Origin of the sequence: Streptomyces sp. NPDC053427, assembly GCF_044544985.1 — a bacterium.
Lineage (GTDB): Bacteria > Actinomycetota > Actinomycetes > Streptomycetales > Streptomycetaceae > Streptomyces.
This window is the reverse complement of sequence record NZ_JBITYA010000005.1, coordinates 1-57,671: the sequence shown is the minus strand read 5'-3', so window position 1 is coordinate 57,671 and position 57,671 is coordinate 1. Positions and strand designations below refer to the sequence as shown.

The following is a 57,671-nucleotide window of genomic DNA, read 5'->3' as shown; positions in this document are numbered from 1 at the left end:
TTCCTGCAGCTCGACGGTGACGATGTCGGCGAACCGGGGGACCGCCACCTGCGCCAGTTCCTCGGCGGTGCGCGCGACATTCAGCGTGGAGCCGATCCGTGCCCCGGCGTCGTAGAGGAGTCTCAACCGCTCCCGCGCCACCTCGGCGCGCCCTGACAGCCACCTCAGTTCGGTGGTGTCGCGCAGAGTCACCACGCTTCCCTGGTGGGCTCCATAGGGGGTGGTCGACCGCTTGTTGACGGCCAGCAGTCTGTCCTGGGCCAGGTGCACCTCGTCGGTGGCGATCCGGTCCGATGCCAGGAGTTCGGCGGTGCGGTGGTCCAGCCCCAGGTCGCCGACGTGGTGTCCCTCCGCGTCCGGCGGCAGGTCCAGCAGCCGCCGCGCCTCGTCGTTGGCCAGCAGCAGCCGCCCGTCGCGGCCGATGATGAGGACGCCCTCCCGCACCGCGTGCAGGACCGCATCGTGATGCTCGTACATCCGGGTCATCTCGGCCGGCCCCAGACCGTGGGTCTGCCGGCGCAGCCGACGGCTCACCAGCCCCGCACCGCCTCCGGCGAGTGCCAGCGCCCCGACCGCGCTGCCCAGGAAGAGGGGCAGCTGCTCGTTGACCGATTTCTGCACCTTCTCCACCGTGACCGGTGCGGCGACGATGGCGATGACCCTGCCCGAGGAGTCCTTGACGGGGGCTGCGGAGACCACGGAGAGGCCCAGGGCGCCCTCGAAGGTCCTGGTGAAGGGCTTGCCCCGGGCGGCATCGGCATACGGGCCGATCACGTGCTTGCCGATCTGTCGCGGGTCGCTGTGGGTGAGGGTGATCCCGTCGAGCTTGTACACGATGAGGGCGTCGACGCCGGAGGCCTTCCGGGCCGCCTCGGCGAGCGGCTGGAGCTTCGCGGTCGGATCGGCGCTGTTCAGAGCCGCCTGGAGCCCCCAGGAGTGGGCGAAGGACTCGGCGGCGGCGAGCGTCCGGTGCCGGGCGTCGGTCATGGTGTCCCGCCGGGTCTGGATGACGAAGGCCACCACTGCCGCCGCGACGAGCAGCACCACGAGTGCGAGCTGGAGGAGGAAGACTTCCCGGGCCACGCTGCGTGTGGTCGAGGGCCGTATGTGCTGCGGTTCTCCGGCCCCCGTAGGGCGTTCGTCGTGGCGGTCGCCGGTGCCGCTCCCGGCAGGGGCTGCGCCCGGAAAAGCGGAACGGCCGGGCGCGCGACTCAGCCAACGCCGGAAACGACCCGAATGTCCGCTCATGCTCCATATTTATCCCGCTTCGCCTGGGCGGTGGCAAGGCGCGCTACGGCAGCTGCCCCACGGGCCGGTGAGCCGATCGGCGACGGCACGGCGCCCGCCTTCCGCGTGACCGGGCGCTTGTGCGGCCTCGATGTGACGCTCCGTCTCCGTGGGCGCCCCGACGTGATATCTACGCTCCGTAATCGGATGTCGGGGGCAATTCCCCGCTCGCCGCGGGCGGCGGAGTGAATCGCGTACCCATTGTGACGCTTCGTGCTGGCAGTACGCGTTGAGATGATCATACGGTTGGGCTTCTTGGGGGGATATGTGCATCTATCCCATGGAAGGCATCCGTATGGACGAGGAGATCGTACAAGTAAAGGTTCATCCCGCGATCGGCATCGCCCGGGTCGGCAACAGTGACAAGGCACCCTTCGTGGGCCCGGAGTCGCCGGATCAGCCGGCGCTGCCGGCCGGCTCGTACAAAGACAAGCCGGGAAAGATCATCCGGCAGGCCGCCCGGTTCCGCGTCTATGGCTACAACAAGGCCGGAGAGGTCGTCCGGGAGCTCAAGCTGAACGAAGAAGGCGTGTCCGAGATCAAGTGGTCGGTGCATCTGGCCAACAAGAAGGCCGCCTGGTACCAGTTCCACATCCCGCTCGACATCCCCGAAGCCGCCAATCTGACGGGCAAGCAGCGGAGCCGGCGGAATGCCAAGGTCACGGACCGCACGAAGCTGGTCATCGACCCCGGCCGCAAGTCCATCCGCGCCTCCGCGCACGACACCGCCGCCTTCGACGGCGAGATCATGGCCAAGAAGGTCTCCCTGGGGTCGATCTCCACCCAGAAAGACGGCCGCCTGCTGGTCACCGGCGGCGTCGGCAAGTCGGCCTCCTGGCAGAACCCCGAGAAGCCGATCTTCGGCGTCGCCAACAATGACACCTGGTACGACGACGTCTCCGACGGCCCGGTCACCGCCGAAGTCACCCTCAACGGCGTCACCAAGACCGCGACCCCGGGCTGGGTCGTGGTCGCCCCGCCGCACTACGCGCCCGGTGTGAAGACTGTCCGCACCCTCTACGACCTGCTCTACGACGTCTTCGTTGCCGAGCAGACGCTGGACATCCTTCAGGTGGTCTCGTACCCGGACGACATCGAACCCATCCTGCGGCGGTTCTGCGAACTGCAGTGGGTCAACCATGGCTTCGCCACGCAGTTCGGATGGCAGGGCCCGCACGACTTCCTCGACCCGGCCATGCGCAAGCGGCTCGCCGACCCGGGCGAGGCCAGTCAGGAGCTGCGCCGGCAGATCTACGTCCATATGCGCGACTACGACCGGGACGGAACCTCCCCCGTTCCCTGGCCCTGGCTCTACGGCGACGCCATGTCCGGCGGCAAGGCCACCTCCGTCCGGCAGCACCTCATGCTCTCCGCCGAACAGGACCGGATGCTGGCCCTGTGGTCCGAGGGCCACTTCGTCTCCGGCCCGCCGCGCACCGGCTACCCCGACGTCGACAAGGCACCCCTCGCCGAACAGCCCGGCCTGCTGGACCGTGCCGCGCTGGACAACTGCGCCGCGGACGCGTTCCACCCCGGCTGCGAGGTGACCTGGCCGATGCGCCACAAGACCATGTACTCCGAGCCGTTCCGCATCCTGCACCGCACGCCGGACAACCCGGAACCCAATTACGGGGATGAGCTCAAGCTTCCGGATGTCTTCAGCAAGAACGGTCCGCTGTATGCGCAGGGGCCGGGCGACCTCACCCGCTGGATGGCGGCCCCCTGGCAGTGCGACACGGCGAGCTGCCGCTCCGGCTACCAGGTGCGGTCCGGCCTCGGGCCCCGCTACAGCCCTTACCTGCCCACGTTCTGGCCCGCCCAGATGCCCAACCACGTGCTCAAGGAATCGGACTTCTTGATCGTCAACACCAAGCCGACCGGCGGCGACGACAGTGCCAGGGAGAAGGCCTTCGAGAACCGGGCGGTGTGGCTGCGAGGGCTGAGGGACCCCGACTTCGACAAGCAGCGTCGGCACATGATCGACCACTGGCACGAGTTCGGCATCGTCGAAACGCGCGAATACACCGTGGACGACAAGAAGTTCCCCAAGTACCTCCAGGTCGAGTCCAAGCCCGGATACCCGGCCGCCCCCGACCACGCCAATCTCGTCAACATCCAGGTGCCCGAAGCGGGCGTGGCCGTGCTGGCGGGTGCGGCCGACACCTGGACCGGGGACGTCGCCGCCGCAGACGTCGCGTCCATGCTCGTGCAGCAGGCGATCGAGGAGGTCAAGGAGGCGACCGGCCGGGACGGGACGGAGATCGCCGCCGGGTACCTGGAGAAGCTCGACCCCTTCCACGGCAACCAGTGAGCTTCCTCTCGGAACCCCCTGCCTACGACGTCGTGGTCGCGGGCGGCGGCCCGGCCGGCTGCGCCGCCGCGCTCTGTCTCGTACGAGCCGGGCGCACGGTGCTGCTGGCCGACGCCGGGACCGGACCGCCCAAGGCCGGGGAGGCGCTGGTGTCCGTGGGGCGGCTGCTGCTCGCCGACCTCGGCGTCGAGGGGCCGGTCCTTGGCACCGGCCATCTGCCCTGCCACGGCAACCTCTCCGCGTGGGGCTCGGCCGAACTGCACGCCGTGGACTCCCTCCACGACCCGTACGGCCACGGCTGGCACCTCGACCGGCCGCTCTTCGACCGGCGGCTGCGCGCGGCCGCCGGTGCGGCGGGCGCCGAGGTCGCCGAGCGCACCGCGGTACGGAGGTGCGCCCGGCAGCCCGACGGCGCCTGGCGGCTCGCCCTCCGCGACCGCTCCGGCGGCGACCGGGAACGTACGGTCCGCTGCCGCTGGGTGGTGGACGCCACCGGGCGGGGCGCCGCGATCGCCGTCCGCTGCGGCGCCCGGCGACGGACGGCGGACCGGCTGACCGCCCTGCACCTCACCCTCGGCCCGCCGCCGGACGCGCAGGACACCACCGACGGCCGCTCGCTGGTCGAATCCGACCAGGACGGCTGGTGGTACACCGCCCTCCTGCCCTCCCGACGCCGCCTGGTCGCCTATTTCACCGACCTCGACCTGCCCGTCGCCGGCGGGCGCAGCGCCGAACGGTTCCGCGACCGGCTGCTGGCCACCCGGCACGTCTCCGTGCGGGCCCGCCCGCACGGACTCACCGACCTCCCGCCGCCCCGCCGCGCCCCCGCGCACAGCGCGCATCTGGACCGGGTGCACGGCGACGGCTGGATCGCCGCCGGAGACGCGGCGGCCGCCTTCGACCCGCTCAGCTCGCAGGGCATCCTCACCGCCCTCTACACCGGGCTCAGCGCGGGCGAGGCGGTCGACGCCCGGCTGCACGGCGACCGGGCGGCCCTGGCCGCCTACGGGACGAAGGTCGCCACGGCCCGGGCGGCGTACCAGCACGACCACCGCGTCGTGCACGCCCGGGAAACCCGCTGGCCCGACCGCCCCTTCTGGGCCCGGCGGCAGCTCCACCCCCACCCGCACACCCCCCTCACGGAAGGCAACACCTCACCATGACCACGACCCCCGAAGCCGACCACACCGACGGACACGAGCACATCCACCGCTTCCTGCTGCTCGGCAAGAAGAAGCTCTTCTTCTACCACCTGGCGCTGTACAACCCGCAGTCCGGCCACGACTACCAGGCGGTGTTCACCTTCACCATCAAGGACAACGGTGAACTGCGCGACATGTACCTCAAGGACCTGGCCCAGCACGAGAACGAGCGGGTCTACTACTCCCTTCGCTGCCCGCACCACTTCGAGCTGCCCGAGCTCCGGAAGGGCAAGACCTTCAAGGTCCATCTGGAGCGGGTCGTCGTGGACAAGGCGGGGAAGCGCACGTTCCAGCAGATGACGACGGGCGAGACCACGGTGGAATGCAAGAAGGAGGACGTCCTCTCCTTCCGCAAGCTCGGAGACCTCCCCTACCCCGAGTACCTCACCTACCTGATCTTCGGCGAGGGCGACGAGATCCACCTCGCGCACCAGCTCGCCGCCCGCCCGAACTGGGACGAGGCCGTCACCATCACCCCCTCGAAGGCCATCCCCCCGGAGACCTTGAAGAAGGTGCCGACCCTCGTCATCGATGCGATCCAGGACGCCCACGGCAAGCTGGAGGAAAGCCCGCTGAAGAAGGGCCAGCAGTACCAGGGCAAGATCAAGGGCAACGGCGATACGGCCGACTTCACCGTCGGCCGCCAGGGCTGGTGGAACCACACCAGCCTCAACAATTGACCGATCCGGTCACGCGCCGGCCCGGGTCCGCGACGACATCGCAGACCCGGGCCGACCGCTGCGGGGAGCTGGGGGCCGTTCGGCGAGGGCTATGCCGTGGCGGCCCCCTTGAGGACGGTGCGCACGGCCCGCGCGACGAAGTCCTCTTCCACGGGAAGCCCTCGCAACACGATGCGCAGCCAGGCGGCTCCCGCCAGCAGGTCCACCAGGAGCATCGGGTCCGCGTCGGCCGGCAGTTCGCCCCGGGCGACGGCGCGGTCGAAGACGATCCGTTCGCGGGCCAGCCGCTCGGCGAAGAAATCCCTTACGTGGAGAGCCAGTTCGGGACTCTGTGTGGTGGCGCCGAGGGCCGGGACGGCGATGTCTGCGGCGGGCGGCACGGTCAGCAGCGTCACCACGGCGCGCAGCAGGGCTTCCAGGTCGCCCTGGAGGCTCCCGGTGTCCTCGAGTACGAGGTCGAGCCGGCGCGCACCGGTGAGTGCGGCCCCCACCAGGGCGCCCTTGGACGGCCACCAGCGGTAGATCGTGGTCTTGTTGACCCCCGATTTCTCCGCGACTCCCTCGATGGTCAGCCCTTCGTAGCCCCTCGCTGCGAGCAGGGTCAGCGTGGCATCGAAAATCTCCTGCGCCTTCCGCGGGCCGTCCCGAGGTGTGCGGTGCTGTGCGTCGCTCATGTAGGAAAGCTACCTCAAAAACAACGCAACGGTGCGTTGCATTTAATGTTAGCGTCCGGCACATGAAACCCAACGAACACGGGCTCCCCGTCGTCTTTGTGCACGGCATCCGCGTGAGCGGGACGATGTGGCGGCCGGTCATGGAACTGGTGGGCGCGGACCACCCGGTGGCGGCGCCCGATCTACCGGGCCACGGGACCCGCCGCGGCGAGCCCTTCACCCTGCCCGGGGCCGCGCGCGCCGTTGCCGACGCCATCGACGAACTCGGCGGCCGGGCGCTGGTGGTGGGGCTGTCCCTGGGCGGCTACGTCGGAATCGTCGCCGCCGAGCGGTACCCCGGACGCGTCGCCGGTCTGATGGCGATGGGCTGCACGACCCGTCCGCGTGGCCTTTTCGGCGCCGTATACCGCGCGGCGGCACGCTCGGCGGCGACGCATCCCGCGGTCGGCGACCGCCTCAGCACCTGGGGATTCCGCCGTACGCTACCGGGTCCGGTGGCCGAGGCGATGGTGGCGGGCGGCCTCTCCTGTGAGGTGATGCCGCGCGTGGTGGAGGCCGTCGCCCGGATGGATCCGACGGCTTCCCTCTCCGCCTACCCGGGGCCGGTGTGGCTGGTCAACGGTGCGCGAGACCCCTTCCGCCGAGATGAACGCGCGTTCCTGGGAGCCTGCCGCGACGGTCGGCTCGTGGTGCGTCCCCGACAGGGACACGTCACGGCCCTTTCCGATACGGCGGCGCTCGCCCGTACGGTCCTCGACGCCGCCGCCGTCACGGCGGACCGCGCGAGCTACCACGCCGTCGGGGAGTCCCGATGAGCGAAAGGGTCCGGGAGGTCGAGGAATCCCTCGCGGTGCCCTCCGCGCCCGCAGCCGTTCATGCGGCCCTCGCCGATGTCCGGCGCATGAAGGAGCGGAGCCCGGAAGTCATCTGGACGTGGCGTCGCGGGAACAGCTTCGTCGGAGTCAACCGCAGAGCGTGCTGGGTCTGGTTCACCACCTGCCGGATCGTCATCGACGATCCTGGACGGGAGTTCGCGTTCGACGTCACCACATTCGGGCTGCCGGTGGCACGTTGGGGCTACCGCCTGACACCGGCGGGGGAGGGGACTCTGGTCACGGAATACTGGCGCGACCACCGCCGCCGGGGATGGCGCGGCCGGACTGCGGAGATGCTTGGGCTGGTCTTCACCGGAACACCGGCCGGCCGACGCGCCGCACGCAACCGGGACGGTATGCGGACCACCCTGCTCCGGCTGCGCGCCGAATGCCGCGAAGCCGACGCCGGACCGCCCGGCGCCGTGGATACCGACACCTCCTGACTCCCGGGCGAGCGGCAGCCCGTTCTGCCGGGGCGGCGGCAGGCTGCGCTACCCGAGCGCCGTTTCGGCGCGGGCGGCGAAGTCCAGCACGGTGCGGGCGCTGAGGGACCAGGCGCGGGCGGTGGGACGGTGCAGGGTCTGGACGAGCAGGACCGAACCCTGGGGGAGCGGTTCGATGGCCAGCCGTTGTGCCACCTGCCAGGTGTGGTTCCGGTCGGTACCGGCCGTGGCGGGAGTCAGCGCACGGGCCCTCTCGACCAGCCGGGCGTCTCCGTTCAGACGGTGTGCGGTGGGGAGGTCTCCTTCGAAGCGCATGGGGGCGGAGCCACCGGCCGCCTTCAGTTCTACGGGTGAGGGAACCGGCGGCGCCAGGGGCACCGCGTAGAGGAGGTGGCCCAGTCCGAGGCTTCGACGGATGCCCGAGCGCCCGCCCAGGACCGCAGCACGTAGTTCGAAGGGCCGGGGCGCTCGGGCATCGATGTAGAGGAAGCAGTGCGTCGACGCGGGCATTCCGCTGAACCGCTCGCGGGGCGGGAGCAGACTTCCGGCCGGTACGCCGGTGCTTTCGGCCGGCAATGTGACGGCCAACGGTGGTTCTGCAAGACCGAGTTCGTCTTTCACTGCCATGGCGATATCGGCGGCAACCTTCTCCGGATTCGCGTTTCGGCCGGTCCAGATCGCGGCGGGCATTGCGGTTCTCCTCGCTTCGTCAGGAAAGTCCGGCGGCTTCCTGGCGGACCTGCGCCGCCTGGTGTTCTTCTCCCGTGGCCGCCAGCAGTTCGCTCAGTTTCCCCAGTGCTGCCCTTCGTTCCGCTTGGAATCGCCCCGGCCGGATCCGGGTGAGCTCACGCCAGAGATCGGCGGCCTCCCGGGCCTGGGCCAGCGCTTCCACCTGCTGGCCCTGAGCGGCCAGCTGGTCACGGCTGCTGTCCAGCTGCTGGGCCCGACGCAGCAAGGTCTGCGTACGGTCTTCGACCGGAGCCGGCGCGGCGGCCTCCTCCCGGGCGACCCTCCGCCTGCGTGAGGCCACGCTGAGATATCCCACCAGGGCGATCAGCGCGCCGGTGATGACGGCAGAAACCAGTTTGTGCAAGAGATCGTCCACAGGGACACCCGTTCGTTGAAGGAGAATGCGCACCCACGAATACGCGTGAAGGACGCAGAGGCAGGACCGGTTGTTCGGCACCTTGTCTGCCAACTGTCGTGGGAGACGCTGAAATGACGATGAAATAGCGAACATGCCCAGGACCGGATGTTTCGGGGTGAACGGAACTCGTCGTCATGGCTTCGGACGGCAGTTCTCGGTCGGCGCGTGCCCGGCTCACATGACGGGGCCACGCCCTTGCACGCATGTCCCGGAGCCGATGAACCTTCCATCGGCTCCGGGACATGCACGATTGACGGGACGATCAGGCGTCGTACCAGGTGACGCCGTCACCGCCGTCGTGGCCGATGGTCTGCGCCATGATGTTGCCGTCCTGCCAGTACTTGGGGTGCTGCTGCAGGAAACCGGGGACGGACTGGACCGAAGTCGCGTCGCACGCCAGGTCGGTGCGGATGCAGAAGCGCTGCACCGGGATGCCGTCGAACTTCGCCGGGCCGGCGCCCGTAGAAGTGAATCCCAAGGCGCTCCAACCCTTCGGAACCCGGGCCCAGATGCCGGTGTCGGGCTGCAGCGGGTCGGCGTACAGCATGCCGTTCACCTGCGAGCGGGGTATGTCGGTCTCGCCCTTGGCAATGGTCTGGAGGACCAGGTCGGCCACTTGGGCGCCTTGGGAGTAGCCGACGATCGTGAAGCGGGCGCCCGGGTCACGACGGTAGGTGTCCTTGGCGGTGGCCAGCAGGTTGCGGTACCCCTCGTTCACGCTCGCGTCGTAGCTCGGTGCGCTGATGTCCGGAGCGTTGTGGCCGTTGAGCCAGGGTCCGGCGCTCGCCGGATAGCAGACCGGCACCGGGATACCACCGTTGAGGTGCTTGTTGGCGAATGCATAGGTGGAGGTGCAGTCGGGCGCAGCCGCCGCCGAGCCGGTGCCGCCGACCTCCAGGTAGTAGTGATGCACCGCATCGGCATGGGCGACGGTGGGTGCGGCGGCGGTGACGGCCACCATGGCCGCCGCCGCGCCGGCCGCGCCGATCGCCTTCTTCCATCTGCTGGACAAGGTCATTGCTCTGCTTCTCCTCGGCTGAGGTAAGGCACAACTGCTGTGCTCGAACCTGACGTTATCCAGGTCGTTGGAATGGCGATGAAACGCATGCATGCGCCGGGCGTCCGCGGCCCCTCTCGGGACCGGCTCGTCGTCATGAGCGCATGCCATCCGCCCGAAGGCGCTCCACGAGCGTGCGGAAGACGAAGGGGTTCGGGAGGGTGGCGCCCGTTGGCCCCAGCCGGTGCCAACTGCCGTCGATGTTGAGCCTGATGGTCCCGTTCTCGCTCTCGATCTGCTGCACCTGCGGCCACCGCGCGGACACCGCTGCGGATCCGACCTGCTCCAGGGTCAGCCAGACGTCCCCGAAGGCGAGTCGCTCGCCCCTCTCGAGCGCGGCCCACGCCAGGGGCACCTGGGCATGGGTGACGGCCCGTCGGATCTCGGACCCCCATTCCTCCGCATCGCTGTCCTCCGGCCTGCCCTGCAGCACGATCCGCTTCCCTTCGACGTCGGTGAGCGCGTAGGCGCGAGTGGTTGCGGCGCGGGCCGAGCCGTGCGGGTGCCGGGCGGTCTCCTGGAACACGGAGGTGGTGTCGTAGCGGACGACATGGATCCGCCCCTTGACGGCAATGGTCATGCCGTGGTCGTACAGGTCCAGTCGCGCGTCCACGCGCGGCCTCCTCGCGGAAGACCGGTCGTACCGGGCGGAAGCCAGCAGGCCCCGGAGCACCCGGATCGGGCCGGCTTGCGCGTGACTCCGGTGCGCGGCTGCCGCGTAGGTGGCACGTCGCTTGCCGATGCCCGCGCGGCCGGCCGCTGCGGAGATCCTCGCCAGCAGCAACTCGTCACCGCGCGTACGCGGCATCGGCCGGGTCATGGCGTGGCGGGCGCGAGGGCGAGGTCGGCGTCGGATCCGCGCAGGATCATCTGGTGCGTCCGCGTCAGCAGCCGGCCCGGCAGCACCCCCAGGTCGTCGTCCAGACGGCGGCGGGTGCGGTCGAACACGGTCAACGCGTCGGCCTGCCGGCCGCTACGGCACAGCGCACGCATCAGCATCGCGGCGACCGGTTCGTTCAGAGGCTGCGCCACGGCCAGGGCGCGCAGCTCGGCGATCGCCTCGGAATGCCGGCCCAGCCGCAGCTGCCAGTCCAGCTTCCGCTGTACGAGGGCGATCCGGCGCTCGGTGAGCCGCAGCCGCTCCAGCTCGGCGAACGGCCCGGGCAGGCCCGCCAGCAGCTCCCCGCGGAACAGGTCCAGCGCCTGGGTACAGACCCGGACCGCCTCAGCCAGTTCGCCGGCTCGCTCGGCCGTCCCCGCGGCGGTGACCAACTCCTCCATGCGCGCCACGTCCACCTCGACCGCGCCGGGAACCAGCCGGTAGCCGCACCGATCGCGCATGATCACCGAATCCGTGCCGTTCTCCAGGCGCAGGACCTTCCGCAGTCGATAGATGTACACCGGCACCACTTTCGTGAGCGGCGGCTCCATCCCCCACACTCCGTCGAGCAGTTCCTGCTGGCTGACCGTCCGGTCCGGGCACAGCGCCAGCGCCGCCAGCACCGCTTGCTGGCGGAGATGCCCCAGGTCCACGGGCTGTCCATCGCGCCATGCCTGCAGCGGCCCGAGTACGGAGATCCGCACCTGCGGTTCGCGTGCCCGGCGGATGACGGTCCGCGGTACCGGGTTCGCCGCCTCGCGGGGGCCCTGGCCGGGAACGACCAGGCCGCAGTCGAAGGCGTGGACGATGGCGGCGGCTCGGTCGCGCAGTTCAAGTTTGGCGAGGACCCGGGCGAGATGTCCGTTCACCGCGTCCTCGGGGAGCGCGAGGGCGGAGGCGATCTCGGCGTCTGTCAGACCACAGCCGACCGCGTAAAGCACCCTGTGCTCTTGGCGCGTGAGCGGGGTGAGGGTCGGTTGACCGAGGGTCGCGGTCGTCGGCATCGCGGGCTCTCCTGACGTGGGGTGGCCGGTCGGGTGGATGCCGTCGACGCTGGCCCCGGCGCCGTGCAACGGACAGGCCAGGGGACCGGCCGTATCCGGCCGGTGGCCGCGCTAGAGTCCCTCACCTGGGGAAATCGACGTGCCGGGGGAAGGCCGTGACCTGTGACGAGTGAGTTCAGCGCGCTGTTGAAACAGCGGCGGCGCGAGGCGCAAATGACTCAGGAGGCCTTGGCGGAGCGCGCCGGAGTGGGCGTCCGCACCATCCGCGGGCTGGAGACCGGCGAGCGCGCCGACCCCAGAGTGACCACGGTGCGGCTGCTGGCCGACGCGCTCGGGCTGAGCCCCGAGGAGCGCGAGGGGCTGCTGGCGGCCGCCGTCCGCCGGACCGGGGACGACGGGCCGCCGGAAAGCTCAACCGTCCCGACCACCCCCGCCGAGCCGGTCGCGGGCGGCCCGCCGGGGTCCTTGCACGAAACCCTGGCCGATGTCTCCGAGCAGCTCGCGCAGACGGTGGCCGCCCGCTGGCGGCGCGAGGAGGAGCAGCGGCAGGTCCATGACCCCTACCCGCTGCCGGTGCGCTGGCAGCCGGTCGCCGAGGAGCTGACCGATCACTGGGCCAACATCCGCCGTCTGCCCGCCGGGGGAACCCACGGCCCGCTGGACCTGAGCGGGCAACTGGACGAGATCGTGGGCGTGTACCGGCGGATCCCGTCCGGGCGGCTGGTGGTGCTGGGCCGCTCGGGCTCCGGGAAGACGATCCTCGCCGTGCGGTTCGTCCTGGACCACCTGAAGTCGAGGGGCCGCGCCGATGCCGTACCGGTGATCTTCAGCATCGGCTCGTGGGATCCGACCGCCATGACGTTCCGGGACTGGCTGGCCGCGCAACTGACACGCGATCACCCCGGTCTCGCCGCCTCGGGACCCGGCGGGCCGAGCCTGGCCGCCGCACTGGTCGAGACCGGCCGGGTGCTCCCCGTACTGGACGGCTTCGACGAAATCGCCGACGGCCTGCGACGTCCCGCGCTGGAAGCGCTCAATGCCACCACCCTGCCCCTGCTGCTGACGAGCCGTCCGTCGGAGTACGCCGCCGCGGTGGCGGAGACCGACGTGCTCACCTCCGCCGCCGCGGTGGAACTGACCGATCTCACCCTGAGCGATCTCGCCGACTACCTGCCGCGCACCACGCGCAAGTCCCGCGGAGGAGACCTCTCGGCGACCGCCTGGGATCCCGTGCTGAGCGAGCTGCACGAGCGGCCGGACAGCCGGGCCGGTGCCAACCTCGCCGCGGTGCTGACCACTCCGCTGATGGTCACGCTCGCCCGCGCGCTTTACAGCAACACCCCCGACAACGACCCGGCCTCGCTCCTGGACACCGGGCGGTTCGCCCGCCCCCAGGAGCTGGAGGACCACCTTCTCGACAACTTCACCGCCACCGTCTACCGCCCGCTGCCCGGGCACCGCCCCGGCAGCGGGCCGCGCCGCGCCGTCGACCCGGAACGCGCCCAGTACTGGCTCGGCTACCTGGCCCATCACCTGACCCGGCTCGACACTCCCGACCTGGAGTGGTGGCGGCTCGGCCACAGGATGCGCCGCACCACGCGCACACTGGTGACCGCGCTGATGGTCTGCCTGGCCATCGGGCTCGTCGACGGCATCGTCGGCACCCTCTTCGACTCCTTCGCATTCCAGCTCGCGGACGGGCTGGTGGCGGGGCCGCTCTCCGGGCTGCTGTTCGGGATCGCGTACTGGTTCCTGGTCGCGGGCAAAAACGCGGCCGTGGAGCCGTCCGCCGTGCGGATGAAGATATTCAGCAGGGAGGGCAAGACCAGGCGAAGTTCCCTCCGCCGACTGGTGATCGGGTTGCTCTGCGGGTTCCTGTTCGGCCTCGGCTACGGCTTCGTCCGCGCAGCGCTCAACGGCGTCCGGTTCCACCTCGGCATTCCGACCGTCCTGGCCATCGGCCTCGCCGACGGCATCATCTACGGCCTGATGTTCGCGCTCGGAGCCGGGCCCGCCCTCGGCCTCCTCACCCTCTTCGAAACCCCTCTCGACATCCGGTCCGCCGTCAATCCGGTCAGCCTCCTGCGCACGAACTTCCGGACGGTCGCCACCCAACTCCTTGTCTGGGCCCCCACCTTCGGCCTCATGGTCGGCCTCGGTTCCATGGTGGTGATCCGGCCCATGTCGGCAATCCTGGGCCCGGTCGTGTGGAGTCTCACGGCCGCACTCAAACTCGGTGTCATCAGCGGGCTCGGCGGCGCCCTCGGTTACGTGTTCAGTCTGACCGCCTGGGGCCAGTGGACGGTCTTCTCCCGCATCTGGCTGCCGCTGACCGGCCGACTGCCCTGGTCCCTCGTCACCTTCCTCGAAGACGCCTACCGGCGGGGCGTGCTCCGCCAAGCCGGCGCGGTCTACCAGTTCCGCCACGCCCGCCTGCAACAGCACCTCGCCCGCGCCTATCAGGCGAAGCGGAGTCGATCCGGGTCGCGCGGAACGGGCGCTTCCTAGGTCAAGCGGAGTTCGGGTGGGACGACGTACTACGTCCGGCGGCGCAGCCTCCACCGGGTCACAAGAAACGTGACAACCACGGCGCCCAGCAACGCCCAGCGGAACGGCACCGAATCCACGAATTCCGTCCACGAGAAACTCCCGTCCGCGGCATTCCGCGCCTCGGCCGGCGACGGGCCGCCGCTCAGCAGCAAGGTCCGCTCGCTTCCGTCGGCGCCCCGGACGGGCCTGTCCCAGGACCGGTCGACGTTCGTGGACGCGTTCGGCCACTCCGCCGTGAACCGGCCGTCGTCCACCTTGCGGAAGGGGACGTGCGTCAGGTCGACCCCACCGAACGCATAGGTCTGCAGGTAGACGACGTTGCCCTCCGTTGTGCGACGAGTGACCTTGAACTCGCCCTTCTTGTAGGAGTCGACGTAGTCGTCAAACGTGTCGCGCGGCTTCCAGTCGCTGGTGGTGGCCCACTGGCCGACGTCGCCCCGGTCGATGAGCTTCGCGTAGGTCGCGTTCTTGCGCCGGCTGACGTCGCGGTACCACTCGGCGGCGACCCGGCTCAGATACACGCGCCGCAACTCGGCGTACTCAGGAGCGGTATTCACCGCCTCTTCCACCTTCGGCAGGATCATGTCGCGGAAGAGGGACTCGTTGTGCTCCTCGACGGATCTCTCCTGCTGTGCGCACGCCTTCGTGCCTGCGGCGCCACGCCCTTGCAGGTACTGGGTCTCCATCTTCACCTTCAGCGGCGCGTCCATGATGTACAGCTCGTCCGGCGTCGCATGGACCTTGGCCTCGCCCGGCACGATCCAGGTGCGCATGGACATGCACGTGCCCTGGATCCGGTCCCAGTACGCGGCGCCGAGTTCGGTGTCCGGGTGGATCAGTTGCGCAATCGTCTTCTTCATGCGCAGGTCGGCCTGGAGCAGAATGCGTCCGGCGTCGGTGCGGCCGAATGCCCGGTCGACGATGCGCTCGGGCTCGTTGGGATTGAGATTCACCCAGAACGCGGAGGGACGCAGCGACAGCCAGACGAAGAACGCGTCCGACGCCTCTCGTACGGCCTTCACTCCGTCCGACCGCAGGTTCTCGCCACCGGGCGCGACCGGAGCGGCCCCCATGGAGTAGCGCAAGCCGGTCTTCGCCGAGCCGGAGTCGGCCAGATAGCGCAGATTCAGCGAGGAGAAGTCGATACCGCCGGGGTCGGATTGGGGCATCGCCAACATCTTCGCGAGCACGGACGGCTGCCTGCCCTGGGAACCGCTCTCGGTGTCGTCCTCGCCGCAGGGGCGGGCGGCGCTGCGGAGGGAACCGCCGTACGGCGAAGGAGCCGCCATCAGGGCGAGTGATCGACCGGCTCTCGGCGCCCCCAGACCAGAGGTCTGGCACTCGCTGACGGTGCCGGGCGTGAAGGCCGAGTCCACTGTGGACCGTATTTTCGGGTCCTGGACGGACCTTTTCTCCTTCTTGCGCCGGAGTTCGGTCTCAAGTCCTCTGTTGATGGCCTCGCGGATCGTTTTGGAGTCCCCGTTGGCCCAGGTCTGGTGCACTTCGGAGAGGAAGATCCTTATATGCGGCGCAAGCTTCCGGAGTTGCGGAAAGCAGGAATCCGGCTTCCCTGTGCACGGTGAGCGCTCGGTCCACAACGCCAACAGCCGGTCCCAGGCGATGCCCTTGCGCCTCAGTGTCCAAAGGAGCTCCATCTCGGAGTGGCGTGTGCTCTGGTTGTTGAGCTTGGGAACCACCAGCAAGGCCGTGACACCAGGATCCAGGCCCAAGGACGCGAACAGATCCGGGTCGTCCGCAGCCTGCCTGATCTTGTACCCGCCGTACTTCTCGCTGAGCGCCTCGAGTTCCTTCTCGGGATCTTCGGCGCGCAGGGCCTCAGCGACCTCCGACGACATGTCCACGAAGCCGACCGCGGCGTTGCGGTTCAAGGCCCTGTCGTCTCCCGGAGTCGCCATCCCGGCCTCGACCCGACGCTCGTAGCCGATCTGGCTGATCGGATGGTCGTAGAGCGGTATCTGCCCCCACTCATCCGGCACCGGAGGCTTCGGCTCGGCGGCGGGCAGGGCATACGCGGGCGGCTGCGTCTCCGCGGGCAGCGGGGCGATCGCAGCCGCCATCACGACGATGACTGTCGCGAGCCGACGCGCCCACAAGCCTCCGAAGCGGCGGTTGCCCGTCCTTCTCCAGCCGGCCCGCCGTTGGTCGTCCGTGAAGGGGGAAACGAGTGAGGTGCTGAGCGGAGGCATAACAACTCCGGTTGCCTGTCTCGGTGCTGACGCGTCAACTCTCACCGCAGGCACTGAAATGCCGATGAAACCCCGATGATGCGGTCGCGGCGGCGCCGCCGGAGCCTGGCGTCAGGCGCCCCAGGGCGGGCCGCTTGCGTCGCGGTGGTCTTACCAGCGGTCGCTGCGTCTCGGGCATTCCCCTGTGGCCGAATCCGGGAAACCACACCTGCACGCCGCGCCACCCGTGCACGGCAAGCGCGGCCTGCCCCGGCAGCGCCCGGCCGTGGTGCTGGGCGACCGCTTTGTCGGCTTGAGCTGTTCCCGCAGTGCCCGGCCAATTTCTCATAAGGGAATTTCTGGGAAATTTGGGCATTCCGTGCGCCCGCTCATGGATGCATCGGCGTCTAGGGACTCGCCCGTCGCCAGTGGGGAGCGGTTGTGGGGGTGGGGCGGGGCGTCGCCGCGCCAGGCGGCGCGAGGGCCGGAAACGGCGACGGCGATCCTTGCCGGCTTGCGCCGACATTTCGGACAGCTTGTCGGGGTGGGGCGGCCAACGGTTACCTTCGTTGTGCAGAGGAAAATCCGGGGGAGACCTGCGCAGTGATGCGGAACACTTGGGCAGACCGATGAGTCCTGCCAGGCGTGCCGGTCTTTACCGGTGTCATTCACCCACGTCCGTGCCGGCGGCCCTTGGCTGCGAGGCGACTGTGACCAGGAACCCCAGCGAGGTGCTGTCATGTCAGCTGCGATACCAGAACGACCGGCCATGAAGGCGGGCCGCACACCGACGGTGGTGCGGCTGTTGGTACTGGCCACGTTTGTGGTGATCCTCAACGAGACCATCATGATCAACGCCATCCCGCGGTTGATGGACGCGTTGCGCATCACCGAACAGGCGGCGCAGTGGGTGTCCACCGCGTTCATGCTCACCATGGCCGTCGTGATTCCGATAACGGGTTGGTTTTTGCAACGGGTCACCACCCGCCAGGCCTACGCGATAGCCATGGGCGTCTTCCTCGCGGGTACCGCCCTGTCGGCCGCCGCTCCGTCCTTCGAGGTGTTGCTGCTGGGTCGGATCGTGCAGGCCTCAGGCACAGCCGTGATGATGCCCCTGCTGATGACCACGCTGATGATCGTGGTGCCCGAGCATGACCGCGGCCGGGTGATGGGCAACGTCACCCTGGCGATCTCGGTGGCGCCCGCGCTCGGACCTGCCGTGTCCGGGCTGATCCTGCAGGTCGGCTCCTGGCGCATGCTGTTCGTGGTCGTCCTGCCGATCGCGGCTCTGGTGACCCTGTTCGGGCTGCGCAGCATGGAGAACATCGGCGAGCCGCAGGTGAGCTCCATCGACTGGCTCAGCGTCGGCATGGCGGCGTTCGGATTCGGCGGCCTGGTGTACGGCCTGAGCCTCTTCGGCGACAGCGGCAGCGACGGCAATGTCGGACTCGGCATCGACATCGGCATCGTCCTCGCCGGGGTCGCGGCAATCACGCTGTTCGTGATCCGCCAGCGCAAGCTGCAACGCACCGGTGCGCCTCTGATGGACCTGCGCACCCTCGGGCATCGCACCTACAGCCTGTCCTTGATCCTGATGTCCGTCGGCTTCATGGCGATGCTCGGGGCGATGATCCTGCTGCCGCTGTACCTGCAGAACCTGCGCGGGCTCAGCCCGCTGGAGACCGGCCTGCTGGTCATGCCGGGCGGTCTGGGCATGGGCCTGCTGGGACCGATCGTCGGAAAGGCGTTCGACCGTTACGGCAGTCGTCCGCTGGTGCTGCCCGGCTCGATCGGCATGGTGCTCGCCCTCGGCGGGTTCACCCAGGTCTCCATGACGATGCCGTACTGGCAGGTGCTGGGACTGCACGCGCTGCTGATGGTGAGCCTGGCGGCGACGTTCACCCCGGTCTTCACGCTCGGCATGGGCGGGCTTCCCCCGCACCTGTACTCGCACGGCAGCTCGATGCTCGGGACGATGCAGCAGGTCGCCGCGGCGTTCGGCACCGCGCTCGTGGTGACCGTGATGTCCGCGCGCACCAGCCACCTGGTCGCCGACGGCGTCGCCGCGGGGCTCGCGCGGGTGAGCGGGATGAAGCTGGCCTTCGGCGTCACGGCCGCCCTCGCCCTCGTGACGATCGTCGTCGCGGCGAAGCTGCCGCACCGGACCACGGACGCCGGCACCCACGACCCCGGCAGCGCCGACGCGGACCCGCCCGTCGGCGAACACCCCGGCCAAGGCGAGCCCATCACCGCCAACGAGACCTGACCGGCACGCACGAGCCGGAGACCGACGTCCCCACAGGACGCCGGCCGCCGGCATCGGGCGGCTCGGGCTATTCCGCCCCGGTCAGGTCGGCGAACACCACCACGTTGTCCGGGTAGTAGTGCTGCGAGGGGTCGTACTCGCCTCCACAGGTGATCAAGCGCAGCCCCGCGTGGTCGATGTTCTTGTAGACCTCGATGGTGGGGAACTTGTTCTTCGGGTACTGCGCGACGCGACGGACGGTGAATGCCGAGGTCTTCCCGTCCGTCCGCGCGACCTCGATCGAGTCGCCGGCCTTCAGCGAGGACAGCCGGTGGAACACCGACGGCCTGCCGTTCCAGCTGACATGGCCCGCGATGACCGCCGGCCCCTTGTCGCCCGGTGCCGGGCCGGGCGCGTACCAGCCCGCCTTGTCGGGGTCGACGGGGGTTTCCATCGTGCCGTCCTTCTTCCGCCCCAGCGACTCCAGGGTGGAGGAGACGTCGAGCGAGGGGATGGAGATCCGCTGCGGAGCCGCCTTCTGCGCATCCCCCGTCTTCCGCTCACCCCCTTGACCGTGCCCGGTTCCCGTTCCGCTGGCAGCCTGGCCTCCCTGCGCGGGCTGCCGTTCGGCGGGAGCCGACCGCGACGCCGGACTCGCGCCCCCGCATCCGCCGAGCAGCACCATCGCCCCCACCGCGGCGCAGTATGCGGCCACGCGCTTCCTGCGGGCCTTCACGCGGCTCCCCGTCCGGTCGGCTCGGCGGCGGCTGCCGCCGCCCGTATCCTGCGGCGCAGGACCAGCGTTCCGGCGGCCGCCACGACGGCGAGGCCGCAGGCGCCCGCCAGCGCGGTGGGAATCTCGTTGCTGTCGGCCGTTCCGCCGCCCGTCTCCACCCCACCCACCGGAAGGGAGCCGACGGCCGCGCCCTCGACGATCCCGCAGTCGGCCGGAGCCGTGGCCTCCTGGGGGAGCTTGGGGTCGAGTTCGCTCTTGCCCGCGCCCTCGAAGTCGTACTTCTTGTTGCCGTTCGGGTCGATGCCGTGCTGCACGATGTGCAGATCCTTGATGTGGTCGACCACGTCCTGGGAGACGGGGAGGGTGCGCTCGTAGGAGAGCTTGCCCGCCGCGTCGGCCATGGGCATGCGGTCGACGGCGAGGCCGCTGTCAGGAGTCGTGCCGCCCTGGGTGGTGAGCGAGATGTTGATGTCGCCGTACCTGTGCGTGGCTTCGGTGTTGTTGAGGATCCCGTCGCCGTCCATGTCGTCGCTCGCGTCCGGGCAGTGGAAGTCATGGCCGTCGGTGGAGCCGTGGAGGTGCTGCGCATGCGGCTGGCCTGGGACGAGTCCCTCCGACTCGATTTTCACGGTCAGTTGGTTCCCGTTGAGACTGAGCATCGCTGTGCCCTTGCCGCCCGAATCGTTCAGCTGGTTCAGGTTGATCTGGAACGTTCTCTCCGCGGCGACGGCCGGAGCGGTGGCGGCACCCGAGAGGGCCAGGGTGACGGGCAGAGCGAGGAGGGCGGCGAGGCGAGTGGTGCGCGGGGCTGTCACGGTCCTTCGTTCCCTTCCGGCGGTCCCGCAAGGGATCGCCGTGGTCTCGTTCGGAGGGCCCGGGCATCGACGCTGCAGGCGGTCTGCGCGACCGCCGGTCGTCGCCCGGGCACAAGTAGCCCGTAATACGCCGTGCACTGATGCGATGTTCAGCCCACCGGTCGACGAGACGCCAGGTGTATCCATCTGGAGCATTTGTGGCCCGTCCCTTGACACGAGGAGTGGGACATGGCCGCGACGTGAGGGGGAGGGGTGAGTTCGGCGCGCAGGCCGCGCCGCTCGGGCCGGCCGATGCCGCACTCGCCGGAGACGGTGCGGCCGAGGGGTGACCGCGTCGTTTTTGGACCTTGAGGCTTGTTACGCGGGGATGCTCAGCGTGTTCTCGCCGCGGTGCAGTCTGCGGTGCGCGACCATACGGACGCCGACCCAGGCTCGATCATCGGCGTCGTGCATGAGGGAAGGTTCTCGCTGGCCGCCAGCCCGCGTTGACTGGCGCGGGTCTGGTCGGAGGTTTCCAGCCGGCGGGCGCCATGGCGCGCTACGAGCGCGGGTCGCAGTGCTCGACACCGGCAAGGCACACCAACGCCGAGCGCAAGCAGCCAGCAGACGGAAACACCGAGACAGGAAGAAGGACGGACGTGTCCGGCAGCGAAAGCGAGAACCCAGTGATCTCCTCCCCGGCCCCGACGCCGACTCAGCCCAGGTCGAACCGGGACTGGTGGCCGAATCAGCTGGACCTTCAAATTCTTCACCAGCACTCGTCACGGTCCAATCCGATGGACGCGGACTTCAATTACGCGGAAGAGTTCGCGACCCTCGACCTCGACGCGCTGAAGCGGGACGTCTTCGCGATGATGACGGCGTCGCAGGACTGGTGGCCTGCCGACTACGGTCACTACGGGCCGCTCTTCATCCGGATGAGTTGGCATGCCGCGGGAACGTACCGCATTGCCGATGGCCGGGGCGGTGGCGGCGCCGGCGCCCAGCGCTTCGCCCCCCTCAACAGTTGGCCGGACAATGCGAGCCTCGACAAGGCGCGCCGTTTGCTCTGGCCGGTAAAGCAGAAGTACGGACGGAAGCTCTCCTGGGCCGACCTTCTGATTTTCACCGGCAACTGTGCCATGGAATCGATGGGCTTCAAGACGTTCGGATTCGGGTTCGGACGAGAGGACATCTGGGAACCCGAGGAAATCTTCTGGGGGCCCGAGGACACCTGGCTCGGAGATGAGCGCTACACCGGCGACAGGGAACTCACCGGGCCTTTCGGCGCCGTGCAAATGGGACTGATCTACGTCAATCCGGAGGGGCCCAACAGCAATCCGGATCCGATCGCCGCCGCCAGGGACATTCGCGAGACGTTCGGGCGTATGGCCATGAATGACGAGGAGACGGCCGCGCTCATCATCGGCGGCCATACCTTCGGCAAGTGTCATGGTGCGGTCGACCCCTCGTACATCGGCCCGGAACCGGAAGCCGGCCCGATCGAGCAGCAAGGCCTCGGCTGGCGGAACACGTGCGGCACCGGCAAGGGCGCCGACGCGCTGACCAGCGGGCTCGAGGGCGCGTGGACCGCCGAGCCGACGAAGTGGGACAGCGGGTACCTGGACAACCTGTTCACGTACGACTGGGAGCTGACGACGAGCCCCGCCGGTGCGCACCAGTGGACCCCCACGGATCCCTCGGCCAAGGACACCGTGCCTGATGCCCATGATCCGTCGAAGCGGCACGCTCCCATGATGCTGACGACGGACCTCGCGCTGAAGGTGGATCCGATCTATGCGCCGATCGTGAAGAGCTTCCACGAGAACCCGGACAAGCTCGCGGTCGCGTTCGCCAAGGCCTGGTACAAGCTGCTGCACCGCGACATGGGGCCACTCTCGCGTTACCTCGGCCCGTGGATTGCCGAGCCGCAGCTGTGGCAGGACCCCGTCCCTGAGGTCGATCACGCCCTGGTCACGGACGCGGACATCGCTGCCCTCAAGGGCAGGATCCTCGCCTCGGGACTGTCCGTCTCCCAGCTGGTCACCACCGCTTGGGCGTCGGCGGCAAGCTTCCGCGGCACCGACAAGCGCGGCGGAGCCAACGGGGCACGGATTCGACTCGCGCCGCAAAAGGACTGGGCGGTCAACGACCTGCCGGAGGTGACCGAGGTGTTGGGGGCCCTCGAGCAGATCCGGCACGACTTCAACGGCTCGGGGACCGGCGGAACGAAGGTTTCGCTCGCCGACCTGATCGTCCTGGGCGGGTGCGCGGCCGTCGAGCGAGCCGCGAAGAACGCCGGGCACGACATCACGGTCCCGTTCGCACCGGGGCGCACGGACGCCTCGCAGGAGCAGACCGACGTGGAGTCGTTCTCCGTGCTCGAACCCAAGGCAGATGCGTTCCGCAACTACCTCCGGGCGGGCGAGAAGTTGTCGCCGGAGACTCTCCTGCTGGACCGCGCCAACCTGCTGACGCTGACCGCTCCCGAGATGACGGTTCTGATCGGCGGCATGCGGGCCCTGAACACCGGCTTCGAGCAATCCCCGCACGGCGTCTTCACCGACCGGCCGGAGACCTTGACCAACGACTTCTTCATCAACCTGCTCGACATGGGCACGGAGTGGAAGGCGTCGGCCTCGGCCGAGAACGTATTCGAAGGCCGGGATCGCGCCACGGGCGAGGCCAAGTGGACCGCCACCGCCGTCGACCTCATCTTCGGTTCGCACTCCCAGCTCCGGGCCGTCTCGGAGGTCTACGCGTCCGAGGACGCGGGCGAGAAGTTCGTGCGTGACTTCGTGGCGGCGTGGGACAAGGTGATGAACCTCGATCGGTTCGACCTGGCCTGAGCCGGCAGTCCCGGTCGGCCACTCACCGGCCGACCGGGACATCCTGGAACGCGTGGCCGGCCGCGCGGTGTGTTCCTCGCCCCTCGTCCACGGCCCGAACCGTTCAGGCCGAAGGAGTTCCGGACCCTGAAGTCGGAGAAGGACCGGTGGCTCAAGGCCCTAGGGGGTGTCCGCAAAGTCCTGTCGTCCGCCCGGAGGGCGGGGCTGGCGGCGTCTGGTGCGTGCGATCGCAAGGCGGAGGGTCGTCCTCGTAGCGGGCTACGTGGACGATCCCGACAACGCAGCGAGCGTGCGTGCCAGGCGCCGCCAGCCAGGCGGGACTTTGCGGACACCGCCTAGGCTCAAGGCCGTCCGCCGGGTCCTCGAACGCCGATGAGCCGGAGGATCGTCCGATAGTTCACAGGTGAGTGAACGGAAGCCGTCGGCGAACCGTACCGATAGGCGCGGCTCCGGCCTCCCGAGTCCGGTGTGCCGTGCCACCACCGGGCCTCGCACGGAAGGACCTTCGAGTTGTTGCCCTTGACGCGCTCTCGTCAGCTGCCGAAAAAGGACGAGGCATCCACGGACGAGGGCCGCTCGCGCTCCGCCGCTGGATCCTCGGCCGATTCTCCGGAGCGGATACCGGACGACACCGCCGACCAGGACGCCGAGACAGGTGACGAGGCGAGCGCCGGCGAGGACGACCCGGGCGAGGCTGCGGCAGCCATCCGTTGGCGGGACCGCCACCCGAGCGTGGCACGGACCGCGGCCCGGCTGACCACCACGCTCGCCGCCGCCCTCGTCCTCTTCACCCTCCTCCTCCCCAACCAACTCACCCTCCTCACGCCCGGTGAGTTCCTGCGCATCCCGGTGGAGGCGATCTTCGGTGCCGCCCTCCTGCTCCTCCTCCCGTCAAGGGTGAGGCGGGTGGCGGCGGTGCTGGCCGGGGTGGGGCTCGGCTTGCTCACCGTGCTGAACCTCCTCGACATCGGCTTCAACGAAACCCTCGGCCGAGGCTTCAACCCGGTGCTCGACTGGGTCCTGCTCGGCGACGGCGAATCGTTCCTCGAGGATTCGATCGGCCCGGCGCACGCGATAGGTGTGGCGATCGCGGCCGGCGCCCTCGTCCTCGTCCTTCTCGTCCTCACCACGCTGGCGGTCGTCAGGCTCGCCCACCGCATGGCCCGGCACAGCGCCGGCGCGACCCGTACCACTCTGGTATGCGGGACCGTTTGGGTCGCCTGCACGGCGCTCGGCGTGCAGGTGGCCGGTGTGCCGCTCGCCGCCACGAGCACCGCCGGGCGCGTCCAGGACCGCGCGGAGCAGATACGGGCGAGCCTGGCGGACGAGCAGGCGTTCGCCAAGGAGGCCGCCGTCGATGCCTTCGGCACCACTCCGGGCGATCGACTGCTGACGGGACTGCGCGGCAAGGACGTCATCTTCACGTTCATAGAGAGCTATGGACGCAGCGCCGTCGAGGACCCGTTGATGGCGCCGGGCGTCGATGCGGCCCTCGCGGACGGGACCGAACGGCTGCGCGCCGCCGGCTATTCCTCCCGGAGCGGCTGGCTCACCTCGTCGACGTACGGCGGGAGCAGCTGGCTGGGCCACTCCACCTTCATGTCGGGCCTGTGGATCGACAACCAGCAGCGCTACCGCACCGTCACCGCGGGCGACCGCCTGACCCTCACCGGCGCCTTCGAACGCACCGGTGCCTGGCGCACCGTCGGCATCATGCCCGGCGTCACCAAGGATTGGCCGGAGTCCTCGTTCTACGGCCTCGACCGCGTCTACGACTCCCGGGACCTCGGTTACAAGGGCCCGAAGTTCAGCTGGTCGACCATGCCGGACCAGTACGCCCTGTCCGCCTTCGAGCGCCTGGAACACGGCAAGCAGCACAGCCGGACAGGCAACACGCAACACGGCAAGACGCTCGATACGCGGCACCCCAAGGGTGAGGACAAGCCCCTGATGTCGTTCGTCATCCTCACCTCCAGCCACAACCCCTGGGCCCCCCTCCCCGCAACGGTCGCCTGGGACAAGGTCGGCAACGGCTCCGTCTACCACGCCATCGAGAAGGCGGGCAAAGACCCGGTGGACGTCTGGAAACGCACCGACCAGGTCCGCACCGAGTACGGCAAGTCCATCCAGTACTCGCTGCACAGCCTTGTCTCCTACGTGGCGAAATACGGAACCAAGAACACCGTGCTCGTCTTCCTCGGCGACCACCAGCCCCTCGCCAAGGTCTCCGGCGACCACGCGAGCCGCGACGTCCCCGTCGCCATCGTCGCCCACGACCCGGCCGTACTGGACCGCATATCCAACTGGGGCTGGACCGACGGCCTCAAGCCCAGCCACACGGCCCCGGTCTGGCGCATGGACACCTTCCGCGACCGCTTCCTGACGGCTTACGGCCCACAGCCCCGTTCCACCCCGCCCCGGCCCACCCGGTGACCGGAAGACCGCCCTTGTCGACCTCGCGAGCCGACCTGTCCGGACGGCCTCGGTCGGCCCCGCCCTGCGGGCGAGTGGGTGGGCCGCACGGTCGGCGGCGGTGGTCAGGCGCCATATAACAGCGCGGCGGCCCCGGTCGGCTGAGGACCGGAGGGCCGACGCTGTCGACGACATCCACTGCCGTCGCGCCGGGTGTTACGCCTTGTTCCACAGTGCGGCGATCGCCCGCTCGGCCGCTCGGCCCTGGGCGAAACCGGCGTGGCCGGCAGGGGTCCTGCTGGCGGGAGACAGCGGGTCGGTGCCGAAGGCGGCGAGAGCGGCCTCGTCGGGGGTGATGACCTCGATGAGGCCGCCGCGGGCGGCGATCGAAGCCGCGTCGGTGTCGAGCACCGGGTCGGGCATCGGAGCGATGGCGAGGGTCCGGGCGTAGCCTGCGGCGAGATCGAGGTTGGTGAGGGAACGGATGCCGCCGTCGATGTAGCGGTCGTCGCCGATCGTCACGGCAGGCCAGACACCGGGGATGGCGCAACTCGCGGTCACGGCGTCCACCAGGCCGACGCCGGAGGCCCGGTCGAAGATCCGGGTCTCGCCGGTGACGGCGTTCACGGCGACCACGGACAGCTTGCGCTCCGACCAACTGTGGGACGGCAGCCGGGCCTCGATGACGGCCCGCCGCTCGGCCTCGGCCACGGTCCCGGCAGCCAGCGCCATCTCGCCCATTCGACGCCGGCGTTCCACCGGGTCGGTGACCTCGGCGTCCAACTTTTCACCGAACGCGAAGACCTCGGCGAGCGCGCCTTCCCGTGGCTGCAGTTCCGCCAGCTGGTACGCGGGGTCCACCTGGGTTCGGAACAGTGCCGGCAGCTCTACGCCGCTGGAGATCTGTGCGGTCACCGCCGACCCGGCGGAGGTGCCGAACAGGAGGTCCGCGTCGGTGACATCGACCCCGGCGTCGGCGAGACCGGCCAGCACTCCTGTCGCCCAGGCGATACCGGCCACTCCGCCACCGCCGATGACCAGCGCGCGTTCGTTCTGCATTCCTACCCCCATGACTACTGGACTTCGCTTCAACGTCACTGCAAAGTCCCAGGTGGGCAGGGATATTCCCAACGGCTGGGTTCGCCGATGGACGGGCATCCACTGGACACCCGCTGGTCGGTCCCCCGCATGCGATACCCCTCAGCGCCTGCCGGCGGACGCGCCAAGGGAACGGAACGAACCCTCACCTGAGCACGTATCGGACATGTCAGCCGACAGCGCGGCGGTCCCCCTTGACGTCAAGCGCGCTTGAGCCACAACTCTGGCCGGGTGACTCCTTCACTGACAACTCGCCTGCTGCCGCCGACGTATCGGCCGCTGTTCGCTCATCTCGAGTTCCGACGGCTCTTGCCGGCCTTGGCGGCCTCCGACCTCGGTGACGGGATGAGTGTGGTCGCCGTGGCGTGGCTGGCCGTTCTGATCGCGCCTCCCGGACAGTCCGGGCTGGTCGTCGGTGCTGCGGTTGCCGCCTATGCCCTCCCCGGGGCCGCCGGAGCGCTGATATTCGGCCGCCGGCTGCGTCGCCTGCCTCCCCGGCGGTTGCTGGCCGCGGACAGTTGGCTCCGCGCGCTGCTTCTCGGCTGTGTGCCCTTGGCCTGGGCAGCGGGGATATTGCACCCGGTTCTGTATGTCGTCCTGCTCGCCGGATCGTCGGTGCTGCATGCCTGGGGGAGCGCCGGAAAGTACTCCCTGCTTTCCCAGATGCTTCCTCCGGATCGGCGTCTGGCTGCGAACGCGCTGGTCAGCGCGAGTACTTCGGCGTCCGTCATCATCGGTCCCGCCCTCGCCGGATTCCTGGCGGCAGTCGTCGGCCCAGCCTGGATCATCGGCGTCGACGCGGTTTCGTTCGCCCTCCTTGCCGTCCAGGTCGGTCGGCTGGGCGACGCGGCCGGGGCGGAAGCGACGGCTGCGCCGATCGACACCGGCCGATCGGCGGCCGGCCTGCACTTGTTGCGCAGGCAGCCCGAACTTCTCGGGGTTCTCGCTCTGACGTGGTTCTTCAACTTCCTCTACGGACCGGTGGAGGTCGCGCTCCCGTTGCATGTCACTGATGATCTTCACTCGGGCGCCGGCCTTCTCGGGCTGTACTGGACGACATTCGGTGTGGGTGCTGTTCTGGGCGCCCTGTGTGCCGGCGCCCTGCGCAAGCTCCCGCTCTGGCCGGTCACCCTGGGCATCGTCGTGGGTTGGGGCCTGACGCTGGTGCCCTTCGGCCTCGGGGTGTCTGCGGGTGTCTCTCTCGTCTGCTTCGCTCTGGGCGGCGTGATCTACGGGCCCTTCACCGCGCTGTCCTTCACCCTGTTCCAGGACCGCACCCCGGCAGCTTGGCTGACCACGGTCCTGGCGGCCCGGGGCGCCGCCCTTCTCACCGCCGCCCCGGTGGGCACCGCGCTGGGCGGCCCCCTCAGCGCCGCCATGGAACCCAGGCAGGTGTTGGCGGCTTCGGGGATCGCGACCATCACGCTCGCCGTCGTTGCCGCCGTGATGCGGGCCTGGGGGAAGCATCGGGCGCATACGAAGCATGTGGGAGAGGAGGCTTGATCGGCATCACGCCTCTCGGCTCCATGACTCGTGAGGTCGGCCGCGTCCGCGAGCTGGACGAGACTGGCCCGGGTTCCGCTGAGTGCGGCCAGTAGTGCCCGCGTCCGCCGACGAACTGCCGGCGGCCGAGCCAGCCCGTGGAGATCACGTCTCGGGTGACGCCCCCGCCCGCTTGATTTCGTGGCCGAGCGCCTTCAGCGCGGCGGCGTAGATCTCCGAGAAGCTGGGGAACGGCTGGATCGTGTCGCGCAGTACGCCGAGGGGGACGCGGGCGCGGATCGCCAGCGTGGCCTGCTGCATCCACTCGCCGGCCTCGGGGCCGAGTGCGTAGGCGCCGGTCAACACCTCACCGTCGCTGAGCAGCGTCAGAAATCCGTTGGATTCGGCGTAGGCGTGCGTGTAGGTAGCCGTCTTGGCGATCTCCGTCAGGAGGGCGGTCGCGCCGAACCGAGCCTCGGTGGTGCCCACCGCCGCCGCCTGCGGATCGGTGTACGTGGCGCGCGGGACCGCCTCGTAGTGGGCCTCACGGGGCTCGCCGAGGATGTTCGATGCGACGACCTCGCCCTGGTACTCGCCGACGTGTGTCAGGGGCCAGATGCCTGTGACGTCGCCGACCGCCCACAGTCGCTCGCCCGCCCGCATGCGCGCATCGACCGGGATTCCTCTGCCGTCCGCGGTGACGCCGACGGTCTCCAGCCCGATCCCCTCGACGCGCGGGCGGCGGCCGGTCGCGACGAGCAGATGATCGCCGCGCAGCTCCCGTCCGTCCTCCAACTCCAGGACGAAGTCCTCGCCGTCGCGGTACGCCTTGGTCGCGGGCGTGCCGAGGACGATCTCGATGCCGTCGCGGCGCAGAGCCGTGCCGAGCGCCGCGCCCAGCGGTTCGGGTTCGCGGGCGAGAACGTGTTCGGCGGCCTCCACGAGGACCACCTCGCCGCCGAAGCGACGTACCACCTGCGCCAGCTCCAGCCCGGCCGGCCCACCGCCGAGCACGATCAGCCGCTCGGGCACCGCCTTCATGCCGGTCGCCTCGCGCGTGCTCCAGACGCCGTCGAGCTCCCGCAGGCCGGGTACCGGCGGGACGACGGGGTCGGCGCCGTTCGCCAGCACGATGTGCTCGGCGGTGTACCGCACCCCGTCGACCTCGACCGCCCCGGTGGCTGCCAGGCGCCCGCGACCGCGCAGCACCGCGATCCCCTTGTCCGCCAGCCACCGCTCGGCTCCGGCGTCGGAGTAGTCGGAGACCATGTAGTCACGCCAGGCCAGGGCCGCCTGGACGTCGACCTCAGCGGTGCCCGCCGCCTCACGCGCGCCCTGCACCGCCTCGCCGGGGCGCAACAGCGATTTCGATGGAATGCACGCCCAGTAGGAGCACTCGCCGCCGACCAGGTCACGCTCCACGACCGCGACGCGCAGGCCCCCCTCGGCGAGCGCACCAGCAGTGTGCTCGCCCGGAGCGCCGCCGCCGAGGACGATCACGTCATAGTCGTTGATCGTGCCGATGCCGCTCATCGCGCCCTCCGCTCGAAGTCGCGTGCTGACACCACGGTCGCTCTTTTTGTGCAGCGCCGCACCTGTGCAGCACGCGGTTCGGCGGCCTGGCCTGCGATGCGTCGACCACTCGATGATCTCGGCGAGGAGACCACCGCCGCCCCACCCGGTCGATCCTGGACCGGGATCTGGATCTGCACCCCGTTCCCGCACCTCACCCCCGCGCCGTCGACACCGCTGAACCGGCCGACAGGTGATCAGTGGCATGAAGCGCGACAATCGGGAGCAGAGAACCGGTCTCCGGAGGTACGGATGACAGGCAGGTCGGGCAGGTCGGGCAAGGCAGGCAGGTCAGACGGGTCAGGCAGCGAACTCGGCGCTGACCGTGTCACGGCCCTGAGCGGCGGCGCAGCGTCTTGACTGCCGCACCCAGCGATCCCGGCACCACCCGTCGGTCCGACCTCACCGACCAGACCGTCGTGGTGCTCGGCGCCAGCGCGGGCATCGGACTCGAAACCGCCCGCCAGGTACGGGCAGACGGCGGCAGGCTGGTCCTGGTCGGCCGCAACCCCGAACGGCTGCGCCAAGCCGCACACGAGCTTCACCCGCTCAGCACGGCCGCGTTCGATGCGACCGACACCGACCGCCTCCGGCAGTTCTTCCAGGATCTGCCCGGGCCGGTCGACCACGTGATGGTGACGGCCGGCAGCCCTTCCTACCGGCCCTTGTCCGGCATGGATTTCGAGGCGGCCCGCCGTGAGTTCGGACAGCGGCTCGCCCTGACACTCGGTGTCGCCCTCTGCAGCCGCGACAAGGTCCGAGCCAGAGGCACGCTGCTGTTCATGAGCGGCACCGGCGGTCGGCGCCCCGGCGTCGGCCTGACCCTCGTGTCCGCCCTCACGGCCGCGCTGCCCGCCCTCACTGCCAACCTGGCGCTCGAACTGGCCCCGATCCGGGTGAACTCCATCGCTGCCGGGTTCGTCGACACCCCCCTGTCGGCCGCGCTCCTGGGTGATCAACTCGACGCCAGGCGCGAGGAGTTGCGCGCCACGCTTCCCATCCGGCGGGTCGTCGGCCCGGAGGACGTCGCCGCGCTGGCCGTCCACCTCATGTGCAACGAGGCGCTCACCGGCGGCACGTACGACATCGACGGCGGCCAGCAGCTCCTCTCCCACTGATCTCCCGAGTGCGTCGGCCTCGGGCTGCGGGGTCAGGCCGTCACGGCCGGCTTGAGGACCTCCTCGCACCACTGCCGGAACGTCGTCGGGGTCGTCGACTCCGCAGTGCGCGGTTCGGCGTTGTCGAGACCGTTGTTCTTGGCGTCGAACATGTCGGCCATCCCCTGCGCCATCCCCTCGCTCATCCCGAAGCCGGTCATGCGCGCCTTGAACGCCGAGTCCGGAATCTGCTGATAGGCCACCTCGGTGCCGAGGACGTCGGAGATGATCCGCGCCATGTCGTTGGGCGACAGGTCCTCGGGCCCGAGGCAGGCGACCTGGTCGGACCCCTCCCACGAGGCGTCGAGCAGCAGCCGTGCGGCGGTGGCGGCGATGTCACGGGCGGCGACGGTGGGGGCCTTGAGGTCCGGGTCGATCCTCATGAAGAACGTGCCCTGCTCCTTGATCGCACGGGCGTGGCGGAGCAGGTTGTGCATGAAGGACGGGCACGCCACCGCCCGGAAGGCCACGCCCGAGGCGGCGATCAGGTCGCACATCGCCAGGGACGAGGTCACCACGCCGGCGTGCTCGGCCAGGGGCGTTCCGCGGCCGAGTGCCGTGATGGCCACGACGCGTCGGACGCCGTGCCGGGCGAACGCCTCGGCCGCGGGACGCGCGAAGTCGACGTATGCGGCCTGGGCGCTCGGTGCGTCGCCGACGTCCGGCGCGAGCCAGAAGACGGCCTCGGCACCGGCACACACCCGGTCGATGACGGCGGCGTCGCCGTGCGAGCCGTGGACCACCTCGGCCCGTTCGCGGACCTCGGGCGCGAGACGCGACGGGTCGCGGGTGACGAGGCGTAGCGACGCCCCGCGGCCGAGCAGGTCGTCGACGAGCAGACGGCCGATGGTGCTGGTGGGCGCGGTGATGACGATCATGGTTGTGCCTTTCTTCTCTGGTTCCCGGGTGGTGGCGGGCGACGAACGCGGGCGCGCGGCGGCCCGGCAGCAAGATCACCCGCCGATGGCATGGAGATCAGGCCGGACGAGGGAGGTAGGCCAGGCCGTGGGCGCCGGACTCGCCGAACCCGGCGTGGTCGAGGCGGGTCAGGCTCTGCAGCGTCTCCAGGTCGACGACCTCGACGGTGGACGAGGCGTAGCAGGCCACGTAGGCGATCCGGCCGTCGGGAGACGACGTGATGGTCAGCGGGCAGAGCCCCACCTCGACCTGGCCCACCTGCTTGCGGGTGTCGGCGGAGAACACCGTGAGGCGACCGGCCGCCATACGGCTGGTTCGAGACACCGGGTCGTACTCCGCGCGCACCTCTCCCGCGAGCAGCTTTCCCGTTGAGGTCAGGTGCATCGGCATGGCGGCGTTCTCCAGGGGCAGGGTGTCGACGACGGACGCCGTCCGGGTGTCGATGACCTTGATTCCGGGCGCCGGTCCCTCCGCGGCGGAGAAGGAACCCCGGTACGGCGAGGCGACGAAGGCCTGGCTGCCGTCGGCGGCGACGGCGAGTCCCTCACTGCCCGGCACCTCGACCTTCGCGGTGAGACTTCCCCGTTCGAGATCGAGGACGGACACGAACGGCGCCTCCTTGTTGGCGACGTACCCCGTCCGTCCGGCCGTATCGAGGGCGACCCAATGCGAGCCGGGCGCGTCGGTGTCGATCCTGCCCAGGGGGCGACGGGTCCGCGTGTCGATCACGACGACGCCGCCGGGCCGGTCCGCCGAGCCTTCCACGGTGACGTACAGACGACCGCGCGCCGCATCCAGCGCGAGCCCGTGCGGCGCGTGTTCCGGGGCGAGGTCGACGACCTCGACGATGCGGCGGGTGTCGGGATCGATGACGGTGAGTTCGGTGCGCCGGCCGCCGTTCGCGTGGTAGAAGCCCGAGCGGTACGTCGTCGTGCACCACAGCAGCCGCTGTGTCGGGTCGAAGCACAACTCGTGCGGCTCGGCGAGGGTTTCCAGCGAGCCGAGGTGCTGGTCGGAGACGGCGTCGAAGAACGAGACCGAGGGCCCGCTCTGGCTGACGACGGCCAGCACATCGCCCTCCCGACCGGCGCGCGGGCACTGCTGCATGACGCATTCCTTCCACACGGTGAATGGGTGGTCCGGAGTTCTCGCGGACGTCTCCACTCTGAGCACGCGAGGGTCCGGCGACAATGCAAGAATCGGCACCCAATCATTGACTCAGATGCAAAAGTGCAGCTCAGGAGCCACTGTGGACCTCAACCTGTTACGTGTCCTGGACGCCCTGCTCCAGGAGAACAGCGTGACCCGCGCCGCCGAGCGCCTCGGCACGTCACCCGCGGCGGTCAGCCGCACCCTGGCCCGGCTCCGTCGTGCCGTGGGCGACCCCCTCCTGGTCCGCGCGGGCCAGGGCATGGTCCCCACCCCCAGAGCCCTCGAACTCAGGGAGGAGGTGGGCGCGTTGCTGCGCGGCTGCGACAACGTCCTGCGGCCGGGCGCCGGCTTCGACGCCGTATATCTCCAGCGCACCTTCGCCGTGCAGGCCACCGACCTGCTCCTGGCCGGCCTTGCCGGGACCCTGACCGACCGGATCCGGGCGGAGGCCCCGCACGTGGACGTGGTCTTCCTGCCGGAGGCCCTGGAGGGCGGTCCGGCGCTGCGGCAGGGCTCGGTCGACGTCGAACTGGGCGTCCTCGGAAACCTGGACCCGGAGATCCGAACCCAACACCTCACCCGGAGGAAGCTGATCGGCATCGCCCGCAGCGGTCACCCGCTGTTCAGCGGGCGGATCGACGCCCGCCGATTCGCCGCCGCCGACCACATCGGCATCTCCCGGCACGGCAAACGCCTCGGCCCCATCGACCACGCCCTCGCGAAGCGCGGGCTGCAACGCCGCGTCTCGGTGGTCGTACCCAGCCACACGAGCGCGATGATCCTCGCCCGGGACTCCGACCTCGTCGCCCTCACCCTGGCCGACTGGCTTCCCGACACCGCCGCCGCACTGGGACTGCGTACCTTCCCCATCCCCCTCGACCTGGCACCCCTCGACCTCGGGATGGCCTGGCACCCCCGCAACTCGGCCGATCCCGGGCACCGTTGGTTCCGCGACCACTTGGCGGCCGCCGTCCTGGCCCCGTCCGTGCCGGGGTCAGGACCTGGGCCGGGTCCTGGCGCTGAGCGTTGCGGCTGAGGCTTCGGGACGTTGCGCCGACCCCGTCCGGATCCGCTCCGGCGAGGAAGCGCTGCACGGGAACCGTTCCCCGAGGCTCTGAGATCCCCTTGCCGCGGCCCCTATGCGTGCGGGCTGGGAGCGGGCAGGCTGAGACCATGAATCTGGCCGAACAGGCGAACGCACGGCTGGCCGATTGGACGGCGCTCTCGCGGGGGAGCGCGGGCTGCGGAGCACGGCATTGCCTCTGTGCCGGCGCCCGGGAAATCGTCCATTTCCATGGGGAAAACCAGGTCGACGTTCACCTGACGCACGACATGATCGACAGGCTGCGTCCGGCGCTGCGGAATTCCAGTGCCCTTGAACTGCCCGCGGCATCCGCGTGGGTCACGGTCCGGCTCGAAATGGGCTCCGACATCGACTTGCTCGTCACGCTCGTGAGCGCCGCACTGCTCGCCTCCGGAAGCCCACCGTGGCCGGCCGAATCGGCTCGGATGGATCCCTGCCCCCATGAATCCTCGCAGGCGTCCCGTTGGCGTCCCGGTCGGCGGTCACGACGGCCCTTCGCGCGACGCCGGAGGGAGGAAGACAGAAGTCTCGGTTGAGGGGGGCGGGCTGCCGGCATGGCGTCGGGAAGGGCGGGCCCCGCCTGCTGGACTCACGACGGTATCCGGGCGCCCGCGGCTGCGGATGCCCGGATACGGCAGCCGGTCACCGGCCGCCCTAGCCGTAGCCGTAGCCGTAGCCGTAGCCGTAGCCGTAGCCATAGCCGTCGTCGCCCCAGCCGCTCGAGCCGCTCGAGCCGCCATGGCCGTGGCGCTCGTGGCGCTCGTGGTGGTCGTGGTGGTCGTGGTGACCGTGGTGGCCACCACCGCGGTCGCCGACTGCATGGGCCACGGCCGTCATGGTCGCGGCGTTGGCCGATGCCGTGTGGGGGGCTGCGAGGGGTGTGGCCGCTTCGGCGGCGCCGGCTCCGGCCACCGCAAGCAGGAAGGCCGTGAACGCAGCGACGGCGAGCCGACGTCCTCTGAGTCCGTTGGCGAACATGGTTGTCGTCCTTTCAGGACCTTGAATATGGGTGATGTGGGTGACGTGGGTGATGTGGGTGAAAGAACCCGGGGAACCAATGGCACCCAAAGGCTTTGCGCATCACGCGTATGTCATAACGAATCAGCCTTCATGAGAATTTCCAGTCGCCGTGCCTTGCCCGACCGGTCCGGGCCAGGCAGCGCGTTCGGCCACCAGCCGGCGGAGCATCCGGGTCTCGCGCGGGGCGTTCCAGCCGACCACCCCGACCACCGTTGCCCGACGGCCGTATGCGGCGACGAAGCGGCGGTCGGCCGGGTCGCCGTGCAGGATGCGGACCTCGGCGTCGGCGGGGAAGATGCCGTACGCCTGGATCCTCGTGTCGTACTGGTCGCTCCAGAAGTAAGGGACGGGTGCGAACGGGGCGTTGTCGCCGAGCAGGTTGCCGGCCGCGGCCATGGCCTGTTCGGTGGCGTTCGTCCGGTGCTCCACTCGCATCCGGGTGCCGAAGTGCGGGTTGGGCCAGGAGGCGACGTCTCCGGCGGCGTAGACGCCCGGGGCGGCGCGGCACCGTTCGTCGCACGAGATCCCGCCGTTCAGGGGCAGACCCGACTCCTCCAGCCAGCCGGTCGCGGGAGTGGAGCCGACGGCAAGGACGACCACGTCGGCCGGCAGGACCGTCCCGTCCGCCAGTTCCACGCCGGTGACCCGCCCGCCGGCGCCGATCGGCCCGCGAACCGGCATTCCGCAGCGCAGACGGGTGCCGTGGTCCAGGTGCAGGCGTGCGACCAGGGCACCGATGCGTTCGCCGAAGGGGCGATACACCGGCACCGGCTGCGGCTCGGCCACGGTCACGTCCAGGCCCAGGGTGCGGGCGGTCGCCGCGACTTCGACCCCCAGGAAACCGGCTCCCACGACGACGACCCGTGGGCCGCCGAGCAGCGCCTGCCGCAGGGCGAGAGCGTCGTCCACGGTGCGCAGGACGTGCACCCCGGCCAGGTCCGCGCCGGGCAGTCGGCGGGGAGCGACCCCGGTGGCGACGATCAGGCCGTCGAAGGCGAGCCGCTCGCCCCCGTCCAGGACCACCTGTCGGGCCGAGAGTTCCAGCCCGGCTGCCGCCCGGCCCAACCGCCACTCCGCGTCCAGCAGGGTCAGCTCCTCGGGCGCGCGCAGGGCGATGCGGTCCGGTTCCCAGGCGCCCGCAAGCACGTGTTTGGACAGCGGGGGCCGGTCGTAGGGCGGGTGGGGCTCGGCGCCGAGCAGCGTGAGCCGTCCGCCGTAGCCGCGGCGCCGCAGGGTCTCGGCAGCGGTCAGACCCGCCGCCGATGCCCCCACGATGACGACATCGGCCGGCACACTCATGGCTCTTCCACCCAGATCGCCCGCGCCGGACAGACCGCAGCCGCCTTGCGGACGGCGTCGGCCAGCTCGGTGGGCGGGTTGGCATTCAGCAGGACGACCACGCCGTCCTCGTCGCGCTGGTCGAAGACCTCGGCGGTGGCGAGCACGCACTGTCCGGAGGCGACGCACTTGTTCTGATCGACGGTGACGCGCATGACATTCTCCTCGTCAAGATCAACGGCCGTGACAGCCGCGGTTGTTGTCGGGCCGCCCGGGCGGCCCTCCGCTTCGGGAGTGCCGTCCGCGTTGTGCTGTTGTGGTGCCTGGGGCGTTCACCAGGTGACGGGCAGCCGGTAGACGCCGTAGACGAAGCCGTCGTGCTTGAACGGGATCTGTTCCCGGTCCACGGCCAGGCGCAGGGTGGGGATGCGCCGGTAGAGGGTGCCGTAGACGACCTGGAGCTCGACGCGGGCCAGCGGCTGGCCCAGGCACTGGTGGACCCCGAAGCCGAAGGCCACGTGGTGGCGGGCGTCGCGGTGGATGTCCAGCCGGTCGGGCTCGGCGAATGCGGCGGCGTCCCAGTCGCCAGCGTCGTTGGCCATGATCACCGGCTCGCCGGCGCGGATGACCTGGCCGCCGATCTCGATGTCCGCCGCCGCTACCCGGCGCCGCCCGCTGTGAACGATCGTCAGGTAGCGCAGGAGCTCCTCGACCGCCCCCGCGATCAGCTTGGGGTCGTCGGTGTCGCGCAGCTCGGCCAGCTGGTCGGGGTGCTCGAGCAGGGCCAGCGTGCCGAGCGCGATCATGTTCGCGGTTGTCTCGTGCCCGGCCGTCAGGAGCACGCGGCCCATGGCGGCGAGCTCGCGCTGGGTGAGCGCACCGGCGGCGACCTGCTCGACGGCCAGCTTCGACAGCAGATCGTCGCCGGGGGCGGCGAGCTTGTCGGTGATGAGCCGGTCCAGGTAGTCGATCAGCTCCTGATTGGCCGCCCACGCGGCCTGCGGTGACACCCCGCGCTTGATCAGCAGCCTGCTGCGGGCCTGGAAGAAGCCGTGGTCGGCATAGGGCACGCCGAGCAGCTCACAGATGACCATGGACGGCACGGGCAGGGCGAACGCTTCGACCAGGTCGACCGGCTTCTCGCCCGCCAGCATCGTGTCGATCAGACCGTCCACGATCTTCTGGATGGCCGGACGCCACGCCTCGACCCGCTTGACGGCGAACGATGCGGTCGCCATCCGGCGCTGACGGGCATGCTCCGGATCGTCCATGTTGATGAAGGTCGGATCGCTCCTCAAGCGTTCGCGGTGCCCGGGGCCCTGGAAGGGGAAGCGCGGAGAGGTGACGTCCGAGCTGATCCGGGGGTCGGTCAGCAGCGTGCGCATCTCGTCGTAACCGGTGACCAGCCACGGGGTACTGCCGTCCCATAGCCGCACCCGGGTGATCGGCGCGCTGTCCTGGAGGGCACGCAACGCCGGGGGCGGGGCGAAGGGGCATTCGGCCGCTCGGGCCATCGGGTACTCCGGAAGAATCGGGTACTCCGGAAGATCGGCCGGATGTGTCCGAGCGGTCGCGACCGGGGTGTCTGTCATGGCCCTTCGCCTCCTCGAGCCGCTGTTCGTGCTTCGCTCACGCCGGGAAGCTCACGCCGGGAAGCACCGGCCACGCCCCCCGGCGGCCGGTCAGGGCGAGGCCGGCGCACCGCTGGGGCGGGACCGCTGCGTGGCGTTGTGGATCAACCGCCGGACGACGGGCAGGGCCGCCCCCATGGCCGAGGCCAGCACCTCTTCGTCCTCTGCGGGCAGGGTCGCCACCAGCTCGGCCAGGCGGTCGTGGTACGCACGCCGCCGCTCCGCCCGCAGCTCCCGCCCGGCATCCGTGAGGGTCACCAGGGCAACCCGTCCGTCCTCGGGATCGCTCACGCGCCGCACCAGCCCCTGCTGCTCCAGCCGCTTGACCAGCTGGGTCATCGACGGCTGAGCAATGCCCTCGGCCGCGGCCAGCGCCGTCAGCCGGACGGGCTCACCACGCCCGAGCCTGCCGAGAGTCGAGGCGGCGGTGAGGCTGAGGTCCCGGTCGACCAGATGCCGCACCATGAGGATCGCCACCTCCAGCAGTGCATCGGCAATGGCTTCGGGGTGCTGACCGGCACGCGTTCGTTCCATGGATGCGTCACTCACGAGATCACCGGCCGAGCCGGGCGGCGTTGGTGACAAGCTCGGAGACCGTCAGCCGCGCCGACTCCACCACCTCGTCGGGGATCCTCCACCGGATCAGGGCATCCGCGGTGATCCTGCGGGCTGCAGGGGGTTTGCGACTGGTGCGCCAGCGGCCAGATACGTCCGTCCGTCGGCGCGCACGCTGTGACCTGCCACCCGGAAGGTCTTCCGGTGTACGCGTACATCGCAGCCACCACTCCCTCCAGTGCCCCGGAGACGCCTTCGGGCCCTAGTCAGAGACATAACGGTCTATATGGACATATATATCACTTACCTATATAGGGCGTCTATGGTTTTCGGAGGCGAACCTTCGAGGTCCGGGGCGCGGCGGACGCGAACGGGCTGCCGGTGCCGTGTGTGGCGGCGGCGGTGGTGACGTACGGCGAGCGCGGGGCGAAGAGGGGTGGAGGTCGCCGTGGACCGCTCGGGCGGCGGCCACGCCTCTCGGTTCGTCCTACTTCGCCCTTGATGCACGTAGGCTGCCCGCGCTGACTATTCGTCACGAAAGGAGCGACTTATGGCCTCTCGCCTCAATCCGTACATCAGCTTCGCTGGTGAAGCGAAGCAAGCCATGGAGTTCTACAAGCAGGTCCTCGGCGGCAACCTGGCCGTCAACACCTACGGCAGCTTCGGCGCCGAGACGCCGCCCGGATACGCCGACAAGATCATGCACGGCATGCTGGAGACCGCCAGCGGATTCACGCTGATGGGCGCCGACACTCCGCCCGGGATGGAACACAAGCCCGGGAACAACTTCGCGGTGAGCCTGAGCGGCGACGACTCGGAAGAACTGCACGGCTACTGGGACGAGCTGTCCGGTGGTGGCAGTGTGTCCGTCCCGCTGGAAAGGCAGATGTGGGGCGACGTGTTCGGTATGTGCACGGACAAGTTCGGTATCACTTGGATGATCAACATCACCGAGTAGCAGACCTGAAATCCGGACGTCGGAGCGTCGGCGGCCCCACAGGGTCGCCGCCGCGTTGTCCGTGCACGATCCCTGAGGGGGACGTCAATCCGAGGAGACCAGGCCGCCGCGTGCTCGTGGGACGTCTCCGAGCCGGCTTTCCCTCGTCAGATGGACGGCCGTGGCGAGCAGACCCCGGGCCTGGTGCCAGCGGCCCGGGAAGACCGGCACACGACGGCCGTCGATGAGCGGGCCCGGCACGAGCAGCCGGGCCGAGAACGTTGCGCCGTGCGGATCCATGGTGATCTCCGCCTCGGAGAAGTCGAGTTCGAGGGCCGTCAGCGGGTACCAGGCCTTGAAGACGCTCTCCTTCGCGCTGAAGAACAACCGGTCCCAGTGCACGTCCGGCCGATGCTCCGTCAGGGACACGATCGCCGCCCGCTCCGAAGGCAGCGTCACCACCTCCAGAACACCCTCCGGGAGCGGCCCGTTCGGCTCGGCGTCGATGCTCACGGAAGCCGTGAGCTCGGCGGGGGAGACCGCGGCGGCCCGGTAGCCCGCGCAGTGCGTCATGCTGCCGACGATGCCGTCCGGCCACTGAGGCGCGCCGCGTCGGTTCGGCAGGATGGGCATCGCGGGACGGCCGAGCCGGCCCAGCGCACGGCGGGCCAGATACCGCACCGTGGTGAACTCCCGCTGCCGCGACTCCACCGCCTGCGCGACCGACTCCCGCTCCTCGTCGAAAAGATGGTCGCCGGGGCGCGCCTCGTCGTCGTACGCCGCCTCGGTGACGACCGTGCCGGGAAGGATCGCCTCGATCACCGCACGCCTCCGGCAACCGGTGTCGGCAGGACCCGGCGCAGGGGTATTCGCGGTGGTCGCACCCGCCACTCGCGCGGGTAGCCGACCGAGACCTCTTCGAAGCGCACCCCGTCGTAGTGGGTCACGCGCGGGATGTGCAGATGGCCGTAGATCACGGCCGCGGCGCGGAAGCAGAGGTGCCAGTCCGCGGTCAGTTCGGTCCCGCACCACTGGGCGAACTCCGGATAGCGCAGCACCTGTGTCGGCCGGCGGACCAGCGGCCAGTGGTTGACCAGGACGGTCCGCAGCGCGGGATCGAGCGCCGTCAGGCGCCGCTCGCTCTCCGCGACGCGCTGCCGGCACCATGCCGCGCGGCTGGGGTACGGGTCGGGGTGCAGGAAGTACTCGTCGGAGCAGACGATGCCGGCGTCGTGCGCGATGCGCAGTGACTCGGCCGTCGTGGTGGCACCGGGCGCGCGGAACGAGTAGTCGTAGAGGGTGAAGAGCGGGGCCACGGCCACCGGTCCTTCGGCGCTCTGCCAGATCGGGTAGGGGTCCTCCGGAGTGGCGATGCCCAGATCGCGGCAGAGCGCGACGAGGTGCCGGTAGCGGGCCTCGCCGCGCAGCGTGCAGGGGTCCTGGGGATGGGTCCACAGCTCGTGGTTGCCCGGCGTCCAGATCACTTTGGCGAACCGGCCCGCCAGCAGGCGCAGGGCCCAGGCGATGTCGTCGAACTTCTCGCCGACGTCGCCCGCGACGATCAGCCAGTCGCCGTCCGATGCGGGCCGAAGGGATTCGACCAGCGTGCGGTTCTCGGCGTGGACGACATGCAGATCGCTGACGGCCAGGAGGTTTCCATCGGGCACGGTGCTCTCTCTCGTTGATCAGCCCGCCGTCGTTTCGACGGCGGCGGTGGTGGGGGAGGTGAGGGCGCGGGAGGCGTGGAGCCGGGCGTAGAAGCCCTGTGCACGCAGGAGTTCGTGGTGGGTGCCCTTCTCGACGATCCGTCCGGAGTCCATCACCACGATGACATCCGCGTCGCGGATCGTCGACAGCCGGTGCGCGATCACGAAACTCGTCCGGCCGGCGCGCAGGGTCTGCATGGCGCGCTGGATCAGGACCTCGGTACGGGTGTCGACGGAACTGGTCGCTTCGTCGAGGACGAGGACCGCGGGCCGGGGCAAGAAGGCCCGCGCGACGGTGATCAGTTGCTTCTCGCCGGCGCTCAGGGTGGACGCCTCGTCGTCCAGGACCGTGTCGTAGCCCTGGGGGAGCGTGCGGATGAAGCGGTCGGCGTGGGTGGCGCGGGCCGCCTCGACGATGTCCTCGCGGCTCGCCCCGGGCGCGCCGTAGGCGATGTTGTCGGCGATCGTGCCGTCGAACAGCCAGGTGTCCTGGAGGACCAGGCCGAAGCGGGAGCGCAGGTCGTCGCGGGTCATCGTCGCGGTGTCCGTGCCGTCGAGGAGGATGCGCCCCGCGTCGACCTCGTAGAAGCGCAGCAGGAGGTTGCCGAGCGTCGTCTTGCCGGCCCCGGTCGGGCCGACGATCGCGACCGTGCTGCCCGGCTCCACGGTCAGCGACAGGTCCTCGATCAGGGGCGTCCGTGGCGTGTAGCGGAACGAGACGTGTCGGAACTCCACGCGGCCCATGGCGCGGTCCGGTGTGCCCGGCAACTCCGGGTCGGGGGCCTGATCGGGCGCGTCCAGGAGCGTGAAGACGCGCTGCGCGGACGCCACGCCGGACTGGAGCCGGCCCGCCACGGACGCGATCTCCACGATGGGCTGGCTGAACTGGCGGGCGTACAGGATGAAGGCCTGCACGTCGCCGATGCTGAGTGAACCGGCGACGACCTTCCAGGCCCCGACGACGGCGACCACCACATAGCCGAGATTCGCCACGCACATCATGACGGGCTCGATCGTCCCGGACGCGAACTGCGCCTTGGCGCCCGCCCGGAACACCGCGTCGTTGCAGGCGTCGAAGCGCGCTTCGGCCTCCTTGCGGCGGTCGAAGCCCTTCACCAGGGAGTGGCCGGTGCAGATCTCCTCGACGTGCGCGTTCAGCGCGCCGTTCGCCGACCACTGCGCGGCGTGCTGCGGCTGCGCGCGCTTGCCGATCCAGGCGGCGAGGAGCCCGGAGACCGGCACGCTCAGCAGCATCACTGCCGCGAGCGACGGTGAGATCACCAGCATCAGCACCAGCATGGCGAGGAGCGAGAAGACCGCGGTGATCAGCTCGGCGAGGGTTTGTTGGAGCGTCTGTTGAAGGTTGTCGATGTCGTTCGTGGTGCGGCTGAGCACCTCGCCGGCGGGCTGCCGGTCGAAGTGCCGCAGCGGCAGCCGGGACAGCTTGTCCTGCGCCCGCTCGCGCAGGTCGTGAAGGGTGAGCCACACCGCGGACGCCACGAGGCGGCCCTGCGCCAGCAGGAACAGGGAGGCCGTCCCGTAGAGGACGAGGAGGATCGACAGGAGCTTGCCGACCGCCCCGAAGTCGATGCCGGGGGCGGGGCCGTGGCCGCTGCCGAGGACACCGCCGGCGATCAGATCGGTGACCCGGCCCAGCAGAAGCGGCCCGAACGCGTTGAGGACGACGCCGCCGACGCCCATCAGGAGCGCGAGCGCCACGGAGCGTCGGTGCGGACGCAGGAGTCCGGCCAGTCGGCGGGCCGACCCGGTCGCCTCCTCCTGCTCAGGCATGTCCGGTTGCTCAGGCACGTCCGGCGAGACCATCGGCCGCATCCTCCTCGGTCAGCTGCGAATGGGCGATCTCGCGGTAGGTGGCGCTGTCGCGCAGCAATGCCCCGTGCGTACCGCTGGCGACGATGTGCCCCTGGTCCAGGACGAGGATGTGGTCGGCGTGGCGGACGGTCGCGACCCGCTGCGCGACGGTGACGACCGTCGCCCCCGCGGTGTGCGGCACCAACGCGCTGCGCAGGGCGGCGTCCGTGGCGTAGTCGAGCGCGGAGAAGCAGTCGTCGAAGAGATAGATGTCGGGGCGGCGCAGCAGCGTCCGCGCGAGGGACAGGCGCTGTCGCTGCCCCCCGGAGACGTTCGTACCGCCCTGCGCGATCTCGGCATCCAGGGTGCCCGGCATGCGCGCGACGAAGTCGGCGGCCTGCGCGATCCGCAGCGCCTCCCACAGCTCCTCGTCGGTGGCGTCCGGCCGGCCGAAACGCAGATTGCTCGCGACGCTGCCGGCGAACAAGTAGGGCCGCTGCGGCACGAATCCGACCGCGGCGCCGAGGACGGCCGGGGCCAGGTCCCGTACGTCGGTGCCGCCGACCCGCACCTCCCCGGACGTGGCGTCGCACAGCCGCAGCATCAGGTTCACGAGCGTGGTCTTGCCGCTGCCGGTGCTGCCGAGGACCGCGACCCGCTCGCCCGGCTCGATCGCGAGGTCGATGTCGTGCAGAACGGCTCGCTCGGCGCCCGGAAAGCGGAATGCGGCGCCGCGCAGCTCGATCCGGCCCGCGGCCTCCCGGAAGGGCCGCGGCGCGGCCGGCGGTGTGACGCTCGTCGGGGTGTCCAGGACCTCCAGGATGCGGCCGGCGCAGACCCTGGCGCGCGGCACCGACAGGAACACGAAGGCGACCATCACGACGGACATCAGGATGAGTGACAGGTAGCTGAGGAACGCGCTGAGCGCGCCGATCCCCACGCCGCCCGCGCCGATCCGCCGCGCTCCGAACCACAGCAGGGCGAGCGTGAAGGCGTTCATCAGGAGCAGGACGACCGGCAGCATCGTGGCGATGAGCCGCCCGATCCGCTGGGACACGTCCAGGAAGTCGTCGTTGGCGCGCGTGAAGCGTTCCCGTTCGTAGGCATCGCGGACGAACGAGCGCACCACACGCACACCGGTGATCCGCTCCCGCAGCAGCCGCCCCAGCCGGTCGAGGATCACCTGCATCCGCGCGTACAGGGCGCCCATGCGGGCCAGCAGCAGGCCGAAGCAGACGGCGACGACGAGGACCAGGGCCACCAGGAGCAGCGCCAACGCCACGTCCTGGCGCAGGGCGAGCACCACACTGCCCAGACACATCAGGGGCGCGGCGACGACGATGCCGAACCCGGACTGGGCGAGGTTCTGCACCTGTTGGACGTCGTTCACGCACCGGGCCAGCAGCGACGGCGTGCCGAAGCGGCCCACCTCGCGGGCCGAGAAGTCCAGGATGCGGCGGAACACCGCGGAGCGGATGTCGCGGCCCATCGCCGTGGACGTCCGCGCAGCCAGTGCCGCCGCGCCGAGCGCCGCGGCGATCTGCACCAGCGCCACGGCGATCATCACCGCGCCGAGCGCGGTGATCCGGTCGCGGTCGGCGCGGACCACGCCCTCGTCGATGAGGGCGGCGCCGAGCGTCGGCAACGCCAACGTCCCCAGAATCTGCAGCAGTTGGAGGAACGCGAGGGCGCCGGTCGCCCTGCCATAGGGGCGCAGCTGTGCGCGCAAGAGCCTCAACAGCACGAAAGGACACCCCTGTTGGCGGCGGCACGCGGGCCGCCAGGTGGACGGAGCCGGCCAGCACGCCGACCCGGTCCATTGGAGCGCACGCGGCGCCCGAATTTCCCTAGTGTCCGCGCCGCCGCCGAGTAAAAACCGCGGAACTCGTGAATTCCCTAGTAAGTCCCGGATTCGTTGACAGCGTCTTCCGCGGCTTGCGAGCGTTCCGTTGTCTATCGTCCGGACAGCGTATTCGATGCCAGCCGTTGGCCGAGCTCGACGCTTGGACGGTCTCTCTGCGTAGAGAAGAGGTTGCGATGTCCAAGCGCGCGCTCATCACCGGAATCACAGGCCAGGACGGCTCCTATCTGGCGGAGCACCTGCTGTCACAGGGCTACCAGGTCTGGGGTCTGATCCGAGGCCAGGCCAATCCCCGCAAGTCCCGCGTCAGCCGTCTCGCCGCCGAGCTGTCGTTCGTCGACGGCGACCTCATGGACCAGGGCAGCCTGGTCTCGGCCGTCGACACCGTCCAGCCCGACGAGGTCTACAACCTCGGCGCGATCAGCTTCGTGCCGATGTCCTGGCAGCAGGCCGAACTGGTCACCGAGGTCAACGGCATGGGCGTGCTGCGCACGCTGGAGGCCATCCGCATGGTCAGCGGCCTCACCACCTCCCGCACCGCGGGCCCCGGCGGGCAGATCCGCTTCTACCAGGCGTCCTCGTCGGAGATGTTCGGGAAAGCCGCCGAGACCCCGCAGCGCGAGACGACGCTCTTCCACCCGCGCAGCCCCTACGGCGCCGCCAAGGCGTACGGCCACTTCATCACCCGCAACTACCGCGAGTCCTTCGGCATGTACGCCGTCTCCGGCATGCTCTTCAACCACGAATCGCCGCGCCGTGGCCAGGAATTCGTGACCCGCAAGATCTCCCTCGCCGCCGCCCGCATCAAGCTCGGCCTCCAGGACAAGCTGTCGCTCGGCAATCTCGACGCCGTCCGCGACTGGGGTTACGCAGGCGACTACGTCCGCGCCATGCACCTGATGCTCCAGCAGGAAGCCGGCGACGACTATGTCATCGGCACCGGGCAGATGCACTCCGTACGCGACGCGGTCCGCCTCGCCTTCGAACACGTCGGCCTCGACTGGCAGGACCACGTCGTCATCGACCCCGACCTCGTGCGCCCCGCCGAGGTGGAAATCCTGTGCGCCGACAGTTCCAAGGCCGAGCAGCGCCTCGGCTGGAAGCCCGCCGTCGACTTTCCCGAACTCATGCGCATGATGGTCGAATCCGACCTCGCGCAGGTTTCCCGGGAAAACGAATACGGCGACCTTCTGCTGGCCGCCAACTGGTAGCCGCGAAATCCCAAAGAACACTAGGGAATTCATAACGGGATGACGACGACACTCGCCATATGGCTTCTCCCGATGCGCGGCGAATCCATGTGGCGAAACCAGCTGGCGATTCGATGGGCCGCCAGACGGGTGCGGGATGTCGCACGTGATGCATGTGCAGCCGCCGGCTGTCGAGATGGGTTGAGTTGAGATGGACAACGAACAGAAGCTCCGGGACTACCTCAAACTGGCGACGGCCGACCTTCGACGTACCCGGCGGCGCGTGAGCGAGCTGGAGTCGGCGGCCCAGGAACCGGTCGCCATCATCGGCATGGCGTGCCGCTACCCCGGCGACGTACGCAGTCCCGAAGACCTGTGGCGCATGGTCGAGGCCGGCGAGAACGGCATCACGCTGTTCCCCGCCGACCGCGGCTGGGACAGGGAAGCGCTCGCCTCCTCGCCGACGTCCACCGGTGGATTCCTGCACGACGCACCGGACTTCGACGCGGAATTCTTCGGCATCTCGCCCCGCGAGGCCGTCGCCATGGACCCGCAGCAGCGCGTCGTCCTGGAATCCGCCTGGGAGGCCATCGAGCGTGCGGGCATCGACCCGACGTCCGTCAAGGGCAGCCGGACCGGTGTGTTCGTGGGCGCCATGGCCCAGGACTACCGGGTCGGCCCGGCCGACGGCGCCGAGGGCTTCCAGCTCACCGGCAACACCGGGAGCGTGCTCTCCGGCCGTATCTCCTACACCTTCGGCACGGTCGGCCCCGCCGTCACCGTCGACACGGCCTGTTCGTCCTCCCTCGTCGCCGTGCACCTCGCCACCCAGGCCCTGCGCGCCGGCGAGTGCTCGCTGGCCCTGGCCGGCGGTGTCACCGTCATGTCGGGGCCCGGCACCTTCATCGAGATGGGGCGTCAGGGCGGGCTGTCCGCCGACGGCCGCTGCCGCTCCTTCGGCGACTCCGCCGACGGCACCGGCTGGGCCGAAGGCGTCGGCATCCTCGTGCTGGAGCGCCTGTCCGACGCGGTCCGCAACGGCCACGAGATCCTGGCCGTGGTCCGTGGCACCGCCGTCAACCAGGACGGCGCCTCCAACGGCCTCACCGCCCCCAACGGCCCCTCCCAGCAAGAGGTCATCCAGCAGGCCCTGGTCAACGCGCGGCTGTCGGCCCAGGACATCGACGTCGTCGAGGCCCATGGCACCGGCACCACCCTCGGTGACCCCGTCGAGGCACAGGCACTGCTGGCCACCTACGGGCAGGACCGCGACGAGGACCGGCCGCTGCTGCTCGGCTCGGTGAAGTCGAACATCAGCCACACCCAGGCCGCCGCCGGCGTCGCCGGCGTCATCAAGATGGTCATGGCGATGCGCCACGGTGCCCTGCCGCGCACCCTCCTCGCCGACGAGCCCACCCGGCATGTCGACTGGTCGCGCGGCGCCGTGCGGATCCTCGCCGAGAACACCGACTGGCCGGACACCGGTCGGCCGCGACGCGCCGCCGTCTCCTCATTCGGCATCAGCGGCACCAATGCCCACACCATCATCGAGCAGGCGCCCGGGCCGGTGCCCGACGAGACCGCGGAGCAGACGCCGCGGCCCACCACCGCCGAGCCCGGCGCCGTGCCCGTCCTGCTCTCCGGCCGTACCGCCGACGCCCTGCGCGCCCAGGCCGCCGCGCTCCTCGACTCCCTCGCCACCCACCCCTCGGACCGCGTCCTCGACACCGCGTACGCGCTCGCCACCACGCGCGCGGCGTTCGAGCACCGCGCCGTCCTCCTCGCCGCCGACCACGGCGCCCTCACCGCCGGCCTCACCGCGCTCGCCGATGCCGCGGAGCCCACCACCGCCCCCGCCGTCCTCCCCGACGGCATCACCGGAACCGCACCGGCCGAGCACCGCCTCGCCGTGCTGTTCACCGGACAGGGCGCCCAGCGGCTGGGCGCCGGACGCGAACTCGCCGCCCGCTTCCCGGCGTTCGCCACCGCTCTCGACGCCGCGCTCGACGCGCTCGACGCCCACCTCGACCGCCCGCTGCGCGACGTGCTGTGGGGCGAGGACCCCGAGCCGCTCGACCGCACCGAGTACGCGCAGCCCGCGCTCTTCGCCGTCGAGACGGCCCTCTACCGGCTCGTCGAATCCCTCGGTGTGCAGCCCGACCACCTCACCGGCCACTCCGTCGGCGAGATCACCGCCGCGCACATCGCCGGCGTCCTCTCGCTCGACGACGCGGCCGCCCTCGTCGCCGCCCGCGGCCGCCTCATGCAGGCACTGCCCGAGGGCGGCGCCATGATCGCCGTCGAGGCCACCGAGCACGAGATCGCCCCCCTGCTCGCCGGCCACGAGGACCGGGTCCGCCTCGCCGCCGTCAACGGCCCCTCAGCCGTCGTCCTCTCCGGCGACGAGACCACCGTCACCGAGCTGGCCGCCCAGCTCGCGGCCGACGGCCGCAAGACCCGCAGGCTGCGCGTCTCGCACGCCTTCCATTCGCCGCTCATGGAGCCGATGCTCGACGCGTTCCGCGCCGTCGTCGCGGGCCTCACCCTCCAGGCACCGCTTCTGCCGGTGATCTCGAACGTGACCGGCGAACCCGCCACCGTCGCCCAGCTCACCTCCCCGGACTACTGGGTCGACCACGTCCGCCGCACCGTCCGCTTCGCCGACGGCATCGACTGGCTCGCCCGGCACGACGTCTCCACCTTCCTCGAACTCGGCCCCGACAGCGTCCTGTCCGCCATGGCCCAGGACTCCCTCTACGCCGCCGGCTCCGACGCCGCCACCCTGCCCGCGCTGCGCGCCGGCCGCCCGGAGGCCCACACCTTCACCACCGCCCTCGCCGGTCTGCACGTCCGCGGCACCGGCATCCGCTGGGACGCCTACTTCACCGGAACCGGCGCCCGCCGCACGGACCTGCCGACCTATGCCTTCCAGCGCCGCCGCTACTGGCCGCGCGCCCTCCAGGGCGGCGCCGCCGATCTGCGCTCCGTCGGACTCGGCGCCGCCCACCACCCCCTGCTGTCGGCCGCCGTCTCCCTCGCCGACTCCCAGGGCGCGCTCCTCACCGGCCGTCTCTCCCTGCAGACCCACCCGTGGCTCGCCGACCACACCGTGCGCGGCACCACCCTGCTGCCCGGCACCGCCTTCCTCGAACTGGCCGTCCGCGCGGGCGACGAGGTCGGCTGCGACCGCGTCGAGGAACTGACGCTCGCCGCCCCGCTGATCCTGCCCGAGCAGGGCGGCGTCCAGGTCCAGCTGGGGATCGGCAACCCGGACGTCTCCGGTCGCCGTAGCGTCACCGTCTACGCGCGCCCCGAGACCGACGACGACGCACCCTGGACCGCGCACGCCACCGGTGTGCTCTCCACCGCCGAGACGGACACCGGCTTCGACGCCACCGTGTGGCCCCCGGCCGGCGCGGAACCACTGCCTGTGGACGGCCTCTACGAACGCCTCGCCGACGGCGGTTTCGGCTACGGTCCGGTCTTCCGGGGCCTGCGCGCCGCCTGGCGCCATGACGGCGCGGTCTACGCCGAGGTCGTCCTGCCGGAGCACGGCCGGACGGACGCCGAGTCCTTCGGCCTGCACCCCGCCCTGCTCGACGCCGCCCTGCACGCCGCCTCGTTCGTCGACCTCGGCGAGGAGTCCCGCGGCGGACTGCCCTTCTCCTGGGAAGGCGTCTCGCTCCACGCCGCCGGTGCCACCGACCTGCGCGTACGCCTGACTCCGGCCGCCGACGACGCCCTCGCCCTCGCGGTCGCCGACGGTGCGGGCGCGCCCGTGGCCACCGTCGACTCCCTCGTCCTGCGCGCGGCCGCCGACCGCGGCCCAGACGCCGCCGCACTCACCCGCGACGCGCTGTTCCGCCTCGACTGGACGACCGTACGACCCGCCACCGCCGCACTGGGCCCGGTGGCCCTCGTCGGTCCCGACGCCTTCGGCCTGGCCCGGCACCCCGGCCTTGCCGACGCCGTCGCCCTGCTGGACCTCACCGCGCTCGCCGCCACCGACGGCCCGGTCCCGGCCACCGTGCTGCTGTCCGTCACCGGGACCGGGGGCGCGACCGACGACCACGGGGACCGGACCGACGTCACCGGGGGCGAGACCGACGTCAGCGGCGCCGGGCACCGCTGCGCCGCCGAGGCGCTCGCCGCCGTGCGCACCTGGCTCGACCAGGGCGAACGATGCGCCGACTCCCGCCTCGTGTTCGTGACGCGTGGTGCCACGACGGGTGCGGATGTGGCCGGGGCGGCGGTGTGGGGGCTGGTGCGCTCGGCCCAGTCCGAGAATCCGGGCCGGTTCGGTCTGCTGGACCTCGACCCGGATCGGGATCCGGTGAGCCTGCCGTTGTCCGCCGTCATGTCGGATGAGCCGCAGCTCGCGGTGCGTGGGGGCGAGGTTCGTGCCGCGCGTCTCGTGCGTCGGCCTGCTCCCGAACCCGCTGCTGTTCCGGTGTTCCGTGTAGGTGGTGAGGGCGCGGTCTTGGTGACCGGTGGTACGGGTGGTCTGGGTGCTGTGGTGGTTCGGCATCTGGTGGTGGCGCATGGTGTGCGGGATCTGTTGTTGGTCAGTCGGCGTGGTGGGGCGGCCGAGGGGGCGCCGGAACTGGTTGCGGAATTGGGCGAGTTGGGTGCGCGGGTCGTGGTGGTGGCCTGTGATGTGAGTGACCGTGCTGCGGTGCGGGAGTTGCTGGATCAGCATGTGGTGTCGGCTGTGGTGCATGCCGCGGGTGTGGTGGATGACGGCATGGTGGGGTCGTTGACGCTGGAGCGGTTGGCTGCGGTGCTGCGGCCGAAGGTGGACGCGGCGTGGCATCTGCACGACCTCACACGCGAGCTCGACCTGGACGCATTCATCGTCTTCTCCTCCCTCGCCGGTGTCTTCGGCAGCCCCGGGCAGGCCAACTACGCGTCGGGCAATGCCTTCCTCGACGCTCTGATGGAGCGTCGCCGCACCGAGGGCCTGCCCGCTCTCTCGCTGGCCTGGGGCCCCTGGGAGCAGACCGGCGGGATGACCGGCGGTGTTTCCGACGATGACATGCGACGCATGGCCCGTGCCGGGATACCCGCGCTCGCCGTGGAGCAGGGCCTCGCCCTGTTCGATGCCGCCCTTGCCACCGGCGATGCGACCCTGGCGCCCGTCCGTCTCGATCTGCCGGCCCTGCGTGCGCAGGGTGAGGTACCGCCGCTGCTGCGGTCCCTGATCCGCACCCGCTCGCGCCGCGCCGCCGTCGCCGCGTCCGCAGCGGCCGACGGCCTCGCCCAGCGTCTCGCCCGCCTCGACGAGGAGGGCCGTGACGACCTCGTCCTCGATCTCGTCCGCGGCCAGGTCGCCCTGGTCCTCGGCCACGCCACCGGCAGTGACATCGACGCCGGACGTGCCTTCCGCGAGCTGGGCTTCGACTCCCTGACGGCCGTGGAACTGCGCAACCGCCTCAACACCGTCACCGGCCTGCGGCTGCCCGCGACGCTCGTCTTCGACTACCCGACCGTGCGGCACCTCGCCACCTACATCCTCGGTGAGCTACTCGGCACCGACGCCGATGTCCCCGCAGTGCGCCGTACGGCTGCGGTCGCCGACGATCCGATCGTGATCGTGGGCATGGCGTGCCGGTATCCGGGTGGTGTCGCGTCGCCGGACGATTTGTGGCGGCTGGTCACGGAGGGCAGCGACGCGGTCTCGGGGTTCCCGACCAATCGCGGCTGGGATGTCGAGTCGTTGTACCACCCGGACCCGGACCATCCAGGAACCGCCTATACGCGGTCGGGTGGGTTCCTGCATGAGGCGGGGGAGTTCGATCCGGGGTTCTTCGGGATGAGTCCGCGGGAGGCGTTGGCGACGGATGCGCAGCAGCGGTTGTTGCTGGAGGCGTCGTGGGAGGCGGTGGAGCGGGCCGGTATTGACCCTGTGGGGTTGCGGGGTAGTGCGACGGGTGTGTTTGCGGGGGTGATGTACAGCGATTACTCGGCTGTGCTTGCGCGTCCGGAGTTCGAGGGTTTTCAGGGGAGTGGGAGTTCGCCGAGTCTGGCGTCGGGTCGGGTGTCGTATGCGTTGGGGCTTGAGGGTCCTGCAGTGACGGTGGATACGGCGTGTTCGTCGTCGTTGGTGGCGATGCATTGGGCGTTGCAGGCGTTGCGTTCGGGGGAGTGTTCGCTGGCGTTGGCCGGTGGTGCGACGGTGATGTCGACGCCGTCGGTGTTTGTGGATTTTGCGCGGCAGCGGGGTCTGTCGCCCGATGGTCGGTGCAAGGCGTTCTCGGATGCGGCTGATGGGGTGGGCTGGTCGGAGGGTGTCGGGGTGCTGGTGCTGGAGCGGCAGTCCGATGCGGTCCGTAACGGTCACGAGATCCTGGCCGTCGTGCGTGGTTCGGCCGTCAATCAGGACGGTGCGTCCAACGGGCTCACCGCCCCCAACGGCCCCTCCCAGCAGCGGGTCATCCGTCAGGCTCTGGCGAGTGGTGGTCTGTCGACCGGTGATGTCGATGTGGTGGAGGCGCACGGTACGGGGACGACGCTGGGCGACCCCATCGAGGCGCAGGCCCTCATCGCCACCTACGGGCAGGACCGCGACGGGGACCGGCCGTTGCTGCTCGGCTCGGTGAAGTCCAATATCGGCCACACGCAGGCCGCCGCGGGTGTGGCGGGTGTCATCAAGATGGTGATGGCGATGCGGCACGGGGTGTTGCCGCGGACGCTGCATGTCACCGAGCCCTCCTCGCATGTGGACTGGTCTGCGGGGGCCGTCGAACTTCTCACCGAGCAGACGGCCTGGCCCGACACCGGCCGGCCGCGCCGCGCCGCCGTCTCCTCCTTCGGCATCAGCGGCACCAACGTGCACGCCGTCATCGAGCAGGCACCGCGCGCCGGGACCCCGGCGCCCACCGCGCCGCGGCGCACCCCCGGAGTCGTGCCGGTGCTGCTTTCCGGACGCAGCCGTGACGCCGTACGCGGTCAGGCGGCGCGCCTGCTCGGCCACCTCCAGGCACGTCCCGAGGCCGAACTCGTCGACGTCGCCCACTCCCTGGTCACCACCCGCTCGCGGTTCGACCGGCGCGCTGCGGTGGTGGCGCAGGACCGTGACGGCCTGCTCGCCTCCCTCGGGGCGCTCGCCGCCGGGCGGTCGGACGCCGCCGTCGTCGAGGGGGAGGCCGCGGGACGCGCCCGGATCGCCGTCCTCTTCAGCGGCCAGGGCAGCCAGCGCGCCGCCATGGGGCGTGAACTGTACGAGACGCAACCGCAGTTCGCCGCGGCGCTCGACGCCGTCTGTGCCGTCCTGGACCCGCTGCTCGACCGGCCGCTGCGCGAGGTGATGTTCGCTCCCGAGGGCACCGACGACGCGGCCCGGCTCGACGAGACCGGCTGGACCCAGCCCGCGCTGTTCGCCATCGAAGTCGCCCTCTACCGGCTCGTCGAGAGCTGGGGCGTACGCGCCGACTTCGTCGCCGGGCACTCGATCGGTGAGATCGCGGCCGCGCATGTCGCGGGCGTGTTCTCCTTGGAGGACGCCTGCCGGCTCGTCGTCGCCCGCGCCACCCTCATGCAGGAACTCCCGGCCGACGGCGCCATGATCGCCGTACAGGCCACCGAGGACGAGGTGACGCCGCTGCTCGGCGAGCGCGTTTCGCTCGCCGCGGTCAATGGGCCCGACTCCGTCGTCGTCTCCGGTGACGAGAACGCCGCCCAGGAGATCGCCGACGCGTTCGCCGAGCGCGGGCGCAAGACCAAGCGCCTGCGGGTGAGCCATGCCTTCCACTCGCCCCACATGGACGGCATGCTCGACGCGTTCCGGACCGTCGCCGAAGGAATCGGCTACGCGGCTCCGCGCATCCAGCTCGTCTCCGACCTGACCGGCGAGCGCGCCGCCGACGAGCAGGTGTGCACCGCCGACTACTGGGTCCGCCACGTCCGCGAGGCCGTCCGCTTCGCCGACTGCGTCCGTACCCTGCGCGACGCCGGCGCCACCACCTTCCTCGAACTCGGCCCCGACGGCCCGCTCACCGCCATGGCGCAGGACACGCTCGGCGACGACGACGCCGCCGAACTCGTGCCGCTGCTGCGCGCCGGCCGCTCCGAGGACGTCGCCGCCACCACCGCCCTCGCCCGCCTCCTCGTGAACGGCGTGGACGCCGACTGGCAGGGCTACTTCGCCGGCACCGGCGCCCGCCGCGTCGACCTGCCGACCTACGCCTTCCAGCACGCGTTCTACTGGCCGCAGCTGCCGCCCCTGACCGGCGGCGCGACCGCCGTCGACCCGGCAGACCAGGAGCTGTGGGCCGCCGTGGAGCGCGGCGACGCGGGCGAGATCGCCACCCTCCTCGGCCTCGGGGAATCGGACCTCACACCGCTCGACTCCCTGCTGCCCGCCCTCACCTCGTGGCGGCGCGGCAAGCAGGAGAAGACCCTGCTCGACACACTCCGCTACCGCATCGAGTGGGCGCGGCTGCGCAAGCCCGCCGCGCCCGTCCTCGGCGGCACCTGGCTGCTGGTCTCCTCCGACGCCACCGCCGCCGACGAGACCACCCTCCTCGACGGTCTCGCCGGCGCCCTCGGCTCGCACGGCGCCCGGGTGCGCCGCCTCGTCCTCGACGCCGACTGCACCGACCGCGCCGTTCTCGCCGAGCGCCTGGCGGGGGCCGACGACGCCGACACCGCTCCGCACATCCTGTCGGTCCTGCCGCTCGACGAGCGGCCCGCGGACGGCTGCGCGCCCCTCACCCAGGGCCTCGCACTGACCCTCGCCCTCGTCCAGGCGCTCGCCGACACCGGGGCCCGCGGCCGCCTGTGGACCGCGACCCGCGGCGCCGTCTCCACCGGCCCCGACGACCCGGTCACCCACCCCGTCCAGGCCACCGCCTGGGGCCTCGGACGCGGTGTCGCCCTGGAGTTCCCGCGGATGTGGGGCGGTCTGGTCGACCTGCCGGACCACGTCGACCAGCAGACGGGACAGCGCCTCGCCGAGGTCCTCGCGGTCAAGGACGTGCCCGACGGCGAGGATCAGGTGGCGCTGCGGGCCACAGGTGTCTTCGGACGCAGGCTCGCTCGCCGGACCGTCGACGCGCTGCCCGCAACCGACGAGTTCACCCTCAGCGGCACCGTCCTCATCACCGGCGGCACCGGCGGCCTGGGCGCCGAAGTGGCCCGCTGGCTCGCCCGCTCCGGCGCCCAGCATCTCGTCCTCACCAGCCGCCGCGGGCCCGACGCACCCGGCGCCGACGCCCTCCGCGCCGAGCTGGCCGAGGCCGGGCCGACCGTCTCCGTCGTGGCCTGCGACGTCGCCGACCGCGACGCACTGGCCGCGGTCCTCGCGGACCTGCCGGCCGACCTCCCGCTGACCGGCGTCGTCCACACCGCGGGCGTCGGCCACTACGGACCGCTCGACGGCCTGAGCGCCGCCGACTTTGCGGCCGTCACCTCCGCGAAGCTCGCCGGTGCCGCCCACCTCGACGAACTGCTCGGCGACCGCGAACTGGACCTGTTCGTCCTGTTCGGCTCCCTCGCCGGCGTCTGGGGCAGCGGCAACCAGAGCGCCTACGGCGCCGCCAACGCCTACCTCGATGCGCTCGCCCTGGCCCGCCGCGCCCGCGGCCTCACCGCGACCTCCGTCGCCTGGGGCCCGTGGGCCGAGGCCGGCATGGCCGCCGACGCGAGCGTCTCGGACACCCTGCGCCGCCAGGGCCTCGGCCTGCTCGACCCGGGCCCCGCCATGACCGAACTGCGCCGTGCCGTCGTCCACCAAGACGTCACGGTCACCGTCGCCGACGTCGACTGGGCGCGCTACGCGCCGCTGTTCACCTCGGCGCGGCCCAGCGCCCTCCTCTCCGGCCTGCCCGAGGTCCGCGCGCTCGCCGCCGCCGAAGCCCGCGACCGGGACGGTGCCGACGCCTCCGAGACCGTCACCCGCGTCCGGTCCCTGCCCGAACCCGAGCAGCTCCGCCTGCTCACCGACCTCGTCCGCACCGAGGCCGCCACGGTCCTCGGCCACAGCTCCGCCGACGCGGTCCCCGAGAACCGCGCCTTCCGCGACCTCGGCTTCGACTCGCTGACCGCCGTCGAGCTGCGCAAACGCCTCGGCTCCAGCACCGGACTGGGCCTGCCGAGCACCATGGTGTTCGACTATCCGACCCCGCTGGAACTCGCCCACTACCTGCGGGCCGAGATCCTCGGAGCCGTCCTGGAGGTCGCGGGCCCCGTCGCGACCGGCGCCGCCGACGACGAGCCCCTCGCCATCATCGGCATGAGCTGCCGCTTCCCCGGCGGCGTCGGCTCCCCCGAGCAGCTGTGGGACCTGGTCGCCGCCGGCACCGACGCGATCAGCGAATTCCCCGTCAATCGCGGATGGAACACCGCCGGCCTCTACGACCCCGACCCCGACCGGCCCGGCACCACGTACTCCACGCAGGGCGGATTCCTGCACGAGGCGGACGAGTTCGACCCGACGTTCTTCGGCATCTCGCCCCGCGAGGCGCTGGTCATGGATCCGCAGCAGCGACTCCTCCTGGAGACCACCTGGGAGTCCTTCGAGCGGGCCGGGATCCGCCCGGACACCGTCCGAGGCAGCCTGACCGGCACCTTCATCGGCTCCAGCTACCAGGAGTACGGCCTCGGCGCGGGCGACGGCGCCGAGGGCCACATGGTCACCGGCAGCAGCCCCAGCGTCCTGTCCGGCCGCCTCTCCTACACCCTCGGCCTCGAAGGACCCGCCGTCACCGTCGACACCGCCTGCTCGTCCTCGCTGGTGGCGCTGCACCTGGCCTGCCAGTCCCTGCGCAACGGCGAGAGCACCCTCGCCGTCGCGGGCGGCGCCACGATCATGACGACGCCCAACCCGTTCGTCGCGTTCAGCCGGCAGCGCGCCCTCGCCCAGGACGGCCGCTGCAAGGCGTTCTCCGACGACGCCGACGGCATGACCCTCGCCGAGGGCGTCGGCATCGTCCTCGTCGAGCGCCTTTCCGACGCCCGGCGCAACGGGCACCCCGTCCTCGCGGTCCTGCGCGGCTCCGCCATCAACCAGGACGGCGCCTCCAACGGCCTGACGGCCCCCAACGGCCCGTCCCAGCAGCGCGTCATCCGCCAGGCCCTCGCCAACGCCCGCCTCGAACCCGGCGACATCGACGCCTTGGAGGCGCACGGCACCGGCACGCCGCTCGGCGACCCGATCGAGGCCCAGGCCCTGATGGCCACGTACGGCCGCGGCCGCGACCCCGAGCAGGCGCTGCTGCTCGGCTCGGTGAAGTCCAACATCGGCCACACCCAGTCCGCCGCGGGCGTCGCGAGCGTCATCAAGATGGTCATGGCGCTCCAGCACGGCCTGCTGCCCCGCACCCTGCACGCCGAGGAACCCTCCTCGCACGTCGACTGGTCGTCCGGAACCGTCCGCCTCCTCACCGACCCGACCCCCTGGCCGGAGACCGGCCGGCCGCGCCGGGCCGCCGTCTCCTCCTTCGGCATCAGCGGCACCAACGCCCATGTCCTCCTGGAGCAGGCGCCGCCCGCCGACCCCTCCGCCGATGGCCGGCCGGCCGCCGCGCCGGTGCCCGTCGAGGGCGGCATCGTGCCCCTGGTCGTCACCGCCCGGAACGCCGCCGCACTGCGTGGCCAGGCCGAGCGTCTGATCACCCACACCGAGACCGTCGGCGCCGCCACCCGGCCGCTCGACCTCGGCTTCTCCCTCGTCTCCTCGCGCGCCCTCTTCGAGCACCGCGCCGTGATCGTCCCCCCGGCCGACGCCGACCCACTGGAGGCGCTGCGCGCCCTCGCGACCGACGGACCGTCGCCCGTGGTCGCGCGCGGTGTTGCCGATGTCGGTGGGAAGACGGTGTTCGTGTTTCCGGGGCAGGGGTCGCAGTGGGTGGGTATGGGTGCGCAGTTGTTGGATGAGTCTGCGGTGTT

Annotated in this window: 39 protein-coding genes (1 of these 39 running past the window's edge); 16 read left to right on the top strand and 23 right to left on the bottom strand. The window is 70.7% G+C overall.

Annotated elements, in window-relative coordinates; translation table 11 throughout:
* Positions 1–1,083, bottom strand: partial view of a SpoIIE family protein phosphatase gene (locus ACIGWZ_RS15170; RefSeq protein ID WP_400064562.1) — the 5' portion only. 1,590 nt of this gene lie to the left of the window's left edge; only the first 1,083 of its 2,673 coding nucleotides appear in the window; the start codon lies at positions 1,081–1,083; its stop codon lies beyond the left edge, outside the window.
* Between the two features lie 499 nt (positions 1,084–1,582).
* On the opposite strand from ACIGWZ_RS15170, the gene ACIGWZ_RS15165 reads away from it, so the two are divergent.
* The 3 genes from ACIGWZ_RS15165 to ACIGWZ_RS15155 are packed head-to-tail and all read left to right on the top strand — an operon-like array spanning position 1,583 to position 5,480.
* The gene (locus ACIGWZ_RS15165; RefSeq protein WP_400064560.1) at positions 1,583–3,598 is read left to right on the top strand and encodes a LodA/GoxA family CTQ-dependent oxidase; all 2,016 of its coding nucleotides are present in this window, start codon (positions 1,583–1,585) and stop codon (positions 3,596–3,598) included.
* Positions 3,595–4,761: an FAD-dependent monooxygenase gene (locus ACIGWZ_RS15160; protein ID WP_400064558.1), complete on the top strand. Its 1,167-nt coding sequence runs from the start codon at positions 3,595–3,597 to the stop codon at positions 4,759–4,761. Before ACIGWZ_RS15165 ends, ACIGWZ_RS15160 begins: the two co-directional genes overlap by 4 nt.
* Positions 4,758–5,480, top strand: coding sequence for a hypothetical protein (locus ACIGWZ_RS15155; protein ID WP_400064556.1), 723 nt, complete (start codon positions 4,758–4,760; stop codon positions 5,478–5,480). The genes ACIGWZ_RS15160 and ACIGWZ_RS15155 overlap by 4 nt, the downstream gene beginning before the upstream one ends.
* A gap of 89 nt (positions 5,481–5,569) precedes the next feature.
* On the opposite strand, the gene ACIGWZ_RS15150 is transcribed toward ACIGWZ_RS15155, so the two are convergent.
* Positions 5,570–6,154, bottom strand: coding sequence for a TetR/AcrR family transcriptional regulator (locus ACIGWZ_RS15150; RefSeq protein ID WP_400064555.1), 585 nt, complete (start codon positions 6,152–6,154; stop codon positions 5,570–5,572).
* 62 nt (positions 6,155–6,216) lie between these two features.
* Between ACIGWZ_RS15150 and ACIGWZ_RS15145 the strand changes: the two genes are divergently transcribed.
* On the top strand, positions 6,217–6,969 hold the full coding sequence (locus ACIGWZ_RS15145; RefSeq protein WP_400064553.1) for an alpha/beta fold hydrolase: 753 nt from the start codon (positions 6,217–6,219) through the stop codon (positions 6,967–6,969).
* A complete protein-coding gene (locus ACIGWZ_RS15140; protein ID WP_400064551.1) occupies positions 6,966–7,472 on the top strand; it encodes an SRPBCC family protein in 507 nt (168 codons plus the stop codon). The genes ACIGWZ_RS15145 and ACIGWZ_RS15140 overlap by 4 nt, the downstream gene beginning before the upstream one ends.
* A 48-nt stretch (positions 7,473–7,520) precedes the next feature.
* Here the strand turns inward: ACIGWZ_RS15140 and ACIGWZ_RS15135 are convergent, their stop codons facing one another.
* The 5 genes from ACIGWZ_RS15135 to ACIGWZ_RS15115 form a co-directional block, all read right to left on the bottom strand.
* Positions 7,521–8,162 carry a hypothetical protein gene (locus ACIGWZ_RS15135; protein WP_400064549.1) on the bottom strand — a complete coding sequence of 214 codons (642 nt, stop codon included), beginning with the start codon at positions 8,160–8,162 and terminating at the stop codon, positions 7,521–7,523.
* 19 nt (positions 8,163–8,181) lie between these two features.
* Positions 8,182–8,577 (bottom strand): hypothetical protein, encoded by a 396-nt coding sequence (locus ACIGWZ_RS15130; RefSeq protein WP_400064547.1) that lies wholly within the window; start codon positions 8,575–8,577, stop codon positions 8,182–8,184.
* A gap of 304 nt (positions 8,578–8,881) precedes the next feature.
* A complete protein-coding gene (locus ACIGWZ_RS15125; protein ID WP_400064545.1) occupies positions 8,882–9,637 on the bottom strand; it encodes a PE-PPE domain-containing protein in 756 nt (251 codons plus the stop codon).
* 133 nt (positions 9,638–9,770) lie between these two features.
* Positions 9,771–10,289 carry a DUF6585 family protein gene (locus ACIGWZ_RS15120; RefSeq protein ID WP_400064543.1) on the bottom strand — a complete coding sequence of 173 codons (519 nt, stop codon included), beginning with the start codon at positions 10,287–10,289 and terminating at the stop codon, positions 9,771–9,773.
* Positions 10,290–10,492: 203 nt separating this feature from the next.
* Entirely contained in the window at positions 10,493–11,560 is a 1,068-nt protein-coding gene (locus ACIGWZ_RS15115) for a BTAD domain-containing putative transcriptional regulator (protein WP_400064541.1), read from the bottom strand.
* 162 nt (positions 11,561–11,722) lie between these two features.
* Between ACIGWZ_RS15115 and ACIGWZ_RS15110 the strand changes: the two genes are divergently transcribed.
* Positions 11,723–14,068, top strand: coding sequence for a helix-turn-helix domain-containing protein (locus ACIGWZ_RS15110; protein WP_400064539.1), 2,346 nt, complete (start codon positions 11,723–11,725; stop codon positions 14,066–14,068).
* Positions 14,069–14,097: 29 nt separating this feature from the next.
* On the opposite strand, the gene ACIGWZ_RS15105 is transcribed toward ACIGWZ_RS15110, so the two are convergent.
* Positions 14,098–16,188 carry a nucleic acid/nucleotide deaminase domain-containing protein gene (locus ACIGWZ_RS15105; RefSeq protein ID WP_400064537.1) on the bottom strand — a complete coding sequence of 697 codons (2,091 nt, stop codon included), beginning with the start codon at positions 16,186–16,188 and terminating at the stop codon, positions 14,098–14,100.
* A gap of 847 nt (positions 16,189–17,035) precedes the next feature.
* Between ACIGWZ_RS15105 and ACIGWZ_RS15100 the strand changes: the two genes are divergently transcribed.
* Positions 17,036–18,562, top strand: a complete 1,527-nt coding sequence (locus ACIGWZ_RS15100) for an MDR family MFS transporter (protein ID WP_400064535.1) — start codon at positions 17,036–17,038, stop codon at positions 18,560–18,562.
* 67 nt (positions 18,563–18,629) lie between these two features.
* On the opposite strand, the gene ACIGWZ_RS15095 is transcribed toward ACIGWZ_RS15100, so the two are convergent.
* Together ACIGWZ_RS15095 and ACIGWZ_RS15090 are read right to left on the bottom strand one after the other, a co-directional pair.
* On the bottom strand, positions 18,630–19,256 hold the full coding sequence (locus tag ACIGWZ_RS15095; protein WP_400064533.1) for a class F sortase: 627 nt from the start codon (positions 19,254–19,256) through the stop codon (positions 18,630–18,632).
* 17 nt (positions 19,257–19,273) lie between these two features.
* On the bottom strand, positions 19,274–20,092 hold the full coding sequence (locus tag ACIGWZ_RS15090) for a hypothetical protein (protein WP_400064531.1): 819 nt from the start codon (positions 20,090–20,092) through the stop codon (positions 19,274–19,276).
* A 638-nt stretch (positions 20,093–20,730) separates the two neighbouring features.
* Here ACIGWZ_RS15090 and katG point away from each other — a divergent pair.
* Positions 20,731–22,920 carry a catalase/peroxidase HPI gene (katG, locus tag ACIGWZ_RS15085; protein WP_400065388.1) on the top strand — a complete coding sequence of 730 codons (2,190 nt, stop codon included), beginning with the start codon at positions 20,731–20,733 and terminating at the stop codon, positions 22,918–22,920.
* 519 nt (positions 22,921–23,439) lie between these two features.
* Positions 23,440–25,353 (top strand): sulfatase, encoded by a 1,914-nt coding sequence (locus ACIGWZ_RS15080; protein ID WP_400064529.1) that lies wholly within the window; start codon positions 23,440–23,442, stop codon positions 25,351–25,353.
* Positions 25,354–25,548: 195 nt separating this feature from the next.
* Here the strand turns inward: ACIGWZ_RS15080 and ACIGWZ_RS15075 are convergent, their stop codons facing one another.
* Positions 25,549–26,391, bottom strand: a complete 843-nt coding sequence (locus ACIGWZ_RS15075) for a patatin-like phospholipase family protein (RefSeq protein ID WP_400064527.1) — start codon at positions 26,389–26,391, stop codon at positions 25,549–25,551.
* A 270-nt stretch (positions 26,392–26,661) separates the two neighbouring features.
* Here ACIGWZ_RS15075 and ACIGWZ_RS15070 point away from each other — a divergent pair, with 270 nt between their 5' ends.
* The gene (locus tag ACIGWZ_RS15070; protein WP_400064525.1) at positions 26,662–27,933 is read left to right on the top strand and encodes an MFS transporter; all 1,272 of its coding nucleotides are present in this window, start codon (positions 26,662–26,664) and stop codon (positions 27,931–27,933) included.
* A 144-nt stretch (positions 27,934–28,077) separates the two neighbouring features.
* Here ACIGWZ_RS15070 and ACIGWZ_RS15065 read toward each other — a convergent pair whose 3' ends face one another.
* Positions 28,078–29,445 (bottom strand): dihydrolipoyl dehydrogenase family protein, encoded by a 1,368-nt coding sequence (locus tag ACIGWZ_RS15065; RefSeq protein WP_400064524.1) that lies wholly within the window; start codon positions 29,443–29,445, stop codon positions 28,078–28,080.
* 395 nt (positions 29,446–29,840) lie between these two features.
* Between ACIGWZ_RS15065 and ACIGWZ_RS15060 the strand changes: the two genes are divergently transcribed.
* Positions 29,841–30,602 carry an SDR family oxidoreductase gene (locus tag ACIGWZ_RS15060; protein ID WP_400064522.1) on the top strand — a complete coding sequence of 254 codons (762 nt, stop codon included), beginning with the start codon at positions 29,841–29,843 and terminating at the stop codon, positions 30,600–30,602.
* 32 nt (positions 30,603–30,634) lie between these two features.
* Here the strand turns inward: ACIGWZ_RS15060 and ACIGWZ_RS15055 are convergent, their stop codons facing one another.
* Both ACIGWZ_RS15055 and ACIGWZ_RS15050 read right to left on the bottom strand, forming a co-directional pair.
* Positions 30,635–31,519 (bottom strand): NAD(P)H-binding protein, encoded by an 885-nt coding sequence (locus ACIGWZ_RS15055; RefSeq protein ID WP_400064520.1) that lies wholly within the window; start codon positions 31,517–31,519, stop codon positions 30,635–30,637.
* Positions 31,520–31,616: 97 nt separating this feature from the next.
* Positions 31,617–32,666, bottom strand: coding sequence for a YncE family protein (locus tag ACIGWZ_RS15050; RefSeq protein ID WP_400064518.1), 1,050 nt, complete (start codon positions 32,664–32,666; stop codon positions 31,617–31,619).
* Between the two features lie 142 nt (positions 32,667–32,808).
* Here ACIGWZ_RS15050 and ACIGWZ_RS15045 point away from each other — a divergent pair, with 142 nt between their 5' ends.
* Together ACIGWZ_RS15045 and ACIGWZ_RS15040 are read left to right on the top strand one after the other, a co-directional pair.
* The gene (locus ACIGWZ_RS15045) at positions 32,809–33,747 is read left to right on the top strand and encodes a LysR family transcriptional regulator (RefSeq protein WP_400064516.1); all 939 of its coding nucleotides are present in this window, start codon (positions 32,809–32,811) and stop codon (positions 33,745–33,747) included.
* A 137-nt stretch (positions 33,748–33,884) separates the two neighbouring features.
* Positions 33,885–34,331 (top strand): luciferase family protein, encoded by a 447-nt coding sequence (locus ACIGWZ_RS15040; RefSeq protein ID WP_400064514.1) that lies wholly within the window; start codon positions 33,885–33,887, stop codon positions 34,329–34,331.
* Between the two features lie 118 nt (positions 34,332–34,449).
* Here the strand turns inward: ACIGWZ_RS15040 and ACIGWZ_RS15035 are convergent, their stop codons facing one another.
* From ACIGWZ_RS15035 to ACIGWZ_RS15015, 5 genes are all read right to left on the bottom strand, one after another.
* Positions 34,450–34,773 carry a hypothetical protein gene (locus ACIGWZ_RS15035; protein ID WP_400064512.1) on the bottom strand — a complete coding sequence of 108 codons (324 nt, stop codon included), beginning with the start codon at positions 34,771–34,773 and terminating at the stop codon, positions 34,450–34,452.
* A 123-nt stretch (positions 34,774–34,896) separates the two neighbouring features.
* Positions 34,897–36,114 carry an NAD(P)/FAD-dependent oxidoreductase gene (locus tag ACIGWZ_RS15030; protein WP_400064511.1) on the bottom strand — a complete coding sequence of 406 codons (1,218 nt, stop codon included), beginning with the start codon at positions 36,112–36,114 and terminating at the stop codon, positions 34,897–34,899.
* On the bottom strand, positions 36,111–36,308 hold the full coding sequence (locus tag ACIGWZ_RS15025; protein WP_400064509.1) for a ferredoxin: 198 nt from the start codon (positions 36,306–36,308) through the stop codon (positions 36,111–36,113). Before ACIGWZ_RS15025 ends, ACIGWZ_RS15030 begins: the two co-directional genes overlap by 4 nt.
* A gap of 117 nt (positions 36,309–36,425) precedes the next feature.
* Positions 36,426–37,685: a cytochrome P450 gene (locus ACIGWZ_RS15020; RefSeq protein ID WP_400064507.1), complete on the bottom strand. Its 1,260-nt coding sequence runs from the start codon at positions 37,683–37,685 to the stop codon at positions 36,426–36,428.
* Between the two features lie 90 nt (positions 37,686–37,775).
* On the bottom strand, positions 37,776–38,258 hold the full coding sequence (locus tag ACIGWZ_RS15015) for a MarR family winged helix-turn-helix transcriptional regulator (protein ID WP_400064505.1): 483 nt from the start codon (positions 38,256–38,258) through the stop codon (positions 37,776–37,778).
* A gap of 571 nt (positions 38,259–38,829) precedes the next feature.
* Between ACIGWZ_RS15015 and ACIGWZ_RS15010 the strand changes: the two genes are divergently transcribed.
* Entirely contained in the window at positions 38,830–39,237 is a 408-nt protein-coding gene (locus ACIGWZ_RS15010; protein ID WP_400064503.1) for a VOC family protein, read from the top strand.
* Between the two features lie 84 nt (positions 39,238–39,321).
* Here the strand turns inward: ACIGWZ_RS15010 and ACIGWZ_RS15005 are convergent, their stop codons facing one another.
* The 4 genes from ACIGWZ_RS15005 to ACIGWZ_RS14990 are packed head-to-tail and all read right to left on the bottom strand — an operon-like array spanning position 39,322 to position 44,478.
* Positions 39,322–40,038, bottom strand: coding sequence for a 4'-phosphopantetheinyl transferase (locus ACIGWZ_RS15005; protein WP_400064501.1), 717 nt, complete (start codon positions 40,036–40,038; stop codon positions 39,322–39,324).
* Positions 40,035–40,883: a metallophosphoesterase family protein gene (locus ACIGWZ_RS15000; RefSeq protein ID WP_400064500.1), complete on the bottom strand. Its 849-nt coding sequence runs from the start codon at positions 40,881–40,883 to the stop codon at positions 40,035–40,037. The genes ACIGWZ_RS15005 and ACIGWZ_RS15000 overlap by 4 nt, the downstream gene beginning before the upstream one ends.
* Before the next feature lie 18 nt (positions 40,884–40,901).
* Positions 40,902–42,713: an ABC transporter ATP-binding protein gene (locus ACIGWZ_RS14995; protein ID WP_400064498.1), complete on the bottom strand. Its 1,812-nt coding sequence runs from the start codon at positions 42,711–42,713 to the stop codon at positions 40,902–40,904.
* Between the two features lie 10 nt (positions 42,714–42,723).
* Positions 42,724–44,478, bottom strand: a complete 1,755-nt coding sequence (locus ACIGWZ_RS14990) for an ABC transporter ATP-binding protein (protein WP_400064496.1) — start codon at positions 44,476–44,478, stop codon at positions 42,724–42,726.
* A 293-nt stretch (positions 44,479–44,771) separates the two neighbouring features.
* Between ACIGWZ_RS14990 and ACIGWZ_RS14985 the strand changes: the two genes are divergently transcribed.
* On the top strand, positions 44,772–45,806 hold the full coding sequence (locus tag ACIGWZ_RS14985) for a GDP-mannose 4,6-dehydratase (protein ID WP_400064494.1): 1,035 nt from the start codon (positions 44,772–44,774) through the stop codon (positions 45,804–45,806).
* 190 nt (positions 45,807–45,996) lie between these two features.
* A partial coding sequence (locus ACIGWZ_RS14980) for a type I polyketide synthase (RefSeq protein ID WP_400064492.1) occupies positions 45,997–57,671 on the top strand: 11,675 nt, incomplete at its 3' end.

What these genes read in the sequence shown, in the direction of transcription:
- ACIGWZ_RS15165 (WP_400064560.1), top strand. Translation starts at nt 1,583, where the DNA reads ATGGACGAGGAGATCGTACAAGTAAAGGTTCATCCCGCGATCGGCATC.
- ACIGWZ_RS15155 (WP_400064556.1), top strand. Translation starts at nt 4,758, where the DNA reads ATGACCACGACCCCCGAAGCCGACCACACCGACGGACACGAGCACATC.
- ACIGWZ_RS15150 (WP_400064555.1), bottom strand. Translation starts at nt 6,154, where the DNA reads ATGAGCGACGCACAGCACCGCACACCTCGGGACGGCCCGCGGAAGGCG.
- ACIGWZ_RS15145 (WP_400064553.1), top strand. Translation starts at nt 6,217, where the DNA reads ATGAAACCCAACGAACACGGGCTCCCCGTCGTCTTTGTGCACGGCATC.
- ACIGWZ_RS15140 (WP_400064551.1), top strand. Translation starts at nt 6,966, where the DNA reads ATGAGCGAAAGGGTCCGGGAGGTCGAGGAATCCCTCGCGGTGCCCTCC.
- ACIGWZ_RS15135 (WP_400064549.1), bottom strand. Translation starts at nt 8,162, where the DNA reads ATGCCCGCCGCGATCTGGACCGGCCGAAACGCGAATCCGGAGAAGGTT.
- ACIGWZ_RS15125 (WP_400064545.1), bottom strand. Translation starts at nt 9,637, where the DNA reads ATGACCTTGTCCAGCAGATGGAAGAAGGCGATCGGCGCGGCCGGCGCG.
- ACIGWZ_RS15115 (WP_400064541.1), bottom strand. Translation starts at nt 11,560, where the DNA reads ATGCCGACGACCGCGACCCTCGGTCAACCGACCCTCACCCCGCTCACG.
- ACIGWZ_RS15105 (WP_400064537.1), bottom strand. Translation starts at nt 16,188, where the DNA reads ATGGCGGCTGCGATCGCCCCGCTGCCCGCGGAGACGCAGCCGCCCGCG.
- ACIGWZ_RS15100 (WP_400064535.1), top strand. Translation starts at nt 17,036, where the DNA reads ATGTCAGCTGCGATACCAGAACGACCGGCCATGAAGGCGGGCCGCACA.
- ACIGWZ_RS15075 (WP_400064527.1), bottom strand. Translation starts at nt 26,391, where the DNA reads ATGCAGAACGAACGCGCGCTGGTCATCGGCGGTGGCGGAGTGGCCGGT.
- ACIGWZ_RS15065 (WP_400064524.1), bottom strand. Translation starts at nt 29,445, where the DNA reads ATGAGCGGCATCGGCACGATCAACGACTATGACGTGATCGTCCTCGGC.
- ACIGWZ_RS15055 (WP_400064520.1), bottom strand. Translation starts at nt 31,519, where the DNA reads ATGATCGTCATCACCGCGCCCACCAGCACCATCGGCCGTCTGCTCGTC.
- ACIGWZ_RS15050 (WP_400064518.1), bottom strand. Translation starts at nt 32,666, where the DNA reads ATGCAGCAGTGCCCGCGCGCCGGTCGGGAGGGCGATGTGCTGGCCGTC.
- ACIGWZ_RS15040 (WP_400064514.1), top strand. Translation starts at nt 33,885, where the DNA reads ATGAATCTGGCCGAACAGGCGAACGCACGGCTGGCCGATTGGACGGCG.
- ACIGWZ_RS15035 (WP_400064512.1), bottom strand. Translation starts at nt 34,773, where the DNA reads ATGTTCGCCAACGGACTCAGAGGACGTCGGCTCGCCGTCGCTGCGTTC.
- ACIGWZ_RS15030 (WP_400064511.1), bottom strand. Translation starts at nt 36,114, where the DNA reads ATGAGTGTGCCGGCCGATGTCGTCATCGTGGGGGCATCGGCGGCGGGT.
- ACIGWZ_RS15025 (WP_400064509.1), bottom strand. Translation starts at nt 36,308, where the DNA reads ATGCGCGTCACCGTCGATCAGAACAAGTGCGTCGCCTCCGGACAGTGC.
- ACIGWZ_RS15020 (WP_400064507.1), bottom strand. Translation starts at nt 37,685, where the DNA reads ATGACAGACACCCCGGTCGCGACCGCTCGGACACATCCGGCCGATCTT.
- ACIGWZ_RS15015 (WP_400064505.1), bottom strand. Translation starts at nt 38,258, where the DNA reads ATGGAACGAACGCGTGCCGGTCAGCACCCCGAAGCCATTGCCGATGCA.
- ACIGWZ_RS15010 (WP_400064503.1), top strand. Translation starts at nt 38,830, where the DNA reads ATGGCCTCTCGCCTCAATCCGTACATCAGCTTCGCTGGTGAAGCGAAG.
- ACIGWZ_RS14995 (WP_400064498.1), bottom strand. Translation starts at nt 42,713, where the DNA reads ATGCCTGAGCAGGAGGAGGCGACCGGGTCGGCCCGCCGACTGGCCGGA.
- ACIGWZ_RS14985 (WP_400064494.1), top strand. Translation starts at nt 44,772, where the DNA reads ATGTCCAAGCGCGCGCTCATCACCGGAATCACAGGCCAGGACGGCTCC.